At 68.8% G+C, this 56,086-nt stretch carries 60 protein-coding genes (1 of these 60 cut by a window edge); 34 read left to right on the top strand and 26 right to left on the bottom strand.

The genetic code is table 11. The features are described from left to right. From DL991_RS29910 to DL991_RS29920, 3 genes are all read left to right on the top strand, one after another. Positions 1–302: IS30 family transposase (locus tag DL991_RS29910; protein ID WP_125787594.1), on the top strand; the 302-nt coding region annotated here is incomplete at its 5' end. 103 nt (positions 303–405) lie between these two features. After that, positions 406–747 (top strand): helix-turn-helix transcriptional regulator, encoded by a 342-nt coding sequence (locus tag DL991_RS29915; RefSeq protein WP_125787707.1) that lies wholly within the window; start codon positions 406–408, stop codon positions 745–747. 72 nt (positions 748–819) lie between these two features. Further along, positions 820–1,683: a TIGR03620 family F420-dependent LLM class oxidoreductase gene (locus DL991_RS29920; protein ID WP_125787708.1), complete on the top strand. Its 864-nt coding sequence runs from the start codon at positions 820–822 to the stop codon at positions 1,681–1,683. On the opposite strand, the gene DL991_RS29925 is transcribed toward DL991_RS29920, so the two are convergent. Genes DL991_RS29925 through DL991_RS29935 form a run of 3 tightly spaced genes read right to left on the bottom strand, consistent with a single transcriptional unit; the run spans position 1,680 to position 3,815 of the window. Further along, positions 1,680–2,378, bottom strand: coding sequence for an SDR family oxidoreductase (locus DL991_RS29925; RefSeq protein WP_125787709.1), 699 nt, complete (start codon positions 2,376–2,378; stop codon positions 1,680–1,682). The two genes, DL991_RS29920 and DL991_RS29925, sit on opposite strands and share 4 nt — an antisense overlap. After that, positions 2,375–2,839, bottom strand: a complete 465-nt coding sequence (locus DL991_RS29930; protein ID WP_233599060.1) for an SRPBCC family protein — start codon at positions 2,837–2,839, stop codon at positions 2,375–2,377. Before DL991_RS29930 ends, DL991_RS29925 begins: the two co-directional genes overlap by 4 nt. A 37-nt stretch (positions 2,840–2,876) precedes the next feature. Then, positions 2,877–3,815 carry an NADP-dependent oxidoreductase gene (locus DL991_RS29935; protein ID WP_125787710.1) on the bottom strand — a complete coding sequence of 313 codons (939 nt, stop codon included), beginning with the start codon at positions 3,813–3,815 and terminating at the stop codon, positions 2,877–2,879. A gap of 104 nt (positions 3,816–3,919) precedes the next feature. On the opposite strand from DL991_RS29935, the gene DL991_RS29940 reads away from it, so the two are divergent. The 7 genes from DL991_RS29940 to DL991_RS29970 all read left to right on the top strand — a co-directional run bounded on the left by DL991_RS29940 (position 3,920) and on the right by DL991_RS29970 (position 8,857). Further along, the gene (locus DL991_RS29940) at positions 3,920–4,351 is read left to right on the top strand and encodes a helix-turn-helix domain-containing protein (protein WP_125787878.1); all 432 of its coding nucleotides are present in this window, start codon (positions 3,920–3,922) and stop codon (positions 4,349–4,351) included. Positions 4,352–4,360: 9 nt separating this feature from the next. Further along, on the top strand, positions 4,361–5,341 hold the full coding sequence (locus DL991_RS29945) for a YafY family protein (RefSeq protein ID WP_125787711.1): 981 nt from the start codon (positions 4,361–4,363) through the stop codon (positions 5,339–5,341). Further along, complete coding sequence (locus DL991_RS29950) at positions 5,338–6,315, top strand: YafY family protein (RefSeq protein WP_125787712.1); 978 nt, start codon at positions 5,338–5,340, stop codon at positions 6,313–6,315. Before DL991_RS29945 ends, DL991_RS29950 begins: the two co-directional genes overlap by 4 nt. A gap of 9 nt (positions 6,316–6,324) precedes the next feature. Next, positions 6,325–6,534 carry a bacteriophage holin gene (locus tag DL991_RS29955; RefSeq protein ID WP_125787713.1) on the top strand — a complete coding sequence of 70 codons (210 nt, stop codon included), beginning with the start codon at positions 6,325–6,327 and terminating at the stop codon, positions 6,532–6,534. 38 nt (positions 6,535–6,572) lie between these two features. Next, entirely contained in the window at positions 6,573–6,905 is a 333-nt protein-coding gene (gene tatA, locus DL991_RS29960; RefSeq protein WP_125787714.1) for a Sec-independent protein translocase subunit TatA, read from the top strand. A 97-nt stretch (positions 6,906–7,002) separates the two neighbouring features. Further along, complete coding sequence (tatC, locus tag DL991_RS29965; RefSeq protein WP_125787715.1) at positions 7,003–7,974, top strand: twin-arginine translocase subunit TatC; 972 nt, start codon at positions 7,003–7,005, stop codon at positions 7,972–7,974. Between the two features lie 7 nt (positions 7,975–7,981). After that, the gene (locus DL991_RS29970) at positions 7,982–8,857 is read left to right on the top strand and encodes a diacylglycerol kinase family protein (protein WP_125787716.1); all 876 of its coding nucleotides are present in this window, start codon (positions 7,982–7,984) and stop codon (positions 8,855–8,857) included. On the opposite strand, the gene DL991_RS29975 is transcribed toward DL991_RS29970, so the two are convergent. Next, positions 8,841–9,428, bottom strand: coding sequence for a hypothetical protein (locus DL991_RS29975; protein ID WP_125787717.1), 588 nt, complete (start codon positions 9,426–9,428; stop codon positions 8,841–8,843). The genes DL991_RS29970 and DL991_RS29975 overlap by 17 nt on opposite strands. A 112-nt stretch (positions 9,429–9,540) precedes the next feature. Between DL991_RS29975 and DL991_RS29980 the strand changes: the two genes are divergently transcribed. The 5 genes from DL991_RS29980 to DL991_RS30000 all read left to right on the top strand — a co-directional run bounded on the left by DL991_RS29980 (position 9,541) and on the right by DL991_RS30000 (position 16,680). Continuing rightward, a complete protein-coding gene (locus DL991_RS29980) occupies positions 9,541–12,318 on the top strand; it encodes an RNA helicase (RefSeq protein WP_125787718.1) in 2,778 nt (925 codons plus the stop codon). 637 nt (positions 12,319–12,955) lie between these two features. Then, positions 12,956–13,741, top strand: coding sequence for a DUF4333 domain-containing protein (locus tag DL991_RS29985; RefSeq protein ID WP_125787719.1), 786 nt, complete (start codon positions 12,956–12,958; stop codon positions 13,739–13,741). A gap of 41 nt (positions 13,742–13,782) precedes the next feature. Beyond that, entirely contained in the window at positions 13,783–14,982 is a 1,200-nt protein-coding gene (locus DL991_RS29990) for a GNAT family N-acetyltransferase (protein ID WP_125787720.1), read from the top strand. A 34-nt stretch (positions 14,983–15,016) separates the two neighbouring features. Continuing rightward, positions 15,017–15,415 carry a DUF4333 domain-containing protein gene (locus tag DL991_RS29995; protein ID WP_125787721.1) on the top strand — a complete coding sequence of 133 codons (399 nt, stop codon included), beginning with the start codon at positions 15,017–15,019 and terminating at the stop codon, positions 15,413–15,415. A 44-nt stretch (positions 15,416–15,459) separates the two neighbouring features. Then, entirely contained in the window at positions 15,460–16,680 is a 1,221-nt protein-coding gene (locus tag DL991_RS30000) for a GNAT family N-acetyltransferase (RefSeq protein WP_125787722.1), read from the top strand. A 321-nt stretch (positions 16,681–17,001) separates the two neighbouring features. Here DL991_RS30000 and DL991_RS30005 read toward each other — a convergent pair whose 3' ends face one another. The 3 genes from DL991_RS30005 to DL991_RS30015 all read right to left on the bottom strand — a co-directional run bounded on the left by DL991_RS30005 (position 17,002) and on the right by DL991_RS30015 (position 19,533). After that, on the bottom strand, positions 17,002–17,979 hold the full coding sequence (locus tag DL991_RS30005; protein ID WP_125787723.1) for a pirin family protein: 978 nt from the start codon (positions 17,977–17,979) through the stop codon (positions 17,002–17,004). Beyond that, positions 17,976–18,920: a 5'-3' exonuclease gene (locus DL991_RS30010; protein WP_125787724.1), complete on the bottom strand. Its 945-nt coding sequence runs from the start codon at positions 18,918–18,920 to the stop codon at positions 17,976–17,978. The genes DL991_RS30005 and DL991_RS30010 overlap by 4 nt, the downstream gene beginning before the upstream one ends. 76 nt (positions 18,921–18,996) lie before the next feature. Then, on the bottom strand, positions 18,997–19,533 hold the full coding sequence (locus DL991_RS30015; RefSeq protein WP_125787725.1) for an NADPH-dependent FMN reductase: 537 nt from the start codon (positions 19,531–19,533) through the stop codon (positions 18,997–18,999). 118 nt (positions 19,534–19,651) lie between these two features. Between DL991_RS30015 and DL991_RS30020 the strand changes: the two genes are divergently transcribed. The 6 genes from DL991_RS30020 to DL991_RS30045 are packed head-to-tail and all read left to right on the top strand — an operon-like array spanning position 19,652 to position 23,639. Beyond that, entirely contained in the window at positions 19,652–20,230 is a 579-nt protein-coding gene (locus DL991_RS30020; protein WP_125787726.1) for a transcriptional regulator, read from the top strand. Next, positions 20,227–21,477 carry an MFS transporter gene (locus DL991_RS30025; protein ID WP_125787727.1) on the top strand — a complete coding sequence of 417 codons (1,251 nt, stop codon included), beginning with the start codon at positions 20,227–20,229 and terminating at the stop codon, positions 21,475–21,477. The genes DL991_RS30020 and DL991_RS30025 overlap by 4 nt, the downstream gene beginning before the upstream one ends. Positions 21,478–21,487: 10 nt before the next feature. Further along, positions 21,488–22,630 (top strand): Xaa-Pro peptidase family protein, encoded by a 1,143-nt coding sequence (locus DL991_RS30030; protein ID WP_125787728.1) that lies wholly within the window; start codon positions 21,488–21,490, stop codon positions 22,628–22,630. Further along, a complete protein-coding gene (locus DL991_RS30035) occupies positions 22,627–23,079 on the top strand; it encodes an Lrp/AsnC family transcriptional regulator (RefSeq protein ID WP_125787729.1) in 453 nt (150 codons plus the stop codon). The genes DL991_RS30030 and DL991_RS30035 overlap by 4 nt, the downstream gene beginning before the upstream one ends. Positions 23,080–23,125: 46 nt before the next feature. Continuing rightward, on the top strand, positions 23,126–23,353 hold the full coding sequence (locus tag DL991_RS30040; protein WP_007035425.1) for a hypothetical protein: 228 nt from the start codon (positions 23,126–23,128) through the stop codon (positions 23,351–23,353). Further along, positions 23,340–23,639, top strand: coding sequence for a hypothetical protein (locus DL991_RS30045; protein WP_005150941.1), 300 nt, complete (start codon positions 23,340–23,342; stop codon positions 23,637–23,639). The genes DL991_RS30040 and DL991_RS30045 overlap by 14 nt, the downstream gene beginning before the upstream one ends. 90 nt (positions 23,640–23,729) lie before the next feature. Here DL991_RS30045 and DL991_RS30050 read toward each other — a convergent pair whose 3' ends face one another. The 4 genes from DL991_RS30050 to ovoA form a co-directional block, all read right to left on the bottom strand. Continuing rightward, positions 23,730–24,803, bottom strand: coding sequence for a GDSL-type esterase/lipase family protein (locus tag DL991_RS30050; protein WP_199746721.1), 1,074 nt, complete (start codon positions 24,801–24,803; stop codon positions 23,730–23,732). 159 nt (positions 24,804–24,962) lie between these two features. Beyond that, positions 24,963–25,217, bottom strand: coding sequence for a LysR substrate-binding domain-containing protein (locus DL991_RS30055; protein WP_233599073.1), 255 nt, complete (start codon positions 25,215–25,217; stop codon positions 24,963–24,965). Continuing rightward, a complete protein-coding gene (locus DL991_RS44070) occupies positions 25,100–25,354 on the bottom strand; it encodes an FAD-dependent oxidoreductase (RefSeq protein ID WP_370308175.1) in 255 nt (84 codons plus the stop codon). Before DL991_RS44070 ends, DL991_RS30055 begins: the two co-directional genes overlap by 118 nt. Before the next feature lie 357 nt (positions 25,355–25,711). Further along, positions 25,712–27,982 (bottom strand): 5-histidylcysteine sulfoxide synthase, encoded by a 2,271-nt coding sequence (ovoA, locus tag DL991_RS30065; RefSeq protein WP_125787730.1) that lies wholly within the window; start codon positions 27,980–27,982, stop codon positions 25,712–25,714. A 190-nt stretch (positions 27,983–28,172) separates the two neighbouring features. On the opposite strand from ovoA, the gene DL991_RS30070 reads away from it, so the two are divergent. Together DL991_RS30070 and DL991_RS30075 are read left to right on the top strand one after the other, a co-directional pair. Further along, entirely contained in the window at positions 28,173–29,459 is a 1,287-nt protein-coding gene (locus DL991_RS30070; RefSeq protein ID WP_233599061.1) for an ATP-grasp domain-containing protein, read from the top strand. Next, entirely contained in the window at positions 29,456–30,667 is a 1,212-nt protein-coding gene (locus tag DL991_RS30075; protein WP_125787732.1) for an MFS transporter, read from the top strand. The genes DL991_RS30070 and DL991_RS30075 overlap by 4 nt, the downstream gene beginning before the upstream one ends. Positions 30,668–30,674: 7 nt before the next feature. On the opposite strand, the gene DL991_RS30080 is transcribed toward DL991_RS30075, so the two are convergent. The 5 genes from DL991_RS30080 to DL991_RS30100 all read right to left on the bottom strand — a co-directional run bounded on the left by DL991_RS30080 (position 30,675) and on the right by DL991_RS30100 (position 34,749). Continuing rightward, positions 30,675–31,301 (bottom strand): maleylpyruvate isomerase family mycothiol-dependent enzyme, encoded by a 627-nt coding sequence (locus tag DL991_RS30080; RefSeq protein ID WP_125787733.1) that lies wholly within the window; start codon positions 31,299–31,301, stop codon positions 30,675–30,677. Between the two features lie 16 nt (positions 31,302–31,317). Then, entirely contained in the window at positions 31,318–31,842 is a 525-nt protein-coding gene (locus DL991_RS30085) for a hypothetical protein (RefSeq protein ID WP_233599062.1), read from the bottom strand. A gap of 122 nt (positions 31,843–31,964) precedes the next feature. Further along, entirely contained in the window at positions 31,965–33,281 is a 1,317-nt protein-coding gene (locus tag DL991_RS30090; RefSeq protein ID WP_125787881.1) for a M20/M25/M40 family metallo-hydrolase, read from the bottom strand. 1 nt (position 33,282) lies between these two features. Next, on the bottom strand, positions 33,283–34,110 hold the full coding sequence (locus DL991_RS30095; RefSeq protein ID WP_007035431.1) for a M55 family metallopeptidase: 828 nt from the start codon (positions 34,108–34,110) through the stop codon (positions 33,283–33,285). Between the two features lie 42 nt (positions 34,111–34,152). Next, a complete protein-coding gene (locus DL991_RS30100; RefSeq protein WP_233599063.1) occupies positions 34,153–34,749 on the bottom strand; it encodes a hypothetical protein in 597 nt (198 codons plus the stop codon). Between the two features lie 283 nt (positions 34,750–35,032). On the opposite strand from DL991_RS30100, the gene abc-f reads away from it, so the two are divergent. After that, complete coding sequence (abc-f, locus tag DL991_RS30105; protein ID WP_125787735.1) at positions 35,033–36,655, top strand: ribosomal protection-like ABC-F family protein; 1,623 nt, start codon at positions 35,033–35,035, stop codon at positions 36,653–36,655. On the opposite strand, the gene DL991_RS30110 is transcribed toward abc-f, so the two are convergent. Further along, on the bottom strand, positions 36,639–37,904 hold the full coding sequence (locus DL991_RS30110; protein WP_125787736.1) for a family 1 glycosylhydrolase: 1,266 nt from the start codon (positions 37,902–37,904) through the stop codon (positions 36,639–36,641). The two genes, abc-f and DL991_RS30110, sit on opposite strands and share 17 nt — an antisense overlap. A gap of 181 nt (positions 37,905–38,085) precedes the next feature. On the opposite strand from DL991_RS30110, the gene DL991_RS30115 reads away from it, so the two are divergent. Together DL991_RS30115 and DL991_RS30120 are read left to right on the top strand one after the other, a co-directional pair. Then, positions 38,086–38,931 carry an LLM class flavin-dependent oxidoreductase gene (locus DL991_RS30115; protein ID WP_125787737.1) on the top strand — a complete coding sequence of 282 codons (846 nt, stop codon included), beginning with the start codon at positions 38,086–38,088 and terminating at the stop codon, positions 38,929–38,931. Between the two features lie 686 nt (positions 38,932–39,617). Continuing rightward, positions 39,618–40,193, top strand: a complete 576-nt coding sequence (locus DL991_RS30120) for a CGNR zinc finger domain-containing protein (protein ID WP_125787738.1) — start codon at positions 39,618–39,620, stop codon at positions 40,191–40,193. Here the strand turns inward: DL991_RS30120 and DL991_RS30125 are convergent. Beyond that, positions 40,142–40,648 carry a PIG-L deacetylase family protein gene (locus tag DL991_RS30125; RefSeq protein WP_233599064.1) on the bottom strand — a complete coding sequence of 169 codons (507 nt, stop codon included), beginning with the start codon at positions 40,646–40,648 and terminating at the stop codon, positions 40,142–40,144. The genes DL991_RS30120 and DL991_RS30125 overlap by 52 nt on opposite strands. Before the next feature lie 177 nt (positions 40,649–40,825). On the opposite strand from DL991_RS30125, the gene DL991_RS30130 reads away from it, so the two are divergent. Next, positions 40,826–41,905, top strand: coding sequence for a glycoside hydrolase family 5 protein (locus tag DL991_RS30130; RefSeq protein WP_125787740.1), 1,080 nt, complete (start codon positions 40,826–40,828; stop codon positions 41,903–41,905). 70 nt (positions 41,906–41,975) lie between these two features. Here DL991_RS30130 and sigJ read toward each other — a convergent pair whose 3' ends face one another. The 3 genes from sigJ to DL991_RS30145 all read right to left on the bottom strand — a co-directional run bounded on the left by sigJ (position 41,976) and on the right by DL991_RS30145 (position 45,146). Beyond that, the gene (sigJ, locus tag DL991_RS30135; protein WP_125787741.1) at positions 41,976–42,863 is read right to left on the bottom strand and encodes an RNA polymerase sigma factor SigJ; all 888 of its coding nucleotides are present in this window, start codon (positions 42,861–42,863) and stop codon (positions 41,976–41,978) included. A gap of 67 nt (positions 42,864–42,930) precedes the next feature. Beyond that, entirely contained in the window at positions 42,931–43,968 is a 1,038-nt protein-coding gene (locus tag DL991_RS30140) for a (4Fe-4S)-binding protein (RefSeq protein ID WP_125787742.1), read from the bottom strand. Then, complete coding sequence (locus DL991_RS30145) at positions 43,965–45,146, bottom strand: thiolase family protein (RefSeq protein WP_125787743.1); 1,182 nt, start codon at positions 45,144–45,146, stop codon at positions 43,965–43,967. The genes DL991_RS30140 and DL991_RS30145 overlap by 4 nt, the downstream gene beginning before the upstream one ends. Before the next feature lie 89 nt (positions 45,147–45,235). Here DL991_RS30145 and DL991_RS30150 point away from each other — a divergent pair, with 89 nt between their 5' ends. Beyond that, entirely contained in the window at positions 45,236–45,670 is a 435-nt protein-coding gene (locus DL991_RS30150) for a helix-turn-helix domain-containing protein (RefSeq protein WP_125787744.1), read from the top strand. A 73-nt stretch (positions 45,671–45,743) separates the two neighbouring features. Here DL991_RS30150 and DL991_RS30155 read toward each other — a convergent pair whose 3' ends face one another. Together DL991_RS30155 and DL991_RS30160 are read right to left on the bottom strand one after the other, a co-directional pair. Then, positions 45,744–46,316, bottom strand: coding sequence for a DUF2867 domain-containing protein (locus tag DL991_RS30155; RefSeq protein ID WP_125787745.1), 573 nt, complete (start codon positions 46,314–46,316; stop codon positions 45,744–45,746). Next, positions 46,313–46,597, bottom strand: coding sequence for an antibiotic biosynthesis monooxygenase (locus DL991_RS30160; RefSeq protein ID WP_125787746.1), 285 nt, complete (start codon positions 46,595–46,597; stop codon positions 46,313–46,315). The genes DL991_RS30155 and DL991_RS30160 overlap by 4 nt, the downstream gene beginning before the upstream one ends. Positions 46,598–46,690: 93 nt before the next feature. Here DL991_RS30160 and DL991_RS30165 point away from each other — a divergent pair, with 93 nt between their 5' ends. Then, a complete protein-coding gene (locus DL991_RS30165) occupies positions 46,691–47,257 on the top strand; it encodes a TetR/AcrR family transcriptional regulator (protein WP_125787747.1) in 567 nt (188 codons plus the stop codon). Between the two features lie 136 nt (positions 47,258–47,393). Further along, on the top strand, positions 47,394–48,335 hold the full coding sequence (pip, locus tag DL991_RS30170; protein ID WP_125787748.1) for a prolyl aminopeptidase: 942 nt from the start codon (positions 47,394–47,396) through the stop codon (positions 48,333–48,335). A 60-nt stretch (positions 48,336–48,395) separates the two neighbouring features. On the opposite strand, the gene DL991_RS43055 is transcribed toward pip, so the two are convergent. Genes DL991_RS43055 through DL991_RS30180 form a run of 3 tightly spaced genes read right to left on the bottom strand, consistent with a single transcriptional unit; the run spans position 48,396 to position 50,118 of the window. Continuing rightward, entirely contained in the window at positions 48,396–48,542 is a 147-nt protein-coding gene (locus DL991_RS43055) for a hypothetical protein (RefSeq protein WP_199746720.1), read from the bottom strand. Continuing rightward, entirely contained in the window at positions 48,539–49,762 is a 1,224-nt protein-coding gene (locus tag DL991_RS30175; protein WP_125787749.1) for a hypothetical protein, read from the bottom strand. The genes DL991_RS43055 and DL991_RS30175 overlap by 4 nt, the downstream gene beginning before the upstream one ends. Then, positions 49,759–50,118 (bottom strand): hypothetical protein, encoded by a 360-nt coding sequence (locus DL991_RS30180; protein WP_125787750.1) that lies wholly within the window; start codon positions 50,116–50,118, stop codon positions 49,759–49,761. The genes DL991_RS30175 and DL991_RS30180 overlap by 4 nt, the downstream gene beginning before the upstream one ends. A 111-nt stretch (positions 50,119–50,229) precedes the next feature. Between DL991_RS30180 and DL991_RS30185 the strand changes: the two genes are divergently transcribed. The 4 genes from DL991_RS30185 to DL991_RS30200 form a co-directional block, all read left to right on the top strand. Continuing rightward, a complete protein-coding gene (locus tag DL991_RS30185; RefSeq protein ID WP_233599065.1) occupies positions 50,230–52,020 on the top strand; it encodes a hypothetical protein in 1,791 nt (596 codons plus the stop codon). Positions 52,021–52,310: 290 nt separating this feature from the next. Further along, complete coding sequence (locus DL991_RS30190; RefSeq protein WP_233599066.1) at positions 52,311–54,197, top strand: ABC transporter substrate-binding protein; 1,887 nt, start codon at positions 52,311–52,313, stop codon at positions 54,195–54,197. Between the two features lie 6 nt (positions 54,198–54,203). Continuing rightward, positions 54,204–55,235, top strand: coding sequence for an ABC transporter permease (locus DL991_RS30195; protein ID WP_125787753.1), 1,032 nt, complete (start codon positions 54,204–54,206; stop codon positions 55,233–55,235). After that, a protein-coding gene (locus DL991_RS30200; protein ID WP_125787754.1) for an ABC transporter permease crosses the window boundary here: on the top strand, positions 55,232–56,086 show its 5' portion. Its footprint extends 51 nt past the window's final position; only the first 855 of its 906 coding nucleotides appear in the window; it begins with the start codon at positions 55,232–55,234; the stop codon falls past the right edge of the window. Before DL991_RS30195 ends, DL991_RS30200 begins: the two co-directional genes overlap by 4 nt.

Raw genomic sequence — 56,086 nt, forward strand, 5'->3', positions numbered from 1 at the left:
GGGACCAGGGCAAAGAAATGGCCCAGCACAAGAAAACCACCCTGGCCACCGGGATCGACATCTACTTCTGCGACCCCCACGCACCCTGGCAACGCGGCACCAACGAGAACACCAACGGCCTGCTCCGCCAATACCTCCCCAAAAGCACCGACCTCACCCAGCACACCGCCAAGGACCTCGCACACATCGCCACCGAACTCAACGGACGACCCCGCGAAACCCTCAACTGGCACACACCCACCGAAGCACTCGAAGCACTACTCTCAGGCCAACAAACAATGCGTGTTGCAACCACCATGTGAATCCACCAGTCCTTCACGGACTCAGACACAGGCCTCTGGCCCCAACAACGATGGCGCGCGGAGGCCCCTTCGCGACCGCCTGTACCGATAAGCTCGAAGGATCATGACCGCACAAGCCGAACCCGTCCCGGAGACCACCGAGCACCTCGTCGAGGTGTTGAAGGCGCTCGCCAACCCGATCCGCCTCCAGGTGCTCGGGTGGCTGCGCGAACCGGACCGGCACTTCCCGCCGGAGAACGCGATCGCCGATCAGAACGAGGTCGGCGTCTGCGTCAGTCATCTCCAGGCGAAGCTGGGGCTCGCGCAATCCACCGTGTCGGCGTACATGGCGTTGCTGCAGCGCGCCGGGCTCGTCCGGTCCACCCGTGTGGGCAAGTGGACGCACTACCGCCGTGACGAACAGCGGATCGCGCAGCTCGTCGACCTGCTGGGACGCTCCATCTGAGCTCAGGTCGAGTACAACATATCGAACATCTGCGATACTTCGATATGTTGTACTCGACCTGAGGAGAGACAGATGGAACTGGGGCGTTTCGGGATCTGGACGTTCGACTTCGAAGACCAGCCCGCGAGCATGCTGCGGGATTCGTTGCGGGAGCTGGAAGAACTCGGCTGGCCGTCGATCTGGATCCCGGAACGGGACGGGCGGGAAGCCCTGACCCACGCCGGATTCCTGCTCGCGTCCACCGAACGCATGGCCGTGGTCAACGGGATCGCGCGGATCGGCTCCCGCGGTGCGCGCTGGACCCGCGGCGCCGCCCTCCTGCTGGCCGACGCCTATCCCGGCCGGCACGTCCTGGGGCTCGGCTTCGGTGGCGCGCGTCCCGGCGTCAAGCCGCTGGAGGCCATGAACGACTACCTCGACGAACTCGACACGGTCACGAGTGCCAACCCGTTGCCTGCCGTGCCGATCCGGCGCCTGCTGGCCGCGTACGGACCGAAGATGCTCGATCTGGCCCGAGACCGCTCCGAGGGCGCGCACACCTATCACGTGCCGGTGTCGCATACCGCCAAGGCGAGGGAAGTGCTGGGGGAGAAGGCCTTCCTCGGCGTCGAGCACGCCGTGCTCTTCGAAACCGACCCGGGCAAGGCGCGCGGGATCGCTCGCGAGCATCTGCACGGCTACCTGACGTCGGAGTACAACGTCGCCAAGTTCCTCCGTCTCGGCTACACGGAAGCAGACCTCGACGGTGGCCGCGGCAGCGACCGGCTCGTCGACGATCTCGTGTTCTGGGGCGATCTCGACACTGTCACCGCGAAACTGCGCGGCCATCTCGACGCGGGCGCCGACCATGTCGGGATCCAGGTCATCGGCGTCGAACCCGGCGAGTCGGCCATGCCGCACTGGCGACGGCTGGCCGAGTCGCTGCTGCCGGGCTAGCGGACCTGCCCGGTCGGGCGGACCACGATCTCGTTGACGTCGACCGAGGGCGGTTGCTCCAGCGCGTAGAGCACCGCCCTCGCGATGTCGTCGGGTTCCAGTTTCGGCTTGGACTTCGAGTCCTCGGGGATCATCGAGGTGTCCACCAGACCCGGCTGCACGACGGTGACCCGGACGCCGGTGCCGACGGCCTCCTCGCGGATCGATCCGGCGAGCCCGGTCACCGCCCATTTAGTCGCCGAGTAGAGGTTCCCCGGCCGGTGGTAGCGCCCGGCGACCGAACCGGTGAGCACGAGGTGCCCCTTCGATTCCGCCAGTGATGGCAGGGTTGCCCGTGCGGTGAGGGCGGTGCCGTAGACGTTCGTCAGCACCATGTCCCGCCACTGCTCGGGGTCCGCGCCGCCGTCGCCGAAGAACGAGACCACGACGCTTTGCCCCGCATTGGCGAACACCGCGTCCAGCCCGCCGAAGGTGGTCTTCACCGTCTCGACCGCGGAGGACAGCGAACCCCAGTCGGTGACGTCGACCGCGACCGCGAGGGCGCGATCCTCGCCGAACTCGGCGACGAGGGGGAGCAGCGCCTCGCGATCGCGGGCGAGCAACGCCAGCCGGAACCCGGCCGCGGCCGCGCGGCGTGCGGTGGCCTCGCCGAGACCGCGGGAGGCGCCGGTGATCAGCAGTACTCGATCGTTCATGCCTCCAAACTAGGCGGCGTGTACGTCTCCCATTCGGGCACCGGTTCGCCGGTGAGGGAAGCACCGAGCCGGTCGAGATAGAAGTGCCAGCCCTTGGCGATGTCCGAGGTGTCCCAATCCGGCTTGGGCATCCGGTGCACGAAGTCGAGCACCGTTCCGTCGCCGCGCGGTGTCAGCGTCAACTCCACTCGCCAGGTCGGCTCGTCGGTGTTGTGCAGATCCATGGCCAGCCGTTTCGGCGGATCGCATTCGCGGATGATGGCGGGCGACGGTTCGGAGCCCTCCTCCGCGGTCATCAGCAGCATGATCGTGTTGCCGACCCCTGTTTCGCCCGTCCATGTGCCGATCCAGCGGGCCGTGCGTTCGGATTCGGTGAGTGCCGACCAGACGTCTTCGATCGGGTCCGGATACTCGCGCCGGAGTTCGAGCCGGGTTTCGTCTTCGTTCATGATGCTGTCCATGATGCGAAGATAACCGTAGGCTTAATTAAGCGTCAACTTATTCGTTGGTCAGCACCAGCCGCCCGCGGAGCCCGCTCGCGGCAAGGCGTTCGTGCGCTTTCGCCACCTCGTCCAAGGGCGCCGTGTCCGCGACCCGCAGAGCGAGCGTGCCTTCGTCGACGAGGGCCGCCAGATCGGCCAACGCGGCGCCGTCCGCGCGGATCCAGACGTGCTCGACCCTGATGCCGCGCAAGGGAATCGGGGCCGCTCCGGCCGCGAACACCACGAACCGGCCACGGTTCGCGACGGCGTCCAAGGCTTCGAGCCCGAGCAACGCGGTGTCGAGTGCCGCATCGACGCCGCCGGGGATCACCGCGCGCACGCGATCGGCCAGGAAGTCGCCGCGCGGAACGAAAACCTCCGCGCCGAACCCTCGGACCAGTGCCTCGTCGGCGGGACCGGCGACCGCCACCACGCGAAAACCGCGGGCCTTGGCCAAGGTGACCGCGTAGCCGCCGACAGCACCCGCCGCACCGGTCACCAGTACCGTCGCATCTGCTGGCAGGTCGAGCAGATCGAGGGCCTGGACCGCGGTGAGACCGTTCAACGGCAGGGTCGCGGCCTCCACGAGGGATGCCGTCCGCGGGGCAGCGGCGACCGCGTCCGCGTCGAGCACGACGAACTCGGCGTGCGTGCCGAGCGCCGTCGACGGCCGGTCCCGCAGGCCGATCACGGCGTCGCCCGTGGCGAACCCGGTGACACCGTCGCCCACCGCGTCGACGGTCCCGGCGACATCCCAGCCGATCCCGATCACCTCACGCGGCGGGATGATCCCCGCCTCGGTGAGAAAACCCGAGCGGGTCGCGGCGTCGACCGGGTTGACCCCGGCCGCGGCCACCTTCACTCGTATCTGACCGGATCCCGGGACGGGCACCGGGATCTCGGTGAACTCCAGGACTTCCGGACCGCCGAACCGGCGGACCACCACTGCGCGCATCGTTCTCCTCCAAGGGGATCGTTCCAGGCGAACGTATGGGGAGTTACTCTCCATCGGGAAGTACGCACCTCGAGGTGCCCAACCCACGCGGAGGTACGCGCACCGTGGTCACGCGCACGGCACAAGAACGGCGGAACGAGGAGAAACGGGCCTACGACGCCTATCTCGCGGCCTGTCCCGCCCGGAAACTGCTCGACGAGGTCTCGGGTAAGTGGGTGAGCCTCGTCCTCGTCGCCCTCGGAGACGGGCCCCAGCGCTACAGCGACCTCTCCCGCCGGATCGCCGGCGTCAGCCAGAAGATGCTCACGCAGACCCTGCGGACCCTGGAACGCGACGGCCTGCTGACCCGTACGGTCACCGCTTGCGTGCCGGTGCGGGTGGACTACGAACTGACGGAACTCGGCCGGAGCCTCCGGCAACTGCTGGCCGGGATCAAGGACTGGGCCGAGACGCGCTTCGACGAGGTCGAGACCGCCAGGGATCGTTACGACGCGCGATCGGCGGCTGTCACCATCGGGTCGGACGGCGCGGGCTAGGGTAACCGGGTGTCCACCGCTCGCGCCGAACGTCTGGTCAACCTGGTTCTGGCCCTCCTGTCCACTCGGCAGTACCTCACCGCCGAGCGGATCCGGGGCATCGTGCCCGGGTACGCCGACGCGGCCAGCGACGAGGCGTACTTCCGGATGTTCGAGCGCGACAAGACCGAACTGCGCGAACTCGGCATCCCGCTGGAGACCGGCCGCAATTCCGCGTTCGACGCGATCGACGGCTACCGCATCGCGCGGCGCGACTACGAACTCGGCGAAATCGACCTCGCGCCCGACGAGGCGACCGCGGTCGGCCTCGCCGTCCGGCTCTGGGATTCCCCGGAACTGACCGGTGAGGCCCAAGGCGCGCTGGTGAAGCTCCGCGCGGCGGGCGTCGAGGTCGACGATCACGCCCCGACGGTCGTGGAGCCCCGCGTCCGCGCGGAACCGGCGTTCGGTCCGTTGCTCGCCGCCGTCCAGGCCGGGCAGGCGGTGCGCTTCGAGTACCGCCGCAGCGGTTCGGCCGAACGCAAGATCCGTACCCTGGAACCCTGGGGCGTGGTGTCCTGGAAAGGTCGCTGGTACGTCGTCGGGCACGACAGGGACCGCGGCGCGTCCCGCTGCTTCCGCCTTTCGCGCGTGACAGGGAAGGTCGACGCCTTCGGCCCACCCGGCGTCGTCGAACGCCCGGAGGGGGTCAACCTGCTGCGGATGGTCTCCGCCAGCAGCAGTGAGGACCCGTCCGCCGTGACCACGGCCAGTGTCTGGGTCGCCGACGGCAGGGCCGCCGGGGTCCGCCGCCGCGGCCGGGTGGTCGGCCGCAGCGACGCCGGGGGAGAAGAAGGCGACCTCGTGGAGATCGAGCTGTACTACCCCGAATCCGCCGCCGACTGGCTCACCGCCCACGGCCCGGACGTCCTCGTTCTCGAACCCGAGGTCCTCGCGAAGTCCGTCTTCAGCCGCCTCGAGGCCATCGCGCACGCCGGCGGTGCCCGATGAGCTCCACCGGACGGATGCCGCGGCTGCTCGCGCTCGTGCCCTATCTGCTCGCCAGGCCCGGGATCAAGATCGACGACGCCGCTCACGACTTCGACGTCACGCCCAAGCAGCTCCGCAAGGACCTCGAACTGCTGTGGATGTGCGGGCTGCCCGGCTACGGCCCCGGCGACCTGATCGACCTCTCCTTCGAGGGCGACACGATCGTCGTCACGCACGACGCCGGCATGAACCGCCCGTTGCGGCTCACCGGCGGCGAGGCGACGGCCATGCTCGTCGCGCTGCGGGCACTCGCCGAGACGCCGGGCGTGGTCGACGCCGACGCGGTCCGCCGCGCCATCGCGAAGATCGAGGCCGCGGCAGGCCAGGCCCAGCCGTCGGGGATCGTCGTCGGCGGGGGAGTGCGGGAAGGCAAGAAGACCGCAGGCACCCGCGAAGCCGTCCGGGCCGCTCTCACCGCGAAGCGCGCGTTGCGGATCCGGTACTACACGGCGTCGAAGGACGAGATCACCGAGCGCACCGTCGATCCGATGCGGCTGCTCATCGTGCAGGCGGTCGGCTACCTCGAAGCGTGGTGCCGCCGGGCCGAGGATGTCCGGCTGTTCCGCCTCGACCGTATCGACGAGCTCACCGTGCTCGACGAACCCGCCGTCCCGCCGGCACACGCGCGGCCCACTGACATTTCCGATGGTGTTTTTCGACCGCGCCCCGATCAGCGGGAAGCCGTCCTCGTCCTCGATCCCGACACACGCTGGGTAGCCGAGTACTACCCCTGCGAGGAGCTCGACGAGCTCGATGGCGGACGCCTGCGGATCCGGATGCGCTACGCCGACGAGTCCTGGATGGTCCGGCTGATCCTCGGTTTGGGCGGAGACGCACACGTCGAAAGCCCTGCCGCGCTCGGTGAGGCAGTTCGTCGACGCGCGGCCGACGCGCTGGCCCGGGCTCGTCACCTAACGTCAACCTACGAGCAGTAGGGTGACGCCGTGTCGTACCTGCCGAGCATCGCGCTCGCCGTCGCCGGGCTGCTCCTGCTCTTTGTTCTGCTGATCAAATTACGCAGAGTCTTGCGCGTGCTCACCCATACGATGAGCATGGTGGCTACGAACACCCGAAAACGGACAGGGCTCCTTCGCGCCCGGTCGGCCGCGCTCCGCGTGGCGATCGCGGAACGACGTGGGCTCGAAGACCGGTAACATCACACCTGAGAGACTCGAGAAGGAGGCCGCAAACGATGAACGCGCTGCAGCCGTGGCACATCATCATCCTGGTGCTCGTCGTTGTCCTGCTGTTCGGCGCCAAGAGGCTTCCGGACGCCGCGCGGTCCATCGGCAAGTCCATGAAGATCTTCAAGGCCGAGACCAAGGACATGGCCGGGGACAAGGACAAGGCCGCCGAGACCGAAGAGGTCGAGACCAAGCAGCTGCCGCAGGCCACCACGCCCGCGCCTGCCGCGAACGCGCAGGACAAGCAGGTCGCGGACCTCCAGCGTCAGCTCGACGACCTCAAGAAGCAGCAGGCCGCCACGCCCGCTCCGGCCGAGCAGGCGCAGAAGAACGCCAGCTGAGCGGTCTTTTTAGCAAGCCCAGCGGAGCCTGTTCGCGGATGAGCGCGCCGAAGTCGCGGCGCGCTCATGGTGGACCCTGACGAGAACGGACTGTCCAGTGGCGGATTCCGCCTCCGGTGAGGAGCGCCGCGGCACGAAGCGGCGCAAGCGCAGCCGTCGGAGCAACCCCGACGGCACGATGACGCTCATCGAGCACATCTACGAGTTCCGGCGCCGTCTGGGTTTCGCGCTGCTCGCCATCCTGGCCGGCGGGATCATCGGTTTCCTCTGGTTCCAGACCAGGGTGGGCCCGATCCCGTCACTGGGCCAGATCATGACCGGTCCGTACTGCGGCATCCCGTACCAGCGCAGGCTCGGTGGTTCCCCGACCGGCCCTTGTCAGCTGCTCCAGACGGTCCCCTTCGAAGCCTTCATGATCCAGCTGAAGGTCGGTATAGCCGCGGGCGCGGTGCTGCTGGCGCCGCTGTGGCTCTATCAGATCTGGGCGTTCATCGCGCCCGGCCTCTACTCGAAGGAGCGCAAGTACGCGCTCACCTTCGTCTTCTTCGCGTCGATCCTCTTCGCCACCGGCGCCGTGCTCGCGTACCTGCTCATCCCGCACGCTCTCGAGCTGCTGATGAACTTCGGTGGCGACCAGTTCATCACCGCGCTCACCGGTGACAAGTACATCTCGTTCATCCTGTCACTGCTGCTGATCTTCGGCGTCAGTTTCGAGCTCCCGCTGTTCGTGGTGATGCTGAACCGCGTCGGCGTCCTGAAGTACCAGATGCTGAAGAAGTGGCGCCGCGGCCTGATCATGGTCGTGTTCGTCTTCGCCGCCTTCGCGACGCCCGGTTCGGACCCGTTCTCGATGATCGCCTTGGCGGGCGCGCTGGTGGTCCTGCTGGAGATGTCGATCCAGATCGCACGCTTCCACGACCGCAAGCTCGACAAGGAACGCGGCACCGAGGGCTGGGACCAGCTCGACGACGACGAGGCCGCGCCGTTCGACTACACGCCGAGCAAGATCGACGAGGAGCCGTCTGCCGCCACGAACGGCAAGCGCACCAGCACCGACGACGTCACCTGAGCCGGGGATGCACGCGGCACTGGCCGTCCACCCCGCCTCCGGTAACGGGGCCGCTGGTCGGTTGATGGAGTCGGTCGCGGCGCGGCTGCGGCCCGTCGTGGACCGGCTCGACGTCCTCGTCGCCGACACGGTCGAGGAATCCCGCGCGCTGATGACCGACTCGCGTGCGGCCGGGCTGGACGTCCTCGTCGTACTCGGCGGCGACGGCGCGGCGCACCAGGGCGTGCAGTTCTGCGCCGAATCCGGCGTCGCACTCGGGCTCGTGCCCGCGGGTACCGGCAACGACTTCGCCAGGGCACTCGCGATCCCCGAACGGCCGCACGCCGCCGCCGATCTCGCCGCCAGGCGGATCGTGGACGGGAAACGACGGAGGATCGACCTCGGCCGGGCCGGTGGCGAATGGTTCGCCACGGTCCTGTGCTCCGGCTTCGACGCGCTGGTCACCGAACGCGCCAACCGGCTGACCTGGCCTCGCGGCCCGCGCCGCTACGACGTCGCGATACTGGCCGAACTCGCCGCGTTCCGGCCCCGCCCGGTCGTGCTCCGCACCGACGTCGAGACGATCGAACTCGACGCCACCATGATCGCCGTCGGCAACACCCCGTACTACGGCGGCGGCATGCCGATCTGCCCCGGCGCGGACCCCGAAGACGGCCTGTTCGACGTCACGGTCGTCGGGAACGCGACCAGGCGCGACCTGATCCGCATGCTGCCCGGTGTCCGGTCGGGAGACCACATCGCCCATCCGGCGGTGCGGGTCCTCAAAGCCAGTCAGATCCACTTGGCGGGCAGCGACCTGCCCGTCTACGCCGACGGGGAGCCGCTGGGCAGGCTGCCGATCGACGTCACCTGCGTCCCCGGCGCGCTCACCGTCGTCGCGTGAGCCCGGCGTAGTCACCCGCGCGCCACACCTGCCCGCGGAACGTCGCGGCCGACATGAGTTCGCCGCCCGGGAAGAACACCCCGCCGCAGCGGTGGCAGAACCACGCCTGCCGCCAGTAGTCCAGCGCGGCGGGGATGCCCCGCCGGATCCGCGCGTTGCGCCGCATCCGGAGCACGAACAGGACGGCGAACAAGGCGACCAGCGCGAAGGCGCCGAACGGGAAGATCGACGCCCCGATGTACTGCGCGGCCCTGCCGTCGGCGGTCGGCGCGATGTTCTCGTCCAGCACGTCGTTCGCGAAGGCGAGGAACACGAACGCGGGGATCAGCAGCACCAGCGCGAGCGCCAGGAAGCAGCCGCCGCCGCGGGGCACCGGATACGGGTTGAGCGACGCCGCCGTCGCGGTCACCGACACGCCGGTGTGCGTCGTCGCGGTGTAGACCACGCCGTCGCCCGCCGGGATGGCCGTCATGCCGCCTTGCACCCGGTAGGTGGTCTGGCCGCTCTGGAACACCGCCGGCACACTCTGCACCTGGTCGACCTGCGCGCACTGCGGGCAAGCGATCTCCATGGCGTCCCCTCTCGACCTCGGATCCGGCCCTTGGATGACACGGGCGCCGCGGCCGTTCCCGAGATCGTCACACCGAGTGCGAACTGTCGGTGGGGTATGGAACCCTGACGAAGTGGTCAATAGCCCTCCTCAGACCCCGGCCGAGGCATACGCCGCCTCCCAGCGCCGCGGCCGGTACCCCCAGCTGACCCGCTTCGCGGCGGAATCGTCGTTCGAATTCGACGACTTCCAGGTCCGCGGCTGCGAGGCGCTCGAAGACGGTCACGGCGTGCTCGTCTGCGCGCCCACCGGCGCAGGGAAGACAGTGGTCGGCGAGTTCGCGGTGCACCTCGCCCTCGCCGAGGGCCGCAAATGCTTCTACACGACACCCATCAAGGCGTTGTCGAACCAGAAGTACGCAGACCTCGTCGCCCGCCACGGCGCCGACGCCGTCGGCCTGCTGACCGGTGACACCTCGATCAACGGCAACGCGCAGGTCGTGGTCATGACCACCGAGGTCCTGCGCAACATGCTCTACGCCGGGTCCTCGACCATCGGCGAACTCGCGTACGTGGTGATGGACGAGGTCCACTACCTCGCCGACCGGTTCCGCGGCGCGGTCTGGGAAGAGGTCATCCTCCACCTGCCCGAGCACGTCCGCGTCGTCGGCCTGTCGGCCACGGTGAGCAACGCCGAGGAGTTCGGCGAATGGCTCGTCGAGGTCCGCGGTGACACGTCCGTCGTCGTCGACGAGCACCGCCCCGTGCCGCTGTGGCAGCACATGCTGGTCGGCAACCGGCTGCTGGATCTGTTCGCAGGCCAGGAGGAAAACGCGCCGGGCGCCGAACTGCGGATCAACCCGAGCCTGCTTCGCCGCACCGAGGAGATCGGCGGGCGGTTCGCCCCGGCCGGGTTGCGCGGGCCGAGAGGCCGTCGAGGCGGGCCGTCGCGGATGCCGAGGTACCGGCCGCCGTCCCGTACCGACACGGTCGAGCGGCTGGACAACGCCGGCCTGCTGCCCGCCATCGTGTTCATCTTCTCCCGCGCCGGCTGCGACGCCGCTGTCGGCCAGTGCGTCCGGTCGGGCCTGCGGCTCAACGGCCCCGAAGAGGTCGAGAAGGTCCGCCGCATCGTCGCCGAGCGCACCAAGGACCTGCCCGAAGGCGACCTCGGCGTCCTCGGGTTCTGGGAATGGCGTGAGGCTCTCGAACGCGGTATCGCCGGGCACCACGCCGGGCTGCTCCCGGCGTTCAAGGAGACCGTCGAGGAGCTGTTCGTCCAGGGCCTCGTGAAGGTCGTCTTCGCCACCGAGACGCTGGCGCTCGGCATCAACATGCCCGCGCGCACCGTGGTGCTGGAACGGCTCGTGAAGTACAACGGCGAGGCACACGTCGACCTGACGCCGGGGGAGTACACGCAGCTCACCGGGCGAGCGGGGCGGCGCGGCATCGACGTCGAAGGCCACGCCGTCGTCGCCTGGCAGCCGGGGATCGACCCGAAGCAGGTCGGCGGGCTGGCCTCGACCAGGACGTACCCGCTGCGGTCGTCCTTCCGGCCCGGCTACAACATGGCGGTGAACCTGGTCGCCCAGGTCGGCGCCGAGGCGGCCCGTGACCTGCTGGAGCAGTCGTTCGCGCAGTTCCAGGCCGACCGGTCGGTGGTCGGGACGGCGCGGCGGATCGAGCGGAACAAGGAGGCCCTGCGGGGCTACACCTCCGCCATCACCGGCGATTTCGACGAGATGCTGGAGTACGTCGATCTGCGCGCGAAGATCTCCGCCCGGGAGAAGGCACTCTCGCGGCAGAACACCTCCGCTCGCCGGGCCGGCACCGCCGAGTCGCTGGAGAAGCTCCGCAAGGGCGACGTCATCGCCGTGCCCGCGGGACGCCGCGCGGGGCTCGCGGTCGTCGTCGACCCGGGGCTCGACCCGATCCGCGAACCGCGGCCCGTCGTGGTCACCGAGGACCGCTGGTCCGGCCCGCTCTCGGTCTCCGACTTCCCGGCGCCGGTGGAGGCGCTGGGGAACATCAAGCTGCCGAAGCACATCGAGCTGCGTTCGCCCAAGACCCGTCGTGACATCGCCGCGAGTCTGCGCAACGCGGGAATCTCCCTGCCCGGCAGGCAAAAACGCCGCGCCGGGGCCAATGAGGACGGTGAGCTGGCCGCGCTGCGGCGTGCGCTGCGCGCGCATCCTTGCCACGGCCTGGCCGAACGCGAGGCGAATCTGCGCTGGGTCGAGCGGTACCAGCGGCTCACCGCCGAAACCGAGCAACTGGAACGCAAGGTCGCCGCGACCACACATTCGCTCGCGCGCGCCTTCGACCGCATCCTGCGGCTGCTCGGCGAACGCGGCTACCTCGGCCCCGAGTCGAAGGGCGACGGCGAGAACCGCGTCACCGAACACGGCAAGCGGCTCACCCGCCTCTACAGCGAGTCCGACCTCCTCGCCGCCGAATGCATCCGACACGACGTCTGGGAGGGCCTCACCCCGCCCGAACTCGCCGCGGTCGTCTCGACGCTGGTCTTTGAGGCGCGCCGGGACACCGCGGGGGAGCCTCGCCTGCCCCTGGGCAAGGTGGTCGACGCCTGGCAGGCGACCACGCGCCTGTGGATGGAGCTCACCGAGGACGAGCGGCGCCACAAGCTCGACCGCACCCGCGAGCCCGACGCCGGTTTCGCCTGGCCCGTCTACCGGTGGGCCCGCGGCGAGTCGCTGGAGAAGGTACTCACAGCCGCCGAAGCGAACGGGCAGGAACTGTCCGCGGGCGACTTCGTGCGGTGGTGCCGGCAGGTCATCGACCTGCTGGACCAGATCCGCGACGTCCTCGGTAAGGCGGATCCGGTCGGGGCGGCCGCTTCGGACGCGGTGAAGGCTCTGCGGCGCGGAGTCGTGGCGGCCGGCGGCGCGTAGCCGGACGTGCGTGAAGGGGTCCCGGCAAAGTCGCATAGCCGCTGGTCGATGCCGTTCTTGGCATCCGGATTTGCCTGGTGAGGGGCGCCTGCGAAGGGTCGAGTGGGGAGGATTTGGGACGTTCAACGTCCCAAATCCTCCCCACTCGAGGTCCTTCACGTACTTTGGGCAGGTGTGAAGGTCGAGTTTCCTCGGCTGAGCCGAGGGAAGGGGTCCTTCACGCGCCGCTTGTGTGACTGGTGATACTGGTGGCGCTGGTGGGCCTCGGGGTGGTGTTCCTGGGCTGGTGAGGGGAACTTTGAGGGACCCTGGGTCCCTCAAGGGGTCCTTCACGGAACGCGATCCGGACTTGGTCCGCGGAAGCAGCGCCACTCACGAGAGTCTTGGGTCGACGTTGCGAAAGAGGCTTTCGCAACACCTCAGACTGGACTCACCCCTCGAAGAGAACCGTCCTCACCACTCACCAGGCGTTGGGCCGACCGGCGGAGTGGCCGCGCCGCCGGTGTGAGCACGGTCGCGGCCAGTTGCCCCGACACCACCCGTGAACAGTGGGCAGGGGTGCCAACCTGTGGTTGGATCGCCCACGACGGTCAGTGATCCGGCCGGTGACGATGGCGGAACAGGCGGAGGCGAAACGATGAGCACGCCGTATGGCGGCAACGACCCGCAGCAGCAGCCCCAGTGGGGGCAGCAGCCGGGCTACGGGCAACAGCCGGGCGGCACTCAACCGCCGAGCGGCCCGCAGCAGCAACCGCAGTGGGGCCAGCAGCCGCAGCACGACCCGTCGCAGACCCAACAGCAACAGCCCCAGTGGGGTCAGCAGCCCGCGCCCTACGACCCGGCCCAGCAACAGCCGGGGTATCCGCAGCAGCCTGGTCATGACCCTTCCCAGACGCAGCAACAGCAGCCTCAGTGGGGTCAGCAGCAGCAATACGGCCAGCAGCAGCCGGGCTATCCGCAGAGCGGGCCCCAGCAGCAGCCGGGTTACCCCCAGAGCGGTCCGCAGCAGCAGCCGCAGTACGGGCAGCAGCCAGGCCAGTACGACTACGGCCAGAGTCAGTTCCAGGGCGCCCAGGGCGAGGCGCAGGACAAGCCGAAGTCGAAGAAGGGCCTGTTCATCGGGATCGGCGCGCTCGTGGTGATCATCGCGGCGGTCGGCATCCTCGGTTTCGTCACCCCCGGCTGGTTCAACACCCAGGTCTTCAACAACACGCAGATGCAGACCGACGTGCAGAAGCTGCTCACCGAGACCTACGGGATCAAGGAGATCAGCGCGGTCACCTGCCCCGCGGGCCAGGAGGTCAAGGACGGGGTGAAGTTCGCCTGCACCGCCACGATCGAAGGCAAGCCGCAGGAGGTGCCGATCACCGTGAAGGGTGACACCGGCAACTACGAGGTCTCGCCGCCCGCCGTCACCAAATAAACGACGGGCGCCGGGCGCGGTCGATCCTGCATGATCGGATCATGAGCGACTTTTCCGTGCGGCCGCTGCGGTCCGACGAGGACCGCGCCGCGACCGATCTGTTCAGGCGTGCCTTGCACGTCAAGGAGATGACCGACGAGGAGTGGTCGGCCGCCGCCGGGTCCTTCCAGCCGGACCGCGGGTTGGGTGCGTTCGACCCGGAGTTGATCGGCACCGTCCGGTCCTTCGATTCGGAAGTGACGCTGCCCGGCGGCGGCACCATGCCGCTCGCCGCGGTCAGCCTCGTCGGCGTCCGCGCCGACCGGACCCGCCGTGGTGTGCTGACGGCGTTGATGCGCGCCCAGTTCGAGGATTTCGCCGCTCGAGGCATCCCCTCGGCGATGCTGCACGCTTCCGAAGGCGCGATCTACGGACGGTTCGGCTACGGCATCGCGGCCAGGGGCAAGTCGATCGAGATCGACCGGAACCGCGCCAGGTTCCGCCCCGAGGTACCGGCGGGCGGGCAGATCTCCCTGCTGGGCCTGGAAAGCACGATCGAGCAATGGCCGTCGCTCTTCGACGCCCTTCCGCGCACCCGGCCTGGCATGATCGCGCGGAGCCCGAATCTGTGGCCTGGCTACGTCCGGGAGGTGCGCCGGGCGACCACGCCGACCGCGACCGCCGTGCATCGAGGCACGGACGGCACCGACGGCTTTGTCACCTACACCGTCGAGAGGGCCCACTTCGGCGCACCGACGGTGATGAAGGTCCAGTCCTTCCACTACGCGAATCCCGACGCGTTCGCCGGGTTGTGGCGTCACCTGCTGTCCGTGGACCTTGTCGACCGCATCACGGCGGAGAAACGACCGCTCGACGAACCGGTCGAGTTGCTGTTCACCGACCCGCGGCACGCAACCGTGCAGAAGGTCCAGGACGAGGGCTGGCTCCGGCTGGTGGACGTCGCCGCGATGCTCGACGCCCGCACGTATCGGGGCGAGCCGATCGTCATCGAAGTCATCGATCCGCTCCTGGAGCACAACTCCGGCCGTTACCGCCTTTCCGAGGACGGCGCCGCCCGCACCACCGACCCGGCGGATCTCGAACTGCACGCCGACACCCTGTCGATGGTGTACCTCGGCGGCTGGCGCCCGTCGGATCTCGCGACCGCCGGCCGCGTCCGCACCACCACCGAGACCGCACTGGAGCGGGCGGACCTGCTGTTCGGCACGCGAGTGAATCCCTGGTGCGGTACCTTCTTCTGACGTTGGATGATCACACCGGTGGGGGTGGAGAAGCGTGAGCAGGCGAGCCGTCGCGACGGTCGGTCTGTATGGTGCCGCTTTCGTCGTGCTGGCGGCGTGTTCGGACACCCCGTCGCCCGCGCCGGCGACGAAGACCGTCACGGTCCCGCCGACGACGAGCTCTTCTTCGAGCGCGTCCGGCACGTCGGGCGGTTCGTCCTCCGCCGTTCCGGGCAGGGTCTTCGACCCGAGGACCATGCAGGCGGACGTGCGGAAGATCCTGACCGAGACCTATCAGGTGAGCGAGGTCGGCGACGTGCTGTGCCCGCCGAACCAGACGGTCAAGGACGGAAGCACGTTCAGCTGCACCGTCCAGGTCGGCGGCGAGGGCAAGACCGTCACGATCACCGTCACCGGTGACGACGGCCGCTACGAAGTCGGCGCGCCGGCCTGAAAACCGGTTGGGTTCGCCGGGGCCGGACGGCAGGATCTCCCGCTATGAGCGAATTCTCTGTGCGTGCGGTGGCCGAAGGTGGACAACGGGCCTGCCTCGAAGTCCTGGCGGAGTCCTTGCACGGCAGGCCCGCCTCGGACGAGGTCTGGGCGAAGATGGCTCCGTCCTGGCCCGCCGCCGGGAAATTCGCCGCGTTCGACGACCACGGCACCCCGGTGGGGATCGCCAGCTCGTTCGACGTCGAGCTCACCGTCCCCGGTGGACAGAAGCTCGTCACGGCGGCCGTCGACGGGATCGGCGTCCGCGCGGACTGGACCCGCCGCGGGATCCTCACCTCGATGATGGCCGTTCAGCTAGAGGACTTCGCGGCACGCGGTGTGCCACTGGCCGCGCTGCACGCGTCGGAAGCCGTGATCTACGGCCGCTTCGGTTACGGCGCGGCCACTTTCGGCAAAGGCGTTTCCGTCGAACGGCCACGCGCCCGGCTCCGTGACGGCGTGGGGCGGGAAGGGGTGGTCAGGTTCGTCACCCCTGCCGAGGCTGTGGAGCGTGTTCCCGCGCTGTACAACGGCTTCGAGGGAACGCGGCCAGGGTTCGTCGCCCGGCCGGCGCACTGGTGGCCGGGCTTCTTCGACCGGCTGGTCACCGGGAACGACGGCTATCGCGTCGCGGTCCACAGTGGACCCGACGGGGACGACGGTTTCGTCGTCTACCAGACCATCGACGCGCGCGACCGGCAGGCGCCGGAACGCGGAGCGATCCTGGAGATCCGGGAACTCCATGCCGCCACCCCGCGGGCTTGGGCGGGACTGTGGCGGTTCCTGCTGTCGATCGACCTGGTTTCGGCCGTCACCGGACGCGGCCGTCCGATGGACGAGCCGATCGCCGAACTGCTCACCGACCCGCGAGCGGTGAACACCATCGAGGTCATCGACGACCTGTGGCTACGGCTCATCGATGTCTCCGCCGCGCTGCGGGCACGCACTTACGGCACCGCCGAACCCGTGGTGCTCGAAGTGCTCGACAAGCAGCTTCCGGACAACAGCGGCCGTTACGTCGTCGGCCCGGACGGCGCGGAGCGGACGACCGCCGACGCCGACCTGCGGCTGGACGTCGCCGCCTTGTCGTCGCTGTACCTCGGCCACGGTCTCTTCGGTGATCTGGCGTTGTCGGGCCGGGTCGAGGTGGTGGACGAGGCGGCGGTCGCCCGGGCCGACTCGCTGTTCCACACCGCGCGGTCGCCGTGGTGCGGGACGTTCTTCTAGGTCACGGAAGAGCTTCTTCGGTGGCCTAAAGGTGGACTACGGGAGCCGGCCGCGCCTTGAGTGTCCACAAGGGACACTTTCGAGTGGTGAAATGTCTGCTTGATGCCCATAAGAGCGGCTTCGTGGTGGGGTCGTGAGTGCTAATGAGGGTTAGAACGCTCATTAGCACTCACGACCCCCACGCGAAGTGCCCAAAATGGACACCGTTGCCTTGTTGGCGTCCCTTGTGGACAGTTGACAGGGTGTCAGGTCCCTGTGGCGAGTCCACGCTTGTCACCCACGCCACGTTTGACTTGTCCCTCAGTGGAACCGTTCGCCCCGCTAAGCCGGATTGCGACGAGGTTTGATCCGCACCTGCGGCAGCGTGGGTGCGGGCAACCACGCCGTCGTGCCCTGGTAGCCCTCCACCCGGCCGAACCGGTCCGCCTGTGCCTGCCACGCCTCGCGGTATTCGGCGATCTCGTCGTGGCTGCGGCCCACGAAGTTCCACCACATGACGAGTTCCTCGGTGAACGGGGTCCCGCCGAGCAGGAGCACCCTGGCCGGTTCGGTACCGGAGTTCGTCAACTCCAGCCGTCCGGCGCCGGGCGCGAGGTAGGCGAGTTCTCCGGTGCCCAGTGCGGCTCCGGCGACGGTGACGGAGCCGAGGTCCTGCAGGACACCGTGTTCGAACCCCGGGTCGACGTCGAGGGACAGGGTCGCTCCGGGCTCCACGGTGAGCTCGGCGCCCAGCAGGGGAGTGAACACCGGGACCGGCGACGTGGTTCCGGCGAGGCTGCCGAGAAAGACTCGTGCGGTGGCTCCGGGCAGCCGGAGCAGCGGCGGTGCGTAGTGGCGGAAATCCCGTGTGGTGTCGCGATGTTCGTCCGGCAGCGCGATCCACAGCTGGACGCCGTGCAGCGTCGCGGTGTCCGGTGTGGACACTGTGGCGACCTCGGAGTGCGCGATGCCGTGGCCCGCGGTCATCAGGTTGAGTTCACCCGGCCGGACCATGGCCCGCGTGCCGATGCTGTCGCGATGCTCGATCTCGCCGCTGAACAGCCAGCTCGCGGTCTGCAATCCGGTGTGCGGATGCGGCGCGACGTCCATTCCGCCGGAGTCCGACACGTCCTGGGGGCCGTAATGGTCGGCGAAACACCACGCGCCGATCAGCGATCGTTGCCGCTGCGGAAGTGTGCGGCGGACCCGGATCGCGCGCGGACCGCCGAGCGGGACGTCGCGCGGGGTCAGCACGGTGACACCCTCGCCCGGCCGCTCCCGGCACAGCAGCTCGGCGGGGTCGGCCTCGGTGTTGCTCACGGCTTGGGGAGCGCGGCCAGCAGGCGCTCCACCGAACGGCCGAGATTCCAGCGCTCCGCCAGTTCCGCGACCTTGTCCGGGTCGGCGGGCTCGGACGGGACGGTGTCCGGACGGGACTGTTCGACCGGCGCGTCGGCCGCGACCCGGACGACGGTCGGCGCGACCGCGAGGTAGTCGGCGGCGTCGCTCAGCCGCAACCGCGTCTTGAGCGGCACCCGCGAGTCGCCGGCGGTGGACGCCTCGATCAGCTCCTGCAGCGAACCGAACTGGGTGATCAGCTTCGCGGCGGTCTTCTCGCCGATCCCGGCGACACCCGGCAACCCGTCCGACGGGTCTCCGCGCAGCGCGGCCATGTCGGCGTACCCGGGGCCGGCGTTCGCGGCCGGGATCCCGTACTTCTCGGCGAGTTCGTCGGGGCCGAGGATCTCGGCCTTGTTCCAGCCCTTGCCGACGTAGATGACCACGGTGGACGTCGGTTCGTGCCGGACCAGCTGGAACAGGTCGCGATCCCCGGTGATGACCTCGACAGGGGAGTTCTGCTCGCGGATCGCGAGTGCGCCGATGACGTCGTCCGCCTCGTATCCGGCCGCCTCGGCCGTCGCGAGCCCGAAGGCCTCCAGCAGCTCCAGGATGATCGGCACCTGCGGAGTGAGCGTGTCCGGCACCTCTTCGACGTCGCTGCCCTCCGGGATCTCTTCGGCCACCCGGTGCGCCTTGTAGCTGGGCAGCAGATCGGTGCGGAACTTCGGCCGCCAGTCCGCGTCCAGGCAGGCCACCAGCCGTGCGGGGCGCCGGTCGACGAGGATCCGCGCGACGGTGTCGGTGAACCCGCGTACGGCGTTGACCGGCGTCCCGTCGGGGGCGGTCATCGACTCGGGCAGTGCGTAGAACGAGCGGAAGTAGAGGCTCGCGGAATCGAGGAGAGCGAGTGGTCCGGTCACGCGGACAGCCTGCCATGTCCCGGCCCGGATGTCCGTGAAGGACCCGACCCCCAGCCGAGTCCTTCACGGATACCGGTCAGGCCGCGTACGGCCGCACCTGGCGTGCGTCGCGCAGGGCGTTGGCCCACCAGTTCAGCTGATTCAGCAGTGTGGTGGCCGCGATGGAGGCGCCTTCGAAGTCGTCGTGCTCACCGTCCGGGCCGAAGTGGTTCCAGGCGTAAGGGAAGCTGACGGTCTCGCGGATCGTCGCGGCGTGGAGTTCGGCGAAGACCGGGCGCAGGTGCTCCACCGCGCGCAGGCCGCCGGAAATGCCGCCGTAGGAAACGAAGGCGACGGGCTTCCCGTGCCATTCGGGGCCGGTGGCGTCGAGCGCGGTCTTGAGCGGGCCGGGGTAGCTGTGGTTGTACTCGGGAACGATCACGACGACGGCGTCCGCGGCGGCGACGCCGGGGGAGAGATCGCCGGGGGCTTCGGCCAGGTCGATGACGGACAGGGTGACGTCGTCGCGCTGTTTGGCGCGGTCGAGGAACCAGTTCGCGACGACGGGAGCGAAGCGGCCCTCGCGGACGCTGCTGATCACGACGGCGAGCTGGTAAGGCGAGTTCGTTGTCATGTCGAAGACCGTAAAACCTGCACTTAACTTGAAGTCAAACTCCAGAATCGCCGAATATCGGTGTCTAATCGCAGAGAACTCTTTGCAAAGAACTCTCTGCGATTGTAGGGTCGAAGACATGGGGAAGAGCGAGAGGTATCTCGCGCGGGTCGACGGCCGCCTCCTGCGGGCGCTGTCGCATCCATTGCGCGTCAAGATCCTGGAACTGCTGCGGGAGGACGGCCCGGCGACGGCGTCCGGACTGGCGAAACGGGTGGGGGAGAGTTCCGGGACCACGAGCTGGCATCTGCGTCAGCTGGCCGAATTCGGGCTGATCGCCGAGGACGCCGAACGCGGCAGCAGGCGCGACAGGTGGTGGAAGGCGTTGCACGAGGGGGACCAGATGCGCGCACGGGACTTCATCGACGATCCGGACCTCGCCGGTCCGTTCAACGCCTACGCCCACACGATGGTCGAGCGGCGCTACGCCGCCGAAGCGCAGTTCGTCGCCGAAGTACGGAACTGGGCCGACGAGTGGATCGACAAGGTCAGCTTCCACGATTCGCCTCTCTCGCTGACACCGGACGAGGCCGCCGCGTTGAGCGACGAAATCCTCGACGTGATCGGCCGCTACCGCCGTCCGGAGAAGGACGGCGACACCCAGGTTCGCGTGCATTGGGCGGCTTTCCCGAGGAAATCGCGGCCGGAGACGCCATGAGCCGGATGCCACTGGGGGCCTTGGTCGTGGCTTCGGGGATCTCCTCGGCCGGGGTGATGATGACACTGCTCGCGATTCCCTGGTTCGTGCTGCAGAGCACGGGCAGCGGCACCAAGACCGGCCTCGTCACCGCGGCCGAAGTGCTGGGCCTGATGGTCGCAGCGTTGCTGGGCGGGCCGATCGTGGACCGGGTCGGCACGCGCCGCGCCAGCGTCGGCGCGGATCTGCTGACCACCGTCACGGTGCTCCTGATCCCGCTCGCGATGGGCACGACCGGGCTCAGCCTGCCCGGACTGATCGTGCTGTCGTTCGTGATGGGTGTTTCCCGGGGGCCCGCCGACACGGCGAAGCAGGTGCTGCTCCCCGGCGTCGCCGAACTCGGCGATGTCCGCGTGAGCAGGGCGGCGAGCGCCGTCGAAGCGGCGATGAGAACCGGCCGGATGGTGGGCGGACCCGCCGCCGGCGCGCTGATCGCGCTCATCGGCCCGATACCGGTGCTGTTCGTCGACGCGGGCGCGCTCCTGCTGTCCTCGGCGCTGGTGTTCGCGCTGATCCCGGTCGCGGCCGGTCCGCCGAGACCGTCGTCTGGTGGATATCTCAAGCAGTTGCGCGAAGGGCTCGTGTACGTCAAACGCGACGCGGTGCTGCGCGCCGTCGTCGGCATGCTGATGCTCACCAGCAGCCTCGACTTCGGCCTGCTCGGTGTCCTGTACCCGGCATACGGAGATCAGGTCCTGCACAGCACCGCGCTCATCGGAGCGATGATCACCGCGGTCGCGACGGGCGCGCTGCTCGGTTCGGCGCTCTATGGCTGGGTGGGCCACCGCGTTTCGCGGCGGACGGCGATCCTCGTCGCGGTGGGAATCGAAGGCGCCCCGAGGTTCGCCTTGCTCGCGCTGGAGCCGGCGCCGGTCGTACTGCTCGCGGGCTTGGCGGTCGCCGGGATCGGGGCGGGCGCGCTCAACCCGATCGTGCTCCCGGCGGTCTACGAACGGGTACCGGAAGCCGTCCGAGGCCGCGTGCTCAGCCTCCTCGTGGGCGGAGTGCTCGCCGCGGCGCCGTTGGGCTCGATGGCGGCAGGGTTGCTGCTGGACGGGATCGGGCTCGTCGGCGCGCTCTCCGTGTTCGGTGGCCTGTACCTGATCGCCACCGCCTTCCCGGCGATCTTCCGGGTTTGGCGCGGGCTCGACGATCCCGCCCCGATCGGGGATGACCGGCCGGTGAACCAAGGGGCGCGGACCGACTAGGCTCGGCGTCATGTCGCGCCGTTCCCTTCACAACCCAGCTCCCGACGCCGCCAGCCTCCGCGCCCGCCTCGACCGGGCCCGCGCCGCCGCGGCCGCCGCGGACACCGACGCCCTGCTGATCGCACCCGGCTCGGACCTGCGCTACCTCATCGGCCAGGCCGGGGGCTCCTTCGAGCGGCTGACCACGCTGGTGATCCCGGCCGACGGCGTCCCGGCCCTGGTGCTGCCGAAGCTGGAGGCGCCCGGCTACGCCGACGTCCCCGCCGACGAACTCGGCATCGAGATCGTCACCTGGGTCGACGGTGACAACGCCTACGACCTGGTCGCCGACAGGCTGGGCAAGCCAGGCCGCGTGGCCGTCAGCGACTTCACCCCGGCGCTGCACGTGCTCGCCTTCCGCGGCGCGCTCGGCGACGCCGAGCAGACGCTGGCCGGGCCGATCGTGCGCGAACTGCGGATGCGCAAGGACGCCGCCGAGATCCAGGCGCTGCGCGACGCGGGCGCGGCGATCGACCGCGTGCACGCCCGCGTGCACGAATGGCTGCGCCCCGGCCGCACCGAGGCCGAGGTCGGCGCGGACATCACCGCCGCGATCGTCGAAGAGGGCCACACGCACGCCGACTTCGTGATCGTCGGCTCGGGCCCCAACGGCGCCAGCCCGCACCACGACGTCTCCGAGCGGGTGATCGAACGCGGCGACGTCGTCGTGGTCGACATCGGCGGCCCGATAGCCGAGGGCTACAACTCCGACTCCACCCGCACGTACGCGGTCGGTGAGCCGCGCGACGCCGACGTCGCCGAGACGTACGCGGTCCTGCAGCGGGCACAGCAGGCCGCTGTCGACGCCGTCCGCCCCGGCGTCACCGCCGAGTCGATCGACGCCGCCGCGCGCGACATCATCGCCGAGGCCGGTTACGGCGAGTTCTTCATCCACCGCACCGGCCACGGCATCGGCCTCGACGTGCACGAGGAGCCCTACATCATCAAGGGCAACGCGCTGCCGCTCGAGCCCGGCATGGCCTTCAGCGTCGAGCCCGGCATCTACCAGCCCGGCCGCTGGGGTGCCCGCATCGAGGACATCGTCGTGGTCACCGAGGACGGCGTCGAGCCGGTCAACCAGCGTCCGCACGACTTGATCGTGCTCGACGCATGACCGGAGGTCTGGAGCCGCTGGATCAGGCCATCGTCCAGGAGCTGGCCGCGGACGGACGGCGCAGTTTCACCGATCTGGCCGAGCGGGTCGGCCTGTCGGTGTCGGCGGTGCATCAGCGGGTGCGGCGCCTGGAGCAGCGCGGGGTCATCCTCGGGTACACCGCGCGGCTCGACGGCGAGCAGATCGGCCTCCCGCTCACGGCGCTGATCTCGCTGACCCCGAACGATCCGGCCGCCCCGGACGACTATCCGCAGCGTCTGGAGCACATCAAGGAGATCGAGTCCTGTTACTCGGTCGCCGGGGACGAGTCGTACATCCTCCTGGTCCGGGTGGCGTCGCCGCTCGGCTTGGAGGACCTGCTCCGCCGGATCCGCGAGTCCGCCAAGGTCTCGACGCGGACCACGGTGGTGCTGTCGACACCGTTCGAGGGCCGTTCTCCCACCCTGTGAAACCGGGAAAAGGGTGGGCTTGCGCGGCGCTGGTACGATAAAAGGTATGGCAACACGTAAGGTCACACTCTCACTCGACAGTGGTGCGCTCGAGTTCGCCGAGCGGGCCGCCAAAGCACACGGGATCTCGGTCTCGTCGTGGTTGTCCAAGGCGGCCCGCAGGGAAGCCGTCCGCACCGGATACACCCCGCAGCGCGCCCCGGTCGAACCGTCCGCCGAATCGGACGAGGCCGAGCTGACAGCCGCGGAGAAGGATCTGCGTGCACAGGGGTGAAGTCTGGACGTACCACCCCCCGACCGAACCGGCACGGCAGCGCACCGTCGTACTGCTGTCCTCGGACGGGGTGAACGAATCCGAGCGGCCGTGGCTGCTCGGCACCGAACTGCTGGACCGTGACCCGCAGGACATCCTCGGCGTCGCCGTCGACGCGCGTTATTGGGTCTCCACGTTGAACCTCACGCGCTTGTACCGGCCGTGGTTCGACGAGAAGATCGCGGAGATCGACCAAGAGGTCCAGGAGCGCATCGACATCGCGTTGCGCGCCGCACTTGACCTCTAGTTTCGCCGTGATCGGACGGACGACACGCGTGACCGGATGGACGTCTCGTGTGATTGGACGGACGACACGGCCCACAGCCGGAGCACGCGACTAACGCGCGATCACCTCGGGCGCGGCGTGCAGTTTGCCGTCGGGGCCCGAGAGACACGACGCGTTGCCGTCGCGCGCGGCGAGGAACTCGTTGAGGCAGTTCGCGATCTGTGCGTGCCCGTTCGCGTTGGGGTGGAACGACTCCTGCAACGCGTGGCTGGCACGGTCCACCTGGCCGAGGTCGCGCAGCTGCAGGGTCAGCCTGCTGAACCACTCGTTCGCCGGGTCGCTGCTGCATGCCTCATGGCCGGCGCCCGCCCGCGAAAGGTCGAGGAACCGCGCGCTGGTCGCCCTTGATGCCTGCTTCAGTCCATCCGACAGGATGGGGACGCCGTCGCGGCGCATCCACTCCAGGTCTTCCGTGCGGAACGGGCAGCCGTTGAGGCTGCGCAGTGCCTCCGGGATCTGGGGGCCGACCGGCGAGGCGTACGACAGCAGCACGAGCTGGTAGTCCGCCGGGACGTAACCGGCCTGCGCCAGCACTTTCTTGACGTCGGCGACGGCGTTGGTCACCTTCGGCACCATGGCGTCCACTTTGGACTTCCAGGTGGTGCGAAGCGCCGCGCTGCACGGCGGATTCTGCGGGGAGAACCAGGCCTTGAAGCATTCGTTGACCTGAGCGGAGAACTTCGGCTCGTCGTTCGCGCCGATCGCGATCACCACCGCGGCGACCCGGTGGTCCTTGATCAGGTTCGCCAGCTGCTGCGCCTGTGACGGCTCGGTCCACTGCTTGGCCTCGCCGAGGGCGATCTGCTCCGAGGGCGCCCCCGAACACGCGAGGTTCACCCGCGCGGTGACGTCGGGGATCTTGATCTGCTCGACGAAGGCGTTGGGGGAGCGGTGGCACCAGTTGCCGCCCTGCCCGTTGGTCGTGGGCGTGTAGTCGCCCGCGCCCTCGCCGGAAACGGTGCTGTCGCCGATGGAGACGACGGTCAGCGGCCCCGTTCCCGGTGGGCCTTGGCGCGGGGACGGCTGCCCTGGGCGGCTTTCCGACCCGGTAAAGGCAATGAACCCGACGAGAACCACCACGAACGTGAGCGCGAGAGCACCCCACCACCACCGGAAACGTCGCATCGTCACCGGATTCTACGGACACCTGGCCCGACAGGGTGATCATGGCGGTGTGACGGTCGCGATGTCCGGTCAGCCGGCCTCCGTCGGATCCGTCCCGGCCGCCAGCTCCGTTACGATGTCGAGCACGCCGGACAGCGCGGGTTTGCCGTTCTCCGGCGATCAGGCCACCACTGTCCGGGCGGTGTCGGCCCTCAGCGGCACGAACACCACACCGCTCCGGCGCAGGCTGTGCGACGACCGCGCCGGCCTCGTGACCCCGATACCGGCGGCGACCAGACCGAGCAGACCTTGCACGGTCATTGCCCGCTGGACGACCCGCGGGGTGAATCCGGCCGCCTCGAATTCGTTGTCGTAGCGACGATGCCAGGGGCTCCCAGGAACTTCGCGGCGTGAGTACCCACGACTGCCTGCCAGATCCGCGAGCCGCAGTTCGGCCGCGGCTCATCGAGCCGCTCCAGGACGGTCACCCGTACTCCTCGCAAGGCCAGCTCGCTCGCGAGGAACAGGCCGGTGGGTCCCGCTCCGACGACGATCACATCGGTGCGCTCCATGTATCGGCTAGGTTTATGCGGTAAGCTTATTTGGTAATGGTGTCACATGGCGAAGCGAGGAGATCGTGGCGGCTCGAAGAGCGGCATCCGCTTCACGGACGACAGCGAACTGGTCGCCGCACTGATCGTCGCCGCCTAGCGCACCGTCGCCGTGGCGACGACCCGGCGCCGCCTCGCCGGAGATGACTCGCCGCCGTCGCCGCCGCTCATTGCGAGCGGCTGAACATCGCCTTCAACGCCCTGGCTGCGGCGTTGTGAAGCCTGCGGCGGATGCGAGGAACGGTCCGTTCCTCGCAAAATTTGCAAGGAACGGACCGTTCATGGCGCGCGTCAGGCTGCCTGCCGGAAGTGCCAGGGTCAACGCTTGCGCCAGATGGAGACCGCCAGGTCGGTGATCTCGTACCGGCGGCCGTCGGCCCGGGTCAGGCTCGGCTCCGTGCTTTCCGACAGCAGCTCGAACGCCTCGCCGAGGACGTTCGCGAGCTCGGCGGCCGACGCCCGCGGGAGCGCCACGAGCAGCAGCCCCCCGGCGCGCAGGAAGTTCTCCGAGCCGACGAGCGGGCGCAGGTAACCCGCCGCGCCACCGAGCCGGTCGAAGGCGTCCGCCACGACCACGCCGTCGAACGTGCCCAGCGCGGCAGGCGGACGGCCGGACTCGGCGAGGGTGAACGAGACGCTGCCGTCCGGCGCGATCGACGGCCGCCGCGCGTGCAGTTCCCCGCGCCCCGGCACCCGGTAGCCGACGTCCCAGCCCTCGGCCAGCCGGTTTGCCGCCGCGACGAACATGGGCCGGTCGTCCAGTCCGACGACCTCGATCGGCCGCTCCGCCAGCGAGAACGCCAACCCACCCGCCGCGGTGGCGAGATCCGCGACGCGGCGCAGCTCGACCCCGGCTTCGGCCGCGGCCTCTGTGAACCTCCTGGCCAGCCGATCCGGATAGGCCGCGGTCGTGGCCAGTGGATGCCCGGACCGGCCGAAGGCATGTTCGGCCGTGCCGTACTGGCCGAGCAACGCCCGGTCGAGTTCCGCCCGCGCATCACCGTCCAGAGTGGACTCCGGCGCCACGACCAGCCGGATACCGGCCTGCTGCAGGAAATGCGGCCGGTAGAAGTGCCGCGCCCAGATACTGCCCAGCTCCCCGGTGCTGATGTACGCGCCGCCGACGATCAGCTGATGCTGTCCGCCGAAACTGGGCACCGAAAAGTCCTCGTAGTACGGGTGCGGCGTGAAGCCCTCGAGCGGGTTGAAGGTGTCTTCGCTCCAGGTCCACAGGTTGCCGGCGGCGTCGTGCAGGCCCTGCGACGTCGTCGGCGAGTGGTCGACAGGGCCTTCGGAACCCCAGGCCAGACCGAGGTTGATGCCGGCATCGCGCAGCTGCCCGCCGTCGAGCCGCATGACCACGTCGTCCTCGACGCCAGGCCGCTCCGGCAGGTCGCGCAGCAGGAAGTACTCCGCCTCGGTCGGCAGCCGGTACTCCCGTCCGTCCTTTTCGGACCGCCAGGCGGCGAAGGCCTTGGCCTCGTGGTAGTTCACCACCACCGGCCAGTCCCACGGCATGTCGATCTCGTCGAACAGCGTGCGCAGCCGGAACGCGTGCAGCCCGGTCGGGCCGGTCGGCACCCAGAAACGCGGCCATTTGGTGTTGCGGAAGCGGCGCCATGCCTCGCCCTCGGCCGACCACAACTCCGGCCGACGATAACCGCCGTCGGCGACGAACCCGTGGAACTCGCCGTTGCTCACCAGACAGCGGGCCGCTTCGAAGTCCGGCAGTTCCTGACGGCGTGAGCCGTACGCGCTGTCCCAGCCGTAGGACGGGAAGGACAGCGGCTTGCCCAGCTGTGCCGTGCGCCCGGGCACGGTGACGGTGCCGTTGGCGGGCACGGAACCGGGTTCGGGCTTGCCGGACTCGGTGGTGCGGCGCAATGGCGACGGCGACGGCCACGCGGCCGGTCGTTCTACGAGGCCAGAACGCATTTCGCGGACCAGGACCGAACTGGTCTCCAGATGGATGCGATCGTGCTCGATGGACAGCAACAGCGCCCAGGCCTGGTCGTCCATCGTCACCGGCCGCCCGAGGTCGGGGGCGAACGGGGTGGTCTCGATGATGCCGACGACCGTCCGGTACACCTCGGCCCGGTAGTCCTTCACCTCCGAAACCGACGGCCACACCATGTCGTTCTTCGACATGTCGTCCCACGAGTTCTCGTCGACACCCATTTCCAGGACGTGTTCGAGATAGGCGTCGATCGGCGCGTCCAGCAGCCCGGCGACCCGCAACTTGTTGACGTACAGCGCGGTCGTGTGGCCGTAGTAGAAGATCATCGGATGCCGCAGGTTGTGGTCCGGCGGGCGGTAGAACGCCTCCGCGCCTTTCAACCCGGCGAACATCACCTCGTGCATCGTCCAGGCGTTGTCGAAGTAGTCCAGCACCTCTTCGCGGCTGCATACGGACAAGTCGGGCAACGGCAGCGCGCTGATCTCGCCGGATTCGGCGACACCCGGGCATCGGCCGGGCTCGGGGCGGATCCCGGTGTACCACCACTGTGGATCACGGGCCCCGTTCAACCGTTCGTCGGTGTGCTTTACCGCATTTCTCTCCCAAGGTTCCATGGTGACCGTCGGCGTCATCTGACCTCACTTCGGATCGGGCACTGGGGGCGGGTGCCGAAACCGTCGCATCTCCGAAAAGGTCATTTCCTCTCCTTTCGTGCTTTGAATCGCTCTCCGGAAGAAGTCCGGCGCGGGATCGCAATCGGGGAGATGCCCGTTGATCACGGCGGATGAGACCGTCGGTGTTCCGAATCCCACCGGTTGAGGGGTGAAAGGCTTGTCGACGAAGCCCTGTGTCGTGCTCGTGGACACCTACGAAACGGCCGATCACGGGTTGCCGCAGACCGCCCGGCACATCGCGCCGGCGTTCCTGGCGCTTGGCGCGGAATGTGTGCGCGTGCAGAGCGCGCCCGACGCGCCCGGGCAGTACCGGAAGTCCTCACCGACCATGAGCAACTATCGCGAGAACATCGTCCACGACGGCGATCTCGCGAAGACGCTGGACGCGCTGGCCGTGCACGAGCCGGTCGCGGTCGTGGCCGGTGGCGAATACGCGGTCGCCTTCACCGACGAACTCAGCGAGGCGCTGGGCGTGCCGTCGAACGGCACCGCGCTTTCCCTCGCCAGACGGGACAAGTCCGCCATGGGCGAGGCCGTCGCCGCGGCAGGGCTGCCCGTCGCACGGCAGTTGCTGACCGCGGACGAGGCCGAACTCGCCGCATGGCACCGAGAAGTGGGCGGGCGGATCGTCGTCAAGCCGAACCGCAGCGCCGGCGGCGACGGGGTGTCCTTTTGCGACACCCCGGAGCGGTCGGCCGAGGCGCTGCGCACGATCACCGGCCGCCAGAACGTGTTCTCCGAGGACAACGACTTCGTCATCGCGCAGGAGTACCTCGCAGGCAGCGAGTACATGGTCAACACGGTGAGCATGGACGGCCTGCACCAGGTGTGCGACATCTGGAAGAGCTCGCGTTTCGCCATCAACGGGGTGCCGGACCTGCTCGGCGCCTGCCAGATCGTGCCGAGGCGCGGGCCGGGCCACGACGAACTGGTGAATTACGCGTTCGCGGTACTCGACGCTCTGGGCATCCGGCACAGCGCCGCGCACGTCGAGATCAAGCGGACCCCACAGGGCCCACGGCTGATCGAGGTCGGTTCGCGGCTCTCGGGCGGCGACCTGCCGCATCTGGCGCGGCTCGCGATCGGCGAGTCCCAGCTGGACTGGATGGCCGACGCGGTGCTGCGGCCGGAGCGGTTCCGCGAGCGGTGGGGCGAGGACTACCGGATCCGGCGGCACTACGCCTGGTCCGCGCTGCTCTCACCGGTCGAAGGCACGCTCCGCGGGTACACCGTGCTCGACGAGATCGAGCGGCTGGAGAGCTTCCACGAGATGTTCGTGCTGACCCGGCCGGGGAAGTCGTTGCGCCGCACCGTCGACGACACGACGTTCCCGGTGGTCGTCACGTTCATGCACGAGATCGAGGAGTACGTCCTGCGCGACCTCGGCACGCTGCGGTACCTCGACGGCGTCGGCTGCTACGAGCTCGAACCATGACGGCGCCGGGGTTCTTCCGGACGCGGCTCGGCGGGCTGCCCAAGTCGTTCTGGGTGCTGTGGACGGGCACGCTCGTCAACCGGCTGGGCACGATGGTCCTGCCGTTCCTGGCGCTGTATCTGACCAGCGAGCGCGGCCTTTCGGTGGCGACGGCGGGAACCGTACTGGCGCTGCTCGGCATCGGCCAGGTGTTCTCGCAGCTCATCGGCGGCCTGCTGGCCGACCGTATCGGCAGGCGGGCGACGCTGACCGGAGGCATGCTCGCCACCGGCGCGATCATGCTGGTACTGGGTTACGTCGAGCGCCTCGAACTGATCGCCGTCGCCGCGTTCCTGCTCGGGCTGGCACTCGACGTGTTCCGCCCGGCCACCCAGTCGATCGTGGCGGATCTGGTGCCCGGCGCCGACCGCACGCGGGCCTTCGGGCTGCTGCTGTGGGCGATCAACCTCGGCTTCTCGATCGCGATGGTGCTGGGCGGCACGATGGCCCGCGCCGGTTTCACGACGCTGTTCTGGGTGGACGCGGCGACGTGCGTGCTGTTCGGCCTGCTGGTCTGGCGGGCGGTTCCGGAGACGCGCGGCGGCGGCCGATCGCGGGAACCGGGTGGCTTCACCGTCGTCCTGCGCGACCGGGTCATGGCCGGGCTGATGCTCATCTCGCTGGTGGTCGCGTTCGTGTTCCTGCAGAGCCTGGCCACGTTGCCGCTGGCGATGCGAGAGGACGGGCTTTCGCCCGCGGGGTACGGACTGGTGATGGCGGTCAACGGCGTTGTCATCGTGGTCGTGCAACCACTGGTGGGTCATCGGCTGGGCCGTTGGGACCCTTCGCGGGTGCTCGCATTCGGGATCCTGTTGACGGGTTTGGGGTTCGGCGCCACGGCCTTCGCGTCGACGACGCTGGTGTACGCCGCGTGCGCCGTGATGTGGACCCTCGGCGAGATCGTGATCCAGTCGGTGGGTGTCGCGATCGTGGCGGAGCTCGCCCCACCGCATCTGCGCGGCCGGTACAACGGCGCCTATGGCACGGCGGCGGGCCTCGCCGCTTTCGTCGCCCCGCTCGGCGGCACACAGCTGCTGGTACTCGGCGCGCCCGTGTTGTGGACGGTCTGCCTCGGCCTGTGCCTGGCGGCGGCCGTGGGACAGTTGCTGCTCGGCAACGCGGTCCGTCACCGGATGGCCACCGCGCCCGTTCCCGTGGCGGTCGGCTGACCTTGGCCTATCCGTCCACTCTGGACGCGAGGATCGCAGCACCAGGGCCGGAAACCTCGTCGAGCGCCACGGCCCTCCCGGCGATCGCCAGCAGGAGCGCCTCGCCGGGGCCGTGGAGTTCCGGTCCGGATCCGGCCGACCAGTCGAGGTCGGTGGCGACGAGCCGGAGCCCGCGTGCCCGCCGGTTGGCCTTGATCGGCGGGGCGTAGCGGGCGAAGGCCAACGCGTGGCGCAGCCGGTCCGGCGGCACCTCGCGGGAAAGCCCCAGCGGCCGCCGGATGTCCTGCTGATGGATGAGCCCGTCGAGCAGTGCCACCCGCCCGCCGAACGCGGCGGTCAGACCACGGGGTTCGAGATGTTCTTCGAACCTCGCGATCAGCTCTTCAGGCGTCCGGTCGGGCTTTCGCGTGACACCGAGCGCGTTGATCCGGTCCAGTCGCAGCCTTCCGCGGACGGCCTGGCCGAGCACCTCGCGCAGGCGCAGGGTGTCGTAGTCGACGACATGGGTGACCACTTCCCGGACCGTCCACTCCGCGCACAACGTCGGCGCGTCCCACTGCTCGGGGGACAGCGAGCGAAGGAACGCGGCGAAGTCCGCCCGTTCGTCCCGTGCGAGTCGCGCGACGGATTTCACCGGCTGCCTCCTGGCGTCATTTGTGGTCGAGCCACCCGCAAACGTAGTAGGCGGTGTCCTCGTTCCGCTCGACGTACCAGGAGTAGACGACGTCACCGGCGAGTTTGCCGGTGCGTGCGTTCCGCTGGGTGACCGTGGCCTGGACCGTCACGAACTCCTGCCCGGACGGGACCGTGTACGGCAGCATCTGCCAGCGTTCGACGTAGTGCCCGTGGAGTTCGAAGCCGAGCAGGGTCGACCGCAGGCGCGGGCAGGTCCCGCTGCGCAACGCGGTCATGTCGTGATTGGCCAGTCCGTTCATGTAGACCTGGAACACCCTGTCGATCGCGGCGGGCTCGAGACCCGGCGCGGACGACGAGGTGGGCGCCGGGGACGTCACGGTCAGGGTCTGGGTCTGGGCAGAGGGAGCGGAGTCCGAGGTGGGCGTCGCGGGCGAAGAGTCGGAACGCGGTATCGGCAGCCCGGCCCGGCACGCCGAAAGAGCCGTGACGAGGCCGATCAGGAGCACGCCCGTCCGGACGCGCGAAGTCAGGGGTCTCACGTCACCGAAGCTAGGCGGCTTTCATGAAATTCGGATGAAGGGCCTTGTGCTGCGAAACCGCTCTCGGGACGCGCCCAGGCAGCGAGCACGCGTGCTTGGAGGCGGGACACGGCCGAGGTCGGTCAGCAGGTCGCCAGGAAGTGCCGCAGCACCCGCGTGCCGAACCGCAGTCCCTCCACCGGGACCCGCTCGTCGACACCGTGCGCCATCGCCCGGTAGGGGAAGCCTTCCGGCAGCCACAGCGGAGCGAAGCCGTAGCAGTCGATCCCGAGCGGGCTGAACGCTTTCGCGTCCGTTCCGCCGCCCATGCAGTACGGGACCACGACGGCTTCGGGGTCTTCTGAGCGCAAAGCTCCCGCCATCGCGTCGAACCACGGCGAATCCACCGGCGCCTGGACCGGCGGCTGGTGCGCGACGAACTCGCGGGTGACGCCCTCGCCGAGCATCGCGTCGACCTGGGCGAGCAGATCCGGTTCGGTGCCGGGGAGGACTCGGACGTCCACCTGGGCCTCGGCCGAAGTCGGGATCACGTTCACCTTGTAACCGGCGTCGAGCATGGTGGGCGTCGTGCTGTTGCGGACGGTCGGCACCACCAGCGCCCCGGCGGGCCCGAGCCGCGCGATCGTTCCGTCCACATCGGACAGATCGACCGGGACGCCGAGCGCCTCCCCGGTGCGTTCCAGGAACGCCTGCACCGTCGGTGTCAGCTGGACCGGCCAGCGGTGCGCGGCGATCTTGCCGAGCGCCGTGACCAGCCGGGTGACCGCGTTCTCGTCGTTGGGGCGCGATCCGTGCCCCGCGCGGCCCTTGGCGGTCAGCCGCAGATGCGCGGTGCCGCGTTCGGCCGTCGCCACCGGGTAGAGCCGCATGGTCCGGCCGTCGGCGGCGGGAACGTGGTAGGTGTACCCGCCCGATTCGCTGATCGCGGCCGCGCAGCCGTCGAACAGGTCCCGGTGCGCCGAGGCGAGCCAGTGCGCGCCGTACTCGCCCTTGTCCTCCTCGTCTGCCACGAACGCCAGGACGATGTCACGCCGCGGGCGGACGCCGGTGGCGAGGGCGGCGAGCACCATCGCGCAGAAGTCCTTCATATCGACGGCGCCGCGGCCCCAGAGGAACCCGTCGCGGACCTCGCCCGAGAAGGGGTCCACCGACCAGTCGGCCGCGTCGGCGGGGACGACGTCGAGATGGCCTTGCACGAGGAGCGACGGCAGGCTCGGGTCGGTGCCGGGGACCCGGGCGATCACGTTCGCGCGCCGGGGCGCGGATTCGATGATCTTCGCGCCGATCCCGAGCCCGGAAAGCAGTGTCGCCACGTACTCGGCGGCTTCGCGCTCGCCTTCGGAGTCCCCGTCGCCCCGGTTCGTGGTGTCGAACCGGATCAGCCGCGAGCAGACTTCGACGACATCCAGGTCAGCGCGAACCTCGCTCCGCGATTCCATGTCAGCCATAGATGCCCTGCACCGCCCCGGCCGCGATCGCCGTGACGATCTTGAACGCCTTCATCGCTTCGGTCATGTCCGGCGCGTCGAAGCCGACCCGCCGCACGCCGATCTGTTCCACCGTCGGGATCACCGCCGCCGCCTGCGCGAGATGGCTCGCGTCGAACTCGACCTCGATCCGGTGCGGGGTGGTGAACCGCTCGACCCGGCCCGCCCGGTTCATCGCGTCCGCCGCGGCCGAGGACAGCAGTTCGGCGGTCCTGGCGGGCGGCAGGCAGATCGCGGCGTAGCGGCTGACGCACTCCTTCACCGTGACCAGTTCGGCCTCCGGCGCGTAATCCTGGGCGTCGTCACAGGCCTTGTCGTCGCCGGAGACGACCAGCACCGGGACGCCGTACTCGGCGGCCATCGCGGCGTTGAGCCTGCCTTCGCTGGCGGGGACGTCGTCGAGCCACACGCCGGTGATCTGATTCTCCAGGTACGTGTGGGAAAGCACGCCGTCGAAACCGGCGCCGGCGTGGTAGCCGAGGAAGACGACGCCGTCGACGCCGGTGTCGATGCCCTGCATCATCGAGAGCGGCTTGTGCCTGCCGGTGAGCATTCGCGCCCGGCCGTCGAGGTCTTCGAGAAGGAGGTTCCGCTGGGACGAATGCGCCTCGTTGACCAGGACGTCGGTCGCGCCGGCGTCGAAGAGGCCCGCGATGGTGGCGTTGACGTCACCGGTGAACAGGCGCCGGAATCGTTGCCACTGCTCGGTGCCGGGGATGACGTCCTCGGTCCAGGTGACGCCGGTGGCGCCCTCCATGTCCGCCGAGATCATGATGCGCATGCGGGGCAGACTAGCCGAGGTTCTTTGCCCTCGCCGCCGGGATCAGGGCCAAGAACCGGAACGCGGGTAGACCGCCCAGGCGCGTTCCCACGCCGCGAACCGGTGCCGGTCGAGCGCCAGCCGGACGACCCGGTGCAGCAGGATGAGAGAGCCGACCACCGCGAACCAGAGCCAGAGTCCGACGAGCACGGAATCGAACACGGCCGTCGACGCGGTCCTCGGTGCGGCGGTGAGGGCACCGCGGGCGTCGATCCAGATCGGCACGGCCGTTCCGGCGGGGCTGCCCGGCGTCGCGAGGACGCCGCCGGTGTGCCGCACGCCACGCGAGTCGGTCCAGGTGGCCTCGGCGGCCGGGTTGTCGGTCCCGACGCTCTCGCTGTCCACGATGCGGACGGGTGCGGCCTTCAGCAGGTACGCGGTGGTGGCTTGACGTCCGGCCGCGTCGACGGCGGCCGCGGCGACCTGCCTGCCGTGGTTGGCCGAGCCGGCGGCGGCCGCGACCGGGACGGCGAGCAGCGCCGCGAGGATGACGAGCTTGAGGAGAAGGGCTTCGAATCGGTCGGAGCCACGGGCGAGCGAGTTGTGACCAGGGAAGAGCCGTCGCCTGAACCGGGCGATCGGACCGCTGGACCCGTGCACGAGGAACCCCATTCCCTCAGACCGCGAAAACCTCCGTCTTCGATTCTCGGTCACCGGGGCGCCGCTGTCGCGGTATGGGGACACAGACCACTCTGTGAACCCGTACACAACCTTTAATTCGTTTTACCCGTCCGGGTTCCCCGGCTACCGTCTTCGCCATGGGGATTTTCTTCAACCTGTGATTCTCGTCTTCGACGCGGCCCTGGCGTAGAGCCTTCGCTCCGCCGGGCCGCGTCCTTCCGCACGCGCACTTCTTCCTTCGAGAATCCAGGAGGACGCCCCTATGCGTACCCCGTGTCGAAATCCCGGGACACAACTCGTGCTCTCCGGTGTCACCAAGCGTTTCGACGACCATGTCGTGCTCGATCAGGTCTCCTTCAGCGTCAAACCGGGGGAGAAGGCGGGCGTCATCGGCGACAACGGTTCGGGTAAGTCCACTCTGCTGAGGTTGATCGCCGGCCGCGACCGGGCGGACAACGGCACGGTGACCGTCACGGCGCCCGGAGGTGTCGGCTACCTTCCGCAGACCTTGGAACTGCCGGACACGGCCACGGTCGGCGACGCGATCGACCTTGCACTGGCCGACATCCGGGAACTCGAATCCCGGCTGCGGGCTGCCGAGAGGTCGCTCGACACCGCTGAAGACCTCGCTGCCTACGGCGACCTCATCACCGCCTACGAAGCCCGCGGCGGTTACGAGGCCGACGCCAGGGTGGAGGTCGCCCTGCACGGGCTCGGGCAGCCGGGCCTCGACCGCGGCCGCGCGCTGGGCAGCCTGTCCGGCGGGCAGCGGTCCCGGCTGGTGCTCGCGGCCACCTTGGCCGCGTCGCCCGAACTGCTGTTGCTGGACGAACCGACCAACGACCTCGACGACGAAGCCGTCGCCTGGCTGGAGAACCATCTCCGCGGGCATCGCGGCAGGATCGTCGCGATCACCCACGACCGGATGTTCCTCAGCCGGGTCACCACCGCCATCCTCGAGGTCGACGCCGATCGCCGGACCGTGCACCGGCACGGCGACGGTTACGTGGGCTACCTCGCCGCGAAAGAGGCCGCGCGGGCCCGGTGGGTCCGGGAGTACGAGGAGTGGCGGCTGGAAAAGGCCCGCTACGAACGGCTGGCGGACGTCAACATCGACCGGTTCTCGGCGATCCCGCGCAAGGCCCCGGCGGCTTTCAGCGGGGCAGGCGCGTTCCGGGCCCGCTCCCGGGCACACGGGGCGAAGAGCCGGATCCGGTCGGCCCGCGAGCGGATCCAGCGGCTCGATGCCGACGCGGTCCCGCCTCCGCCGCGGCCGCTCCGGTTCAACGCGCGCATCGCCGCGGGGAAGGCGGAAGCCGATCAGTACGTGGTGAAGGTGGACGACGTGTCGGTCGACGGCCGTCTGCCGCGGACGTCGCTCAGCGTGCTGCCCGGCGAACGGATCCTCGTGACCGGGCCCAACGGGGCGGGCAAGACGACCCTGATGCGGGTGCTCGCCGGGGAACTGGCACCGTCGACGGGATCGGCGGAGCGCGCGGGCAGGATTGGGTTCCTGCACCAGAACGGCGGGCTCGCCGGTGACGCCCGAACCGTCCTGGCGGTCTTCGCCGGTGACGGTGACGAGGACGAGGCGGCCGAGAGGTTGCTGTCGCTGGGTCTGTTCCGGGCACCGGATCTGCGCAAGCCGGTGCGGGAGCTGTCCGTCGGGCAGCGGCGCAGGCTGGAACTGGCAAGGCTGGTGACGGCCAGGACCGACCTGCTGCTGCTCGACGAGCCGACCAACCACCTCGCCCCGGATCTCGTGGAGGAGATGGAACAGGCGCTCGCGGAGTACTCCGGCGCGCTCGTGGTCGTCACCCACGACCGGCGGATGCGGCGGACCTTCGAGGGCAGGCGGCTCGAACTGGTCACCTCAGCGGCATGAGCGGTCCGTCCACTTTGGCCGGATTGAGACAGCTGTTCAGTCCGTCCACGAGGGAACAGGTCCCGGGCCCGCGCTTGAGCCGGTAGCCCTGCGGCACGCCACCCGCGGTCACCAGACCCTGGTACGCGGGAACGGCGTCCGTGGGGCGCCGGGTCAGCGCGGGATCGGTGAGAGCGTCCACTGTGTACAGTCCGAACCGGGCACGGTAGCTGCCCCATTCGTAGTTGTCGGTGAGGCTCCAGTAGTTGTAGCCGATGAGGTTCATCCCGTCGGCCTTCGCCCGCTGGAGCCAGTACACGGTGTCGCGGACGTGATCGCCGCGGCTGTAGTCCGCGTCGCGGGGTTTGCCGTTGTCGGTCGCCATGCCGTTTTCGACGATGTACAGAGGCAGGCGCGGGAACCGGTCGTGGTAGCTGCGCAGTGCGTAGTAGATGCCTTCGGGCTGGAGCTTCACGTCCCAGAACTTGTCGGTGGCGGCGGCGAACACCGTCCAGTTGTCGATGCTGAGGCCGTAGTAGTAGTCGATGCCGATGAAGTCGAGCTTGTCCTTGACCTGGTCGAGGAAGAACCAGTCGGCCATCCCGTTGACCCCGGTGATGTAGGCCTGGTTGCTGGTGACCTTCGAGGTGGGATCGAGTTCGTGGATCAGGTCGTAGGCCCGCCGGTGCGCCTGGACGACGTTGGATTGCGCCGCGAAGTACCGCGTGGCGTTCAGGGCGCCGACCTTCTGTTCGTTCTTGAGGAAGATGAGCGGCTCGTTGAACGTCACCCAAAGGACGTCCTGACCGGCGTAGCGCTGGACGATCTTCCGGCTGAATTCCAGCCACGCGTCGGCGGTCCGCGTCTCCGCCCAGCCGCCCTGATCGAGCGCCCACCCCGGATAGACCCAGTGGTTGAGCGTGATCATCGGGGTCATGCCCGCGGCCCGGACCTGCCGGAGAACGTCGTCGTAGAAGGCCAGTTCGGTCTCGTCCCACCGGCCAGGCGAGGGTTCGACGCGAGCCCACTCGACACCGAAGCGATAGGTGTTGACGCCGAGCCCGGCCGCGAGGCGGATGTCATCGGCGTAGCGGTGCCGGAAGTCCACGGAGTCGCGGTACGCGTCGCCGCCGTCCTTGCCTGCGGAACGGTCCACGAACCGCTTCCAGTTGCTGTCGGGCGCGCTGCCTTCGGATTGGTAGCCCGAAGACGCGACACCCCAGTAGAAGTCCCGGGACCAGTCGTCATCCTGCGATGCGGACGCGTTCACGGCCGAAAGTGTCGCGCATAGTGAGACGGCGACCACCGAGGACAACACCCGGCGTAACCTTCTCCGATGCTCCGGCCACTTCGTCGATCGTTCACCGGTGTCCGCCATCTTCCGGACGCTAACGTGAGTGAACGGCGTAAACAAGCGGCCGTCCGGGGGCTTCGACGATGACGTTGGGGAGATGATCGACTTGACCGGCAGCACGGTCCGACACGCCGTCTATCTGCCGCCTTTCGGCCCGTTCGGTGAGCCGGGGGTGCTCGTCGACCTCGCCGTGCGCGCGGAGGCGGCGGGCTGGGACGGGTTCTTCCTGTGGGACCACGTGGTCGCGGACACCATGCCCATCGCCGACCCGTGGACGACACTCGGCGCGATCGCGCACGCCACCAGCCGCCTGCTGTTCGGCCCGATGATCACGCCGCCCGCCCGGCGCCGTCCGTGGGTGGTCGCGCGGCACGCGTCGACGGTCAGCAGGCTTTCCGGCGGGCGGCTGATCCTCGGCACCGGGCTCGGCTCGGACGAATCCGGTGACTTCAGCCGGTTCGGCGAGCAGACGGACCTCCTGACCCGATCGGCGATGTTCGACGAAGGTCTCGACGTCATCCGCGCGATCTGGTCCGGCAGGCGGTTCGACCACGACGGCGCGCACTACCAGGTCGCCCTCGCCGAGGCGCTGCCCGAGCCGTTCCCGATCCCGATCTGGGTGGCGAGCTCGACCGACAACCCGCGCGTCGTCCGGCGGGCGGCGTTGTGCGACGGGATCTTCCCCAACCCGGAGGATCACACGCCGACCGCCGAAGAGATCGCGGAGACCCACCGCGCGCTCCGCCTCGCCGGACTGGAGCCGGGGCGTCCCTTCGACGTCGCGGTCGCCGGGAACGCGAGTCCGGCGTGGGAGGAACCCGTCAAGGTCGACCTGCCCGCGCTCGGGCAGGCCGGGATGACCTGGTGGATGGAGTCGCTGATGCATCTCGACCCGCTGGAGCTCTCGCAGAAGATCGTGGACGCCGGTCCGCCTCGGTGGTGACGCGGCTCGGTCTCGTGAGTGGTTAGGACGGTTATTGACGGGAAAGGCAAACGTGTCGTGTTCCCGGACGGGGCCGGCGGTGGGGCGAAGCCTCCCTTCGCTGCGTCAGCGACTCGTGAGTGAGTCCCGCCTTTCCTTGACTATCCACAAAGGACGCTTTCTGGGGCGCGGATGCCCAGTTCGTAATTTCGAGAGGGCGGTCCCTTCCGCGCTTCCGATGAGTCAGGCGTCGACCTCTGATGTCGTGAAGGGCCCCTTTGAGACCATCATCGTCTCAAAGGGGCCCTTCACGACATTCCCGCGAAACTCACGTGAGTGTCTGGCTGGAGTCCTTCACTTCCACCGGCTGTGACTGCTGGTGCCTGTGGGGCTTCGTCAGTCAGTCAGTCAGTCAGTCCGGACCCCGCGCCGCGAAGGCCTCCCTGTCGCTGAGTCGGCGAAGCTGACCTCGCGACAGAGACCCGGTCACGCCACCTTTGACTTTGCCCCTCGATAGAACCGTCCTGGCCACTCACGAGACCTGCCCCGCCCTCTTCGGCGCTTGTCTGTACACAGTGGACGGACGTTTACGCCTTCCGCCGGATTTCGTTCCTCCGAAAGACTTCACCACACTTGTGGTGACGCGAGCCTTTGGTAGCGTCACCGCGAGCGTCCTGCGAACCAGTGACGTGCGGGGGAGGGATCGAATGGCCGACGAGCTGGACGGGCACCACACTATGCGGCTGGAAGCCGGGGTCGCGCTGATCAACGCGCTCACCGGGAACCACGTGCACGGCAGGCCGAAACCCGCGCTCGGCGGTCGTGATCTGGTTCGCGCGGCCGCCGAAGCGGTCGGCGACACCGGGAACGGCCGCGTCGACCTGTCCGGCGCGGAGAGGCTGCGAAATCTCGCGTCCCGGTTGCGGGAGATCATCGAGTCGCTCTCCAGGCGCGAGCACGACGAGGCGGCCGGGTTGCTCAACCGGTTGCTCGCCGACAGCAGGGCGCGTCCGTCGCTGCACCGCCACGGCGACCAGACGTGGCACCTCCATTTTCACGGCCCCGAAGCCGACCTTGTCCAGCAGTGGACGGCCGGGCTCGCGGTGTCCGTGGCCGCGGCGTTCGGCGAGCAGATCCCGCATCGCGTCGGGCTGTGCGCGGCACCGCGGTGCGATCAGGTGTACATCGACGCGAGCCAGGCGCGGATCAAACGGTTCTGTGGCCTGGCCTGTCAGAACCGGGTGAAGGCCGCCGCGTATCGCGCTCGCCGGTCAGGGGCGTGAGTCGCGTCGATGTACCACTCGCGGCCGAACGCGAGGCCGAAGAGCGGCGCCGGAAGCCGGGTGATGACACGCATCAGCGGCGCGAGCCTGCAGGTTCCCCTCACCTGGGTGGAATGCGCGGCGATCGCGGCCTGTTTCCGGCGCGCGAAGCGGCGGACGTCGAAGGTGTGGGTGATCTCGGACCGGGCGCTGTAGGCGCACGATCCGCACCAGGTGTCGTAGCTCAGCAGCACGGACGCCTTCTCCTCGCGCAGGATCGCCACGAGCCGCGCGGCCGCTTCGTCGGTGCTCGCGCGGACGAAGCGGACCCAGCCCGGCGGGTCCGGGCCTTTCATGCCGATGGTGGCGACCACGAGTACGACTCGGTGCCCGTCCGCGGCGGCGCGAGCGAGGGTGCCGCCGGTCAGCAGTGCTTCGTCGTCCGGGTGGGCGTGGAAGGCGGCGATGGTCGTCACGCTCCGATCATGCAGGAGGTCGTCGAAACAGTGGGTGGTCAAGTCTTGACCGTCCGTCGATCCCGTGGGTAATCTCTCCTTTACTTTCCAATAGTAAGGAAAGTTTCCTATTTAATCCCGCCGCCCTGACCGTCGGCGCGCCAACGACGGCGCCGTCGACGCGAGAGGAGAAGCCGAATGCGTTGGGACAAGATCCGTCTCCGGGTGACGGCCGCACTGGCCGCCGGACTGCTGGCGCCGATCGCCGCCACGAGTACCTCGATGGCGACCGAGACCGGCACAGAACCCGCAACGCAGGCAGCCGCCGCGCTGCCGCCGGGCAGCCCGGCGGCGATCAACGGACAGCTGAAGGTCTGTGGCCTCCAGCTCTGCAACTCCGCCGGCAAGCCGATCCAGCTCCGTGGCATGAGCACCCACGGGATCCAGTGGTTCAGCCAGTGCGTGAAGACCGCTTCGCTCGATGCACTGTCCAACGACTGGAAGGCCGACGTCCTCCGGATCTCGATGTACATCCAGGAAGGCGGTTACGAGACCAACCCGCGCAAGTTCACCGACATGGTGCACTCCTACATCGAGGAAGCCACCAAGCGCGGGATGTACGCCCTGATCGACTGGCACCAGCTCACGCCGGGCGATCCGAACGCGAACCTGAGCCGCGCCAAGACGTTCTTCACCGAGATCGCCCAGCGGCACAAGGACAAGACCAACATCATCTACGACATCGCCAACGAGCCCAACAACGTCAGCTGGGACCGCGTCCGCAGCTACGCGGAGCAGATGATCCCGGTCATCCGCGCCCAGGACTCCGACGGCGTCGTGCTCGTGGGCACCCACGGTTGGGGCTCGCTCGGCATCTCCGACGGCCGCAACGAGACCGACATCATCAACAACCCGGTGCGCGCCAGCAACTTCATGTACACGTTCCACTTCTACGCGGCGTCGCACAAAACGGAGTACTTCAACGCGCTGAGCCGGGCCGCGAGCAAGATCCCGCTGTTCGTGACCGAGTTCGGCACCCAGACCGCCAGCGGTGACGGCGGGAACGACTTCACCAACTCCCAGAAGTACCTGGACTTCCTGGCGTCGAAGAAGATCAGCTGGACCAACTGGAACTTCTCCGACGACAGCCGTTCGGGCGCGGTGTTCAAGCCGGGCACCTGCTCGGGCAGCTCGTTCACCGGCACGGCTCCGCTGAAGCCCGCCGGCGTCTGGATCCGGGACCGCATCCGTACCGCGGACAACTTCCCGACCTCCTGATCCCGGCAGCGCGCAGGTCAGGAAGGGTCGTTCAGGACAAAAATGTCCTGAACGACCCTTTCCTGACAGTTCAGCCGAGCGGTTCGAAGTCCAGCGCGGCGAGGCGGTCCGGGTCGGCGAGGATGTCGATCGCCGCGATCTTCCCGTCCACGACAGTGAAGGCGAAGACCGTCGTCGGGACGCCGTCCGAGGTGACGACCATCCCGGCCGCGCCGTTGACCAGGGCTGGTCGCGGCACCCCACCGGCGCCCGCCGACCGGAACATGAGCGCCTGGCTCGCGACCGTGGCGGCGCCGCGCACGAAACGCGAGGTCCCCGCCGGGGCCGCGCCGCCCTCGGCACGGAGGATGACGTCCGGGTCGAGCACCGAGACCAGCGCGTCGAAATCGCCGTCCCGCGCGGCCGCGAAAAACGCGTCGACGACTGCCCGCTGACGGCTCAGGTCCGCGTCCGGGACGGTCGGCGAGCCCTGCAGGCGTCGGCGCGCGCGGCTGGCGAGCTGCCGGGTCGCCGCGGAGGACCGGCCCACGATCGGCGCGATCTCGTCGAACGGCAGGGCGAACATGTCGTGCAGCACGAACGCGAGCCGTTCGGCGGGGTCCAGGGTGTCGAGGACGACCAGGAGTGCCAATCCGACCGAGTCCGCCAACAGGGCCTGGTGTTCCGGGTCGATCCCGTCCTCACGGCCGATGATCGGGTCGGGGAGCTGCGCGCCGACCGGGTCTTCCCGCCGTGACTTGCGTGAGCGCAGCATGTCGAGGCAGATCCGGCCGACGACGGTGGTCAGCCAGCCGCCGAGATTGTCCACGTCACCGGACTCCGACCGGCTCAGCCGCAGCCAGGCCTCTTGCACGGCGTCGTCCGCTTCGCTGAGCGAACCGAGCATCCGGTACGCCACCGCCCTCAGATGCGTCCGGTGCCCCTCGAAGCGTCGTGCCAGCCAGTCGTGTTCGTCCACGGTCCCCATCCTTCATCGATCAGTCGTAATCCTGACGTGTGGGGGAACGAAGATGTGACGACGTGGCTCAGGACCGTGCCGGGTAGCCGCCGTCGACCTCCTTCACCGGCTTGTGCGGGAAGCGGCGTTCGGCGTAGGCCTTCGCGGCCGAACCCTCTCGCACGTACAGCGTCTCCACCTTGTCCTGCAACGGTTTCACCACGGTGCCGAGGAAGCCGCGGCGGTCGTCGAGGTACGGCCCGAGCACGTCTTCACCCGCCGGGCAGACGGCCATGCAGTACGCGGCCTTGTAGTTCGGCTTGAACGCGAGGCTCTGCCACATCGACACGTTCTCCGAGTCGGTCACCCTGGACCGGAAGTCGGCGGCGTCCTCGCTGTCGGCCACGGTCTGCGCCCAGTCGGTGAAGCCGCTCATGAACTCGCGGTAGTTGTGCGTCGAACAGGAGAGGAAGTCGAACTCGCCGGTCTTCGAGATCGCCCCGATCGGGCAAGCCGCGACGCACAGCTTGCACTCCAGGCAGGGGTTGTAGTCGAGAGGCTCGCCGTGGCCGGACACCTCGGCGTCGACGAGCAACGTCGCGAGGAGCACGAAGTTGCCGAACTTCGGGTGGATCACGTTGCGGTGCAGCCCCATGGCGCCGAGTCCGGCCGCGACGGCGACGGTCTTGTGCGCGACCACCCAGATCCGGCCGGGATAGTGCTCCATCTCCATCGGAAACGTCGCCGACGGGTTGATCGCGCGGTATCCGGCGTCCTGCAGTGTCCGGACGATCGTGTGCCCGGCCTCGTTGATGATCTCGCCGCCACGATGGAACTCCTGGTTGGCGACGCTGCGGGCGGGGGAGCGGACGTCGTCGCGGTTCAGCCGCACCACCAGCGAGACCAGGGTCTTGGTGTCGGGGAGCGCGCGCAGGACGTGTTCACGTTCGCCGGCCAGATCCGGATGGTCGAGCGGGACGGCCGCCGCGTCGTCGGCACCGGCGGCAAGGCAGATCTCCTTGAGCCAGCCGGCGTCGATCACCGGTGACGGCTTGTCCCGCGGTTTGGCGAGCACCGCCCGTACCGAAGGATGGTTCGCCAGTTTCTTGGGAAGCCGGTCGGTCACAACGTCTCCAGGATGGTCGCGTTGGCCTGGCCGCCGCCTTCGCACATCGCCTGCAGGCCGTAGCGGGCGCCGTGCTGGTGCAGCGCGTTGACCAGCGTGCCCATCAGCCGGGTGCCGCTCGCGCCGAGCGGATGGCCCAGCGCGATCGCGCCGCCGTGGACGTTGACCTTCGCCGGGTCGGCCCCGGTCTCCTGTTGCCACGCCAGCACGACACTGGCGAACGCCTCGTTGATCTCGAACAGGTCGATGTCCGCGAGGCGCAGACCGGCGCGCCGCAGCACCTTCTCCGTCGCCGGGATGACGCCGGTGAGCATGAGCAGCGGGTCGGAGCCGGTGACGGCGAAACTGTGCAGCCGGGCGCGCGGCCGCAGGCCCAGTCTGGCGGCGGTCTCGCTGGAGGTGATGAGCACGGCGGAGGCGCCGTCGTTGATCGGGCTGCTGTTGCCCGCGGTCACCGACCAGTCGATCTGCGGGAACCTTTCCGAGATCCCCTCGTCCTGGAACGCGGGGCGCAGCTTGGCCAGCGTTTCGAGGTCGGTGCCCGGTCGGACGGATTCGTCGGTGGAGACCAGGCCTGACGGGGTCTCGATCGGCACGATCTGGCTCGCGAACCGCCCGAGCGCGTGCGCCCGCGCCGCCTTCTGGTGCGAGGACACCGCGAACTCGTCCATCGCGTCGCGGCCGAGCGACCACTTCGCGGCGATGAGCTCGGCGCTGATCCCTTGCGGCACCAGGCCTTCCGGATAGCGCTCGGCGACCCCGGGGCCGAGGGGATCGGTGCCGGGCAGCACGTTCGACCACATCGGGACGCGGCTCATGGACTCGACACCGCAGGCGATGACGACGTCGTACGCGCCGGCCATCACGCCCTGCGCGGCGAAGTGCACGGCCTGCTGGCTGCTCCCGCATTGCCGGTCGACGGTGGTCGCGGGCACGGTCTCCGGCAGCCCGGCCGCGAGTGCCGCCCACCGCGTGACGTTCTGGGCCTGTTCACCGACCTGGTCGACCGCGCCGCCGATGACGTCGTCGATCAGCGCCGGGTCGAGGCCGTTGCGCTGGACGAGGGCTCGCAACGTGTGGGCGAGCAGCTGGACGGGATGGATTTCGTGCAGGGCGCCACCTGGCTTGCCCTTGCCGATCGGGGTACGGACGGCGTCGACGATGACCGCGTCGTGCACGGCTGCCTCCAGTGGTGAGTTGGAATCTCCAACTCACTGTGACATCGAGTGGGTTGGAAATCAAGACTCAGTGGGTTTACGCTGGTCGCATGACCGAAGGACCGAGGGACTGCTCGATCGCCAACGCGATGGAGGTGATCGGGGAGCGCTGGAGCCTGCTCGCGCTGCGCGAGGTGTTCTTCGGGGCGCGGCGGTTCGACCAGATCGTCCGCAACACCGGGGCGAGCCGGGACATCCTGACCGCGCGGCTGCGCAAGCTCGTCGAGACGGGAATCCTCGAGAAACGGCTCTACGAGGAGCATCCGCCGCGCTACGAGTACGTGCTCACCGAGGCGGGGCACGCGCTCAACCACGTGCTGCTGAACCTCATGGCGTGGGGCGATCGGTACGTCACGGACGGGCCGCCGCCGACGGTGTGGCGCCATTCGTGCGGCGAGGTCCTCGCGCCGGAGACCGTCTGCGCGCACTGCCAGGAACCGGTGCGGGAGAAAGACATGACGCTGGTGCGGAGCAGTCGGCGATGACGCGTGGTCGGCTGTCCGTGAAGGCCTCCTTGAGGGACCCAGGGTCCCTCAAGGAGGCCTTCACGGACCTTCGCTAGCCGCGCCACTCCCGCGCGATCATCCGCATGAGCGCCGGGTAGATGATCAGGTACCGGAACGGCTTGATGAATCCCATGTACGCCCGGCCGAACGGGCCGTTGGGTTTCACCAGCACCGCCATCTGACCGCGATACCCGCCCTGCCCGTCTTCGACCCACGCGATGTGCAGGACGCCGTGCATGGTCCCGTTCGCCATTTCGGCGGCGAATTCGTCTTCGAGCCGGTATACCGGGGTGAACGGCGACCAATCTTCGTCCGGTCCGGTCGGTGTGCGGCGGAGGTCTTCCGGCAGTTTGGCGCGAAGTGGTCCCACCCGGGTGTCGAGGCCGGAAGTCCGCTTGTCCAGGCCGAGCAGCCCGCCGAGTTTCCAGCGCAGCGCCCACAGCGCCCGGACGGGTAGTGGCGCCCCGTTCGGGAAATCGCCCGACGAGAACTGCTTCACCAGCTTGTCGAAGTCGTCCGGGCCGCCGGGTGTTTCCAGTGCCCAGACGTCTTCGAGGTCGAAGTCCCCGGCGATTTCGTGGATCCGCCAGGAGTGGGCCGTGTGCGCCGTGTTCGCGAGTTTCATGCCGACACCAGTTGGACGATCTCGCGTGGCCGGACCTCGCGGTCGTCGAAGGCGACGTCCACATCCGCCGAGCCCAGAGCCTGCATCGAGGCCGCCTGTGCCGCCTCGGATTCCCACCGCACGATCGAGACCACGGCGTCTCCGGCGGCGGTCACCCAGCATTCGGCGGCGAGGCAGCCCGAAGTGGAGCGCAGGACGGCGGCGACTCGCTGGACGCGCGAGACGAAATCGTCGTGATGATCGGTGTGCGGGTAGTGCGTGGCCACGAATCCGACAGTCATCGTCGTTGTTCCTCCCAGTCAACTTCCGCCATCTATACGGTAGCGTATATATCGTCGTCGTGGTGCCGGAGTGACGGGGGATACGGTGATCGCATGGCCGCCGAAACCCGGACCCCGCCGAGCGCCTGGATCGACGCGGGACTGCATGCCCTCGCTGCCGGAGGTCCCGGCGCCGTCCGCGTCGAGGCGCTCGCGAAAGCGCTCGGCGTCACGAAAGGCGGGTTCTACGGCCATTTCGCTGATCGGGGTACGCTGCTGGAGGAAATGCTCGCCACCTGGGAGCGGATGAGCACCGACCTGCTGTTCGAGAGCGTCGAGCGCGAAGGCGGCGACGCCAGGGCGAAGATCCGGCGAGCCGGACTGCTCGCCGGCGACCGGCTACTGCCGATCGACCTCGCGATCAGGGATTGGGCCCGGCGCGACCAGTCGGTGGCCGAACGGCTCCGGCGGGTCGACAACCAGCGGATGGATTACCTGCGTTCCCTCATGCGCGAGATCTTCACCGACGAGGACGAGGTCGAAGCCCGGTGCCTGCTCGCGTTCTCGCTCCTGATCGGCAAGCACTTCATGGCCGCCGACCACAACGGCCGCTCTCGGGACGAGGTCACCGAGTTGGCGGGGGCGTTGCTTCTCGGTGGCGGGCCCGGCCATGACGGCTGAAGCCGGAATGTGAAGCGCACCAGCGTGGCGGAATCGGCGGCCTGATCCAGCGGTTCACCGCACTGGACAAGCAGGCAGCACCTACCGTGAGCGTCGTCTCGTCCGTGAGCTGCGCCAGGTGTCCGACGATAGGCGCATGTACCCGGAGATCGAACCCAACGCGTCGGGCCACCTGAACACCGGTGACGGCAACCTCGTGTACTGGGAGGAATGCGGCAACCCCGACGGCAAGCCCGTGGTTTTCCTGCACGGCGGTCCCGGCGGCGGCTGTTCGCCGTCGCACCGCCGGCTGTTCGACCCGTCCGCGTATCGGATCGTCCTGTTCGACCAGCGCGGCTGCGGGCGGTCGTTGCCGCACGCCTCCGCGTCGGGCGATCTTTCGTTGAACACGACCTGGCATCTCGTCGATGACATCGAGCGACTGCGGCAGTCACTGGGCATCTCGCGGTGGCAGGTGTTCGGTGGGTCCTGGGGGTCGACGTTGGCGCTGGCGTATGCCGAGAAGCACCCTGAACGCGTGTCGGAGTTGGTGCTGCGCGGGGTTTTCACGCTGCGTTCGTCCGAGCTGCAGTGGTACTACCGGGGTGGCGCGGCGAACGTCTTTCCGGACTTGTGGGAGAAATTCATGGCGCCGATCGCGGAGCTCGACGGGGATCCCGTCGAGCTGTACGCGGAGCTGCTCGCCGACCCTGACCCCCTGGTGCACGGGCCGGCCGCTGTCGCGTGGAGTACCTGGGAGGCCGCGACGGTGACGCTGCTTCCCCGGCCCGAACTGGTGGCGGAATTCGCCTTGCCGGAATTCGCACTGGCGTTCGCGCGGATCGAGAACCACTACTTCGTGAACAACGGCTGGCTCGAAGAGGGACAGCTGATCCGGGAAGCTGCCGCATTGAAGGACATTCCCGGCGTGATCGTGCAGGGGCGGTACGACCTCGCCACGCCCGTGGTCTCCGCGTGGGACCTGCACAAGGCATGGCCGGATTCGGAACTGGTGATCGTGCCGGATGCCGCGCACGCGTACGACGAACCCGGCATCCTGGCCGCGTTGCTGGCAGCGACGGATCGGTTCCGTGACTAGGCCGTGTCCAGGCACGGCAAAGCCCTGGGTGGAGCCGGGATTCCCTCTGCCCACCCAGGGCTAGTCGTCGTCCTCTTCGGGGGTGGTCGGGACCTGTTTGCGCGCGACGTAGACGAGCAGCCCGATGATCACCACGGGGCCGACGAAGATGAGGATCTCGTCCCAGCCGCCCTGGTGCATCATCATCACCCGCGCAGCGATGGTCATGAGCCGGACACCAGTGCGATCCCGAGCGCGGTGTAGCCGATCATCAGCGCCAGCATGGGGTACTGGCCCACCTTGACGTAGTTCGCGCGCAGCACGCCGACGGAACGGTCATGCGCCGAGGTTACGGCCAGCACGTGCCCCGCGACGATTCCGGCGATCTGCACCAGCGCGATCACGCCGGTCGAGACGACCGTGTAGTCGATCGCGCGGCCGAAGCCCTGCTGCCCGGAGAACACGGCGAACGAGAAGTAATGCGCGACCGTGTAGCCGACCATGATCGGGATCAGCGACGGCGCGAACGCGGGATATGGGTCGAAACCTCGGCGCAGATACGGCCTGGTGAGGCTGATCGCGCCCGCGTAGGCGCCGTACGTGAGCGCGATACAGGCCGCGAGCCCGGCGGTGCCCCCGAGGACACCGGCGTCCAGCGACGTCCAGAACGGGAGCCGGGTCAGGCCGTCGAACGCCGTCGAGCCGAGCACCACCAGTACCAGCGCGGTCAGCCAGGGCGCGGGGGAGATGGCGACCAGCCCGTCCAGTGGATTCCGGACCACGAGCCGTCCGTCACCGCGCCTGCCGAACGGGGACAAGGCCGCGATCAGGCGCGCGTAGACCTCGAAAGCATCGCCGCGGTCGAACCAGCGCGGACCGTAGACCACCCCGAGAGCAATGTGTATAACGGCATACACGGTGCAGAAAAGAGCGATCGCCCTCGGCGAATCCGAGTGCGGGAACACCAGTTCCAACCAGAGAAACGCCAGGAGACCGACGATCGCGGGCAGGTAGCCCAGCCGGTCCGGGAGTTCGCGATGCCGCGCGGGGATCAGCGACGCGACCGTCCTCAGTGGATTCAGGTGCCGCCAGACCGGGCCGAACAGGAGCGAAAGCGGAACCAGTCCCACCCAGAACCAGACGTAGAACCATGCCGGAGCCGGGTTGTCGGCCGAACTGCCGGGACGGGCCCACGCCATCGCGAGGAAACCCGCGAACAGCGCCACGCCTGCCATGCGTGACGCGACCCGCGAGAACGCGCTGTCGACGAACCGCTGCAGGGGGAGGGGGAGTGCGCTGCCGGCGTCGGCGCCGCGGAGCCTTGGTTCCTTCCAAAACACGGTGAGCGCGAAGAAGGAGACGACGACGGCCGCCGCTCCCGCGTAGAGCGCGAGCCACAGTGGCACCGGCAGATCGGACCTGCCGCCGAGGCCGTGCGCCAGGATCATCCGCTGACCCGGAGCTTGGTCACCGCCGCGCCGCTCTTGTGCAGTTCCACCTCGAAGATCCCGTCGATGTTCGCGGTGAAGGAGACAGTCCCCGGAACCCCGGGGGCCAACTGGGCGGCCTTGTCGTAGCCGTGGACGTGCAGTTCGTCCGCCTGATCGGAGGTGACCTCGAGCGCGACGTTCTCGCCGGTGCGCACCGAGACCTCCGCCGGGCCCGCTGTGCGCTTGCCCGCGGTGATCGAGAACTTCACGGTGCCGGTGCCCGGCGACGGTTGGGAGCCGGTCGATCCCGAACAGCCGGTCACGGCCAGCAGCGCGGCCACCGTGATCCCGCAGATCCCGCCGATCCTCCGCATCGAGGCTCCTCCAAGTCGTACGCCCCGGCTTGCCTGGCCGGAACCATACCTCTATCGTGTTACCCCAAGGTAACAGTTACTCAGGTTAGCAGGAAGGCGAGAACGGTGTTCATGGCTCAGGAGAGCCCGCCTGCCGGCGGCGCGCAATTCGGGCAGATCGTTATCGCGGGCCTGATGTTCACCGCGGTCTTCCTGCCCTTGGCCCTTTTCGTGCTCCGCGAACGCGCGGGGAAGCTGACCGTCATCGGCCGCGTCGCCGACTGGATGGGTGACTTCAGCGGTCTGCCACGCTGGGCCGCGCTGCCGATGTTCGTCGCGTTCCTCTCCGGGATGTCGGCGCTGATCGGCGTCTATTGGGACGTGCCGATCCACATGGAGCTCGGCCGCGACGAAGGCCCGCTCGCGAACCCGTCGCACTTCCCGATCTACTTCGGGTTGATGGGCATCTTCGCCAGCGGCGTGCTCAGCGCGACACTGGCTACGAAGAACCTGCCCAAGCGCACGTTCAAGATCGGCCCGCACTGGCGGGCACCGATGGGGTCCATCCAGATGATGGCGACCGGTCTGGTCGGCATCGCGGGATTCCCGCTCGACGACGTCTGGCACCGGCTGTTCGGCCAGGACGTCACCGAATGGGGGCCGACGCACGTCCTGATGATCGGTGGCGGCGTCTGCGTGGTGCTGGGGCTGCAATTGCTGCTCGGCGAAGCGCGACAGGTCGGCGCGACCGGACCGGTCGTGCGCCTGCTCGGCCCGGTGCTCGCCGGCGCCTGGATGATGGGCGCTTCGGCGTTCCTCATGGAGTTCGACCTCGGCGTCCCGCAGTTCCCGATGCTGTCGCAGGTCGTGCTCGTCGGCCTGATCGGCGCTTGGACGCTGACCTACGGGCGGCTGTCCTGGGGGCCGGGTGGCGCGCTGATCGTCCTCGCGGTCTTCCTCGCCTCCCGTGCTTCGTTCACCATCATCCCGTTGTTCGCCGATCTGCACGTGGCTTCGTTGCTGCCGTACGTCGCCGAAGCGGTGATCATCGAGGTCGTCGCGCTGGCGATGCGGAGCCGTCAGGGCTACACCTTCGCCGCTGTCGCCGGTCTGCTCGTGGGGACGGCCGGGATGCTCGCCGAGGCGGCGTTCACCCAGTGGCTGATGCCGAACCCTTGGCCGGCGGCCCATTTGCCGTTGTTCGTCCTGTTCGGGACCGGCGCCGCTCTGGCGGGTGCATTCATCGGAGTCTGGCAGTACCAGCGCGTGGAGGAGACGGCGACGCAGGTGCCCGCGGCCGGCCCCCGCCACACCGTCGGACTCGTCGGCGCGCTGGGCGCGGTCGCCCTGATGTCGGCCGTCGCCGTCCCGCAGGATCCGGACGGCGGATTCACCGCCGACGTCCGGCTGACGGAGGCCGCGGCCGGGCTGCCGATCTCGAACCCGCACGGCGGTGGCGCGCCCCGCTGGGTCGACGCGACCGTCACGATCTCCCATCCCGATCTCGCCGACGACGCCGTGTGGCTGAACGGTTTCGCTTGGCAGGGCGGCGACTTCTTCACCGCGCCGCTGGAGAAGATCGGCGACGGGGTGTATCGCACGACCCAGCCGCTGCCGGTGTTCGGACAGTGGAAGACCGGGATCCGCGTGCACGTCCCGAACCGGGTGATGGGGCTCGCCCCGATCTACGCGCCCGCCGACCCGGCCGCGGACGCCCCGGCGATCGACGCGGCGTCCGGTACCCGCCCGTTCATGTCCGAGATCGAGTTCCTGCAACGGGAACGGAAGTCGGAGACGCCCGCCGTGCTGTGGACGGTCGCGTACGTGACCGTCGGGCTCATCTTCGCCGGCATGTGGGCGCTGTTCGCGTGGCTCTACGCGGCCGCCGCCAGCGCGCGACGGCGTGAGGTCCCCGTCGGCTGACGCGTCGCGATTCGTCACCTGCTTGCGATGGTTGCGCACGCAAGTACCGCAAGCAGGTGACGAGTCGCTTTGCTCGCACTTCGTCGCACGTATCGATTGAGCATCATCGGGCGCAAGCGTGCTGCAAGCACGCTTCCCTTGAATACCCAGGACACTGCACGTGTTGCCGTCTCGCGCGCCGAAATGGTGACTCACCGCAATGTCGTCGAGACGTAAAGTAGCTATCGACCACGCGACGACATCCGCCGTGCACGATCGGTGTTGGCGAGTCATTGCGCGGTTACCGCGACATGTGGTTACTTTTCCGCCTCGGGGGTTGGGTTACAGCGAGTTTCGATGGGGTGGTCTTCGTGCGCACTGAGCGTTTTCCGAAGCGACTACGCGGTCTTCGCGTAGTCGCGGTCCTTGCCGCTTCGGCGGTCGCGACGGTGCCTTTCGTGCCCGTCGCGGCGGCACAGCAGCAGGGCAAGGTCCTCCGGGTGGCGCTCACGACCGGCATCGACCACCTGAATCCCTTCACCGCCCAGCTGGCGGCGTCGACGCAGGTCGGCCGGTTCAACTACGAGTTCCTCACCCTGCCTTCGGCCGAGGACACCCAGCCCACGGGTGGCATCGCCGAGTCCTGGAAGACCTCGGACGACAAGCTCACCTGGACCTTCGCCATCCGTCAGGGGATGAAGTGGTCCGACGGCAAGCCGATCACTGCGCAGGACCCCGCGTACACCTTCCAGCGGATGCTCGACGACGAGAACGCCCGCACCGCGAACGGCAGCTACGTCACCAACTTCGAGTCGGTGTCGGCGCCGGACGACAAGACGCTCGTCATCAAGACCAAGGCACCGCAGGCGAGCATGACCTCGCTCGACGTCCCGATCGTGCCCAAGCACATCTGGGAGCCGATCAAGGACCTCAACGCCCCCTCGACCGACGAGATGGCCGTCGTCGGCGTCGGCAGCGGACCGTATCTGCTGACCGAGTACAAGAAGAACGAGTTCGTGAAGTTCAAGGCGAACAAGGACTACTGGCGTGGCGCGCCCAAGGTCGACGAACTGCAGCTGCTGCAGTTCAAGGACGCCGAGGCCGCGGTCAACGCGCTCAAGCAGGGCGAGGTCGACGTCATCAACCGGCTCACGCCGACGCAGTTCGACGCGCTCAAGGGCGAGAAGAACATCACCACGAACAAGGCGCCGGGCCGCCGGTACAACGAGCTCATCATCAACTTCGGCGTCAAGAACGTCCTCGACCAGCCGATCGGTGACGGCAACCCGATCCTGAAGGACGTCCGGGTCCGCAAGGCGATCGCGCAGGCGATCGACACGGAGAGCATCGTCCAGAAGGTGATGAACGGCTACGGCCAGCCCGGGACCGGTGTCGTCCCGGCGATCTACAAGGCCTACACCTGGACCCCGTCGGACGCGGAGAAGACCAAGTTCGACATCGCGGCCGCGAACGCCACCCTCGACCAGGCGGGTTACGCCAAGGGCGCGGACGGCATCCGCGTCGCGCCCGGCGGCGCGAAGCTGGAGTTCCGGCTCGCCGGTCACGCGAACCGGCCGTTCGACCAGCGTGTCGCGCAGTTCGTCAGCGGCTGGCTCAAGGACGTCGGCATCGGCGTCAAACAGGAACTCGTCTCCGACGACGAGCTGGACGACCGCACCACCGCGGGCAACTACGACCTCGCGATCTCCGGCTACGGCACCTCGCCCGACCCGGACTACGCCCTCAGCCTGAACACTTGCGCCGGCCGCCCGAACGCGGAGGGCAACGGCGGCAGCTCGGCGACGTTCTTCTGCGACCCGCGCTACGAGGACCTGTACAAGAAGCAGCTGACCGAGTTCGACCCCGCCAAGCGCGCCGAGCTCGTCAAGCAGGCCCAGGCCGTGCTGGCCGGCGAGTACGTCGACGTCGTCCTGGACTACGACAACGTGCTCGAGGCCTACCGCTCGGACAAGTTCGCCTCGTTCACCAAGCAGCCGCAGCCCGACGGCGCGATCCTCGAGCAGTCCGGCTACTGGGGCGTTTACGGCGCCACTCCGGCCGACGCGGCAGCGCCGGGCGCCGAGGAAAGCAGCAACACCGGACTGTGGATCGGCATCGGCGCGGTCGTGCTCGTGGTGCTCGTCGGCGGTGGCGTGCTGCTCGGGCGGCGCGGCAAGTCGGCCGACGACCGGGAGTAGAACTCGTTGACCGAAGCACTCAGTTCCCTCGACCAGACCCCGGCGCTCGTCGATCCCGACGAGCGCCGGGGCGGGACCGGCACCGCCCGGTTCGTGCTCTCCAAGATCGGCGGCGCGCTGGCGAGCCTCGCGCTCGTCGTCGTGCTGGGGTTCTTCCTGTTCCGGACACTGCCCGGCGATCCCGTGCGGTTCATGGTCCGCGACCGGCCGACCGACCCGAAGATGATGGCCGAGCTGCGCGAGCAGATGGGCGTGGACAAGCCCCTGCTGCAACAGTTCTGGGACTACGTCGTCGGCCTGCTCCAGGGCGACATGGGGGTGTCGTACCTGCAGCGGCGCCCGGTCTTCGACATGGTCGGCGAGCGGTTGTGGCCGACGATCCTGCTCGTCGGCAGCGCGACCGTGCTCGCGGTGATGCTCGGCCTGTGGCTCGGCATCCGCGCGGGCTGGCGCCGGGGGAGCAGGTTCGACAAGGTCCAAACAGGACTCGCGCTGACGCTGTGGTCGGTACCGCAGTTCTGGCTCGGGCTCATGTTGCTGGTGGCCAGCAACGGTCTCTTTCCGAGCCGTGGCATGCATTCCCCGGACGTCGCGCCGGGCTTCTTCAGCGAAGGGCTCGACGTACTCCACCATCTGGTGCTGCCGTGCGTGACCCTGCTGGTGGTGTTCTACGCGCAGTACATGCTGGTCATGCGGTCGTCCCTGATCGGCGAGATGAATTCGGACTACCTCACCACCGCGCGGGCCAAGGGGCTGCGCGACGACCTCGTCCGCAAGCGGCACGCCGTGCCCAACGCCCTGCTTCCGACGGTGACGCTGGTCTTCATGCAGTTCGGGATGGTCGTCTCGGGTGCGGTCTCGGTGGAGGCCGTGTTCAGCTGGCCGGGGCTCGGGCAGCTGCTCTACGAAGCGCTCCGCGGGCCTGATCTGCCTGTCCTGCAAGGAGTTTTCGTGACCCTCGCGGGTGCGGTGGTGCTGATGAACCTGCTCGCGGAGTTGCTCTACCGCGTGCTCGACCCCAGGGTGCGGACGGCATGACCACAGCGGAAAAACCCGGTTCGATCGTCTGGCGCCGCCGCCGTGAGTCGGTGGCGAAGCGCTGGCACGAGTTCACGACGAACAAGGCGGGCGTCTTCGGACTGGCCTTCCTCGGCCTCATCACGCTGCTGGCCATCCTCGCCCCGGTGATTTCGGACGAATCCGGCCTCGACGTCACCAAGGCCGAAGGCACTTCGCTGGAACCGCCCAGCGGCGAGTTCTGGCTGGGCACCGACATCGACGGCCGCTCGGTGCTGCTGATGACGTTCTGGGGCGCGCGGATCTCGCTGCTCACCGGCTTCTCGGCGGCGTTCCTCTCGGTGCTGATCGGCACCCTCATCGGGATCGCGGCCGCGCATTTCGGTGGCTGGCTTTCCGGGCTGTTGCTGCGGTTCACGGACTTCTTCCTGGTGCTGCCGTCGCTCGTCCTCGCCGTGGCGCTCGCCTCGGTGCTGGATCAGGGCACGATGACGGTGATCATCGCCATCGGCGTCACCGCCTGGCCAAGCACAGCGCGCCTGGTCCGCGCGCAGACCCTCACGATCGAGGGCCGCCCGTACATCGAACGTGCGAAAGCACTCGGCGGCGGTCACCTGCACATCGTCGGCAAGCACGTCCTTCCCGGCGTCATGCCGCTCGTGCTGGCCAACACCACGCTCGTCGTGGGCAACGCGGTCATCGCGGACGCGACGCTGGCGTTCCTCGGCGTCGGCAACCCGAACACAGTCTCTTGGGGAGCCATGCTGCAGACCGCCTTGAACAACGGCGCGATCAGCAAGGGCGCCTGGTGGAACCTGCTGCCGCCGGGTATCGCGATCGTCGTGGTCGTTCTCGCCTTCACCCTCGTCGGA

Origin of the sequence: Amycolatopsis sp. WAC 01375, assembly GCF_003947325.1 — a bacterium.
GTDB lineage: Bacteria > Actinomycetota > Actinomycetes > Mycobacteriales > Pseudonocardiaceae > Amycolatopsis.

Coding starts and splice junctions, on each gene's coding strand:
- DL991_RS30190 (WP_233599066.1), top strand. CDS start 52,311: ATGTGGTTACTTTTCCGCCTCGGGGGTTGGGTTACAGCGAGTTTCGAT.
- DL991_RS30185 (WP_233599065.1), top strand. CDS start 50,230: ATGGCTCAGGAGAGCCCGCCTGCCGGCGGCGCGCAATTCGGGCAGATC.
- DL991_RS30020 (WP_125787726.1), top strand. CDS start 19,652: ATGGGGAAGAGCGAGAGGTATCTCGCGCGGGTCGACGGCCGCCTCCTG.
- DL991_RS29915 (WP_125787707.1), top strand. CDS start 406: ATGACCGCACAAGCCGAACCCGTCCCGGAGACCACCGAGCACCTCGTC.
- DL991_RS30165 (WP_125787747.1), top strand. CDS start 46,691: ATGGCCGCCGAAACCCGGACCCCGCCGAGCGCCTGGATCGACGCGGGA.
- DL991_RS30025 (WP_125787727.1), top strand. CDS start 20,227: ATGAGCCGGATGCCACTGGGGGCCTTGGTCGTGGCTTCGGGGATCTCC.
- DL991_RS29990 (WP_125787720.1), top strand. CDS start 13,783: ATGAGCGACTTTTCCGTGCGGCCGCTGCGGTCCGACGAGGACCGCGCC.
- DL991_RS30130 (WP_125787740.1), top strand. CDS start 40,826: ATGCGTTGGGACAAGATCCGTCTCCGGGTGACGGCCGCACTGGCCGCC.
- DL991_RS30095 (WP_007035431.1), bottom strand. CDS start 34,110: ATGCGCATCATGATCTCGGCGGACATGGAGGGCGCCACCGGCGTCACC.
- DL991_RS30120 (WP_125787738.1), top strand. CDS start 39,618: ATGGCCGACGAGCTGGACGGGCACCACACTATGCGGCTGGAAGCCGGG.
- DL991_RS44070 (WP_370308175.1), bottom strand. CDS start 25,354: ATGGAGCGCACCGATGTGATCGTCGTCGGAGCGGGACCCACCGGCCTG.
- DL991_RS29925 (WP_125787709.1), bottom strand. CDS start 2,378: ATGAACGATCGAGTACTGCTGATCACCGGCGCCTCCCGCGGTCTCGGC.
- abc-f (WP_125787735.1), top strand. CDS start 35,033: ATGCGTACCCCGTGTCGAAATCCCGGGACACAACTCGTGCTCTCCGGT.
- DL991_RS30150 (WP_125787744.1), top strand. CDS start 45,236: ATGACCGAAGGACCGAGGGACTGCTCGATCGCCAACGCGATGGAGGTG.
- DL991_RS30160 (WP_125787746.1), bottom strand. CDS start 46,597: ATGACTGTCGGATTCGTGGCCACGCACTACCCGCACACCGATCATCAC.
- DL991_RS43055 (WP_199746720.1), bottom strand. CDS start 48,542: ATGACCATCGCTGCGCGGGTGATGATGATGCACCAGGGCGGCTGGGAC.
- ovoA (WP_125787730.1), bottom strand. CDS start 27,982: ATGACGCCGACGGTCACCATGGAACCTTGGGAGAGAAATGCGGTAAAG.
- DL991_RS30090 (WP_125787881.1), bottom strand. CDS start 33,281: ATGGAATCGCGGAGCGAGGTTCGCGCTGACCTGGATGTCGTCGAAGTC.
- DL991_RS30075 (WP_125787732.1), top strand. CDS start 29,456: ATGACGGCGCCGGGGTTCTTCCGGACGCGGCTCGGCGGGCTGCCCAAG.
- tatA (WP_125787714.1), top strand. CDS start 6,573: ATGAACGCGCTGCAGCCGTGGCACATCATCATCCTGGTGCTCGTCGTT.
- DL991_RS29970 (WP_125787716.1), top strand. CDS start 7,982: ATGCACGCGGCACTGGCCGTCCACCCCGCCTCCGGTAACGGGGCCGCT.
- pip (WP_125787748.1), top strand. CDS start 47,394: ATGTACCCGGAGATCGAACCCAACGCGTCGGGCCACCTGAACACCGGT.
- DL991_RS30035 (WP_125787729.1), top strand. CDS start 22,627: ATGACCGGAGGTCTGGAGCCGCTGGATCAGGCCATCGTCCAGGAGCTG.
- DL991_RS30155 (WP_125787745.1), bottom strand. CDS start 46,316: ATGAAACTCGCGAACACGGCGCACACGGCCCACTCCTGGCGGATCCAC.
- DL991_RS30030 (WP_125787728.1), top strand. CDS start 21,488: ATGTCGCGCCGTTCCCTTCACAACCCAGCTCCCGACGCCGCCAGCCTC.
- DL991_RS29985 (WP_125787719.1), top strand. CDS start 12,956: ATGAGCACGCCGTATGGCGGCAACGACCCGCAGCAGCAGCCCCAGTGG.
- DL991_RS30115 (WP_125787737.1), top strand. CDS start 38,086: ATGATCGACTTGACCGGCAGCACGGTCCGACACGCCGTCTATCTGCCG.
- DL991_RS30040 (WP_007035425.1), top strand. CDS start 23,126: ATGGCAACACGTAAGGTCACACTCTCACTCGACAGTGGTGCGCTCGAG.
- DL991_RS29950 (WP_125787712.1), top strand. CDS start 5,338: ATGAGCTCCACCGGACGGATGCCGCGGCTGCTCGCGCTCGTGCCCTAT.
- DL991_RS29935 (WP_125787710.1), bottom strand. CDS start 3,815: ATGCGCGCAGTGGTGGTCCGCCGGTTCGGCGGTCCGGAAGTCCTGGAG.
- DL991_RS29920 (WP_125787708.1), top strand. CDS start 820: ATGGAACTGGGGCGTTTCGGGATCTGGACGTTCGACTTCGAAGACCAG.
- DL991_RS30015 (WP_125787725.1), bottom strand. CDS start 19,533: ATGACAACGAACTCGCCTTACCAGCTCGCCGTCGTGATCAGCAGCGTC.
- DL991_RS30180 (WP_125787750.1), bottom strand. CDS start 50,118: ATGCGGAGGATCGGCGGGATCTGCGGGATCACGGTGGCCGCGCTGCTG.
- DL991_RS29930 (WP_233599060.1), bottom strand. CDS start 2,839: ATGGACAGCATCATGAACGAAGACGAAACCCGGCTCGAACTCCGGCGC.
- DL991_RS29975 (WP_125787717.1), bottom strand. CDS start 9,428: ATGGAGATCGCTTGCCCGCAGTGCGCGCAGGTCGACCAGGTGCAGAGT.
- DL991_RS30050 (WP_199746721.1), bottom strand. CDS start 24,803: ATGCGACGTTTCCGGTGGTGGTGGGGTGCTCTCGCGCTCACGTTCGTG.
- DL991_RS30175 (WP_125787749.1), bottom strand. CDS start 49,762: ATGATCCTGGCGCACGGCCTCGGCGGCAGGTCCGATCTGCCGGTGCCA.
- DL991_RS30000 (WP_125787722.1), top strand. CDS start 15,460: ATGAGCGAATTCTCTGTGCGTGCGGTGGCCGAAGGTGGACAACGGGCC.